This window comes from Paenibacillus sp. LHD-117 (assembly GCF_030929555.1).
GTDB lineage: Bacteria > Bacillota > Bacilli > Paenibacillales > Paenibacillaceae > Pristimantibacillus.
In genome coordinates, this window is record NZ_JAVFVT010000021.1 from 1 (window position 1) to 57,671 (window position 57,671).

General features: G+C 54.4%; 51 protein-coding genes and 5 tRNA genes (1 of these 56 running past the window's edge). 16 read left to right on the forward strand and 40 right to left on the reverse strand.

All coding sequences use genetic code 11. The features are described from left to right. Positions 1 to 146: 146 nt before the first annotated feature. From RB620_RS17090 to RB620_RS17125, 8 genes are all read right to left on the reverse strand, one after another. On the reverse strand, positions 147 to 1,076 hold the full coding sequence (locus RB620_RS17090; protein ID WP_308096293.1) for an SPFH domain-containing protein: 930 nt from the start codon (positions 1,074 to 1,076) through the stop codon (positions 147 to 149). A 3-nt stretch (positions 1,077 to 1,079) separates the two neighbouring features. Then, positions 1,080 to 1,508 carry an NfeD family protein gene (locus RB620_RS17095; protein ID WP_308096295.1) on the reverse strand — a complete coding sequence of 143 codons (429 nt, stop codon included), beginning with the start codon at positions 1,506 to 1,508 and terminating at the stop codon, positions 1,080 to 1,082. Positions 1,509 to 1,706: 198 nt separating this feature from the next. Beyond that, a tRNA-Leu gene (locus RB620_RS17100) sits at positions 1,707 to 1,792 on the reverse strand. Positions 1,793 to 1,848: 56 nt separating this feature from the next. Next, positions 1,849 to 1,924: transfer RNA gene (locus tag RB620_RS17105), tRNA-Lys, on the reverse strand. A gap of 49 nt (positions 1,925 to 1,973) precedes the next feature. Next, a tRNA-Glu gene (locus RB620_RS17110) sits at positions 1,974 to 2,048 on the reverse strand. Positions 2,049 to 2,226: 178 nt separating this feature from the next. Further along, positions 2,227 to 2,317, reverse strand: a tRNA-Ser gene (locus tag RB620_RS17115). Between the two features lie 6 nt (positions 2,318 to 2,323). After that, positions 2,324 to 2,399, reverse strand: a tRNA-Asn gene (locus RB620_RS17120). A 34-nt stretch (positions 2,400 to 2,433) separates the two neighbouring features. Further along, the gene (locus RB620_RS17125; protein WP_308096296.1) at positions 2,434 to 2,913 is read right to left on the reverse strand and encodes a SprT family protein; all 480 of its coding nucleotides are present in this window, start codon (positions 2,911 to 2,913) and stop codon (positions 2,434 to 2,436) included. Between the two features lie 104 nt (positions 2,914 to 3,017). On the opposite strand from RB620_RS17125, the gene RB620_RS17130 reads away from it, so the two are divergent. Both RB620_RS17130 and cmpA read left to right on the forward strand, forming a co-directional pair. Further along, positions 3,018 to 3,380: a hydrolase/acyltransferase gene (locus tag RB620_RS17130; RefSeq protein WP_308096297.1), complete on the forward strand. Its 363-nt coding sequence runs from the start codon at positions 3,018 to 3,020 to the stop codon at positions 3,378 to 3,380. Positions 3,381 to 3,536: 156 nt separating this feature from the next. Further along, a complete protein-coding gene (gene cmpA, locus RB620_RS17135; protein WP_308096299.1) occupies positions 3,537 to 3,680 on the forward strand; it encodes a cortex morphogenetic protein CmpA in 144 nt (47 codons plus the stop codon). 102 nt (positions 3,681 to 3,782) lie between these two features. Here the strand turns inward: cmpA and RB620_RS17140 are convergent, their stop codons facing one another. From RB620_RS17140 to RB620_RS17160, 5 genes are all read right to left on the reverse strand, one after another. Further along, a complete protein-coding gene (locus RB620_RS17140) occupies positions 3,783 to 4,466 on the reverse strand; it encodes a nitroreductase family protein (protein WP_308096300.1) in 684 nt (227 codons plus the stop codon). Between the two features lie 246 nt (positions 4,467 to 4,712). Beyond that, a complete protein-coding gene (locus tag RB620_RS17145; protein ID WP_308096475.1) occupies positions 4,713 to 6,932 on the reverse strand; it encodes a Tex family protein in 2,220 nt (739 codons plus the stop codon). Positions 6,933 to 7,067: 135 nt separating this feature from the next. Then, entirely contained in the window at positions 7,068 to 7,709 is a 642-nt protein-coding gene (locus tag RB620_RS17150) for an MBL fold metallo-hydrolase (protein WP_308096302.1), read from the reverse strand. Between the two features lie 3 nt (positions 7,710 to 7,712). Next, complete coding sequence (locus tag RB620_RS17155; RefSeq protein ID WP_308096303.1) at positions 7,713 to 8,279, reverse strand: thioredoxin family protein; 567 nt, start codon at positions 8,277 to 8,279, stop codon at positions 7,713 to 7,715. A 40-nt stretch (positions 8,280 to 8,319) separates the two neighbouring features. After that, positions 8,320 to 8,928, reverse strand: a complete 609-nt coding sequence (locus RB620_RS17160; RefSeq protein ID WP_308096305.1) for a DedA family protein — start codon at positions 8,926 to 8,928, stop codon at positions 8,320 to 8,322. A gap of 142 nt (positions 8,929 to 9,070) precedes the next feature. Between RB620_RS17160 and RB620_RS17165 the strand changes: the two genes are divergently transcribed. Continuing rightward, entirely contained in the window at positions 9,071 to 9,382 is a 312-nt protein-coding gene (locus RB620_RS17165; RefSeq protein ID WP_308096306.1) for a dehydrogenase, read from the forward strand. A gap of 131 nt (positions 9,383 to 9,513) precedes the next feature. Here RB620_RS17165 and RB620_RS17170 read toward each other — a convergent pair whose 3' ends face one another. The 3 genes from RB620_RS17170 to cls all read right to left on the reverse strand — a co-directional run bounded on the left by RB620_RS17170 (position 9,514) and on the right by cls (position 11,430). Continuing rightward, the gene (locus RB620_RS17170) at positions 9,514 to 9,696 is read right to left on the reverse strand and encodes an H-type small acid-soluble spore protein (protein WP_308096308.1); all 183 of its coding nucleotides are present in this window, start codon (positions 9,694 to 9,696) and stop codon (positions 9,514 to 9,516) included. Positions 9,697 to 9,699: 3 nt separating this feature from the next. Beyond that, positions 9,700 to 9,903 (reverse strand): hypothetical protein, encoded by a 204-nt coding sequence (locus RB620_RS17175; RefSeq protein ID WP_308096309.1) that lies wholly within the window; start codon positions 9,901 to 9,903, stop codon positions 9,700 to 9,702. 84 nt (positions 9,904 to 9,987) lie between these two features. Beyond that, a complete protein-coding gene (gene cls / locus RB620_RS17180) occupies positions 9,988 to 11,430 on the reverse strand; it encodes a cardiolipin synthase (protein WP_308096311.1) in 1,443 nt (480 codons plus the stop codon). Between the two features lie 243 nt (positions 11,431 to 11,673). Between cls and RB620_RS17185 the strand changes: the two genes are divergently transcribed. Both RB620_RS17185 and RB620_RS17190 read left to right on the forward strand, forming a co-directional pair. Next, a complete protein-coding gene (locus RB620_RS17185) occupies positions 11,674 to 12,705 on the forward strand; it encodes a peptidoglycan DD-metalloendopeptidase family protein (protein ID WP_308096313.1) in 1,032 nt (343 codons plus the stop codon). Between the two features lie 63 nt (positions 12,706 to 12,768). After that, the gene (locus RB620_RS17190) at positions 12,769 to 13,215 is read left to right on the forward strand and encodes a bactofilin family protein (protein ID WP_308096314.1); all 447 of its coding nucleotides are present in this window, start codon (positions 12,769 to 12,771) and stop codon (positions 13,213 to 13,215) included. A gap of 94 nt (positions 13,216 to 13,309) precedes the next feature. Here the strand turns inward: RB620_RS17190 and RB620_RS17195 are convergent, their stop codons facing one another. The 3 genes from RB620_RS17195 to gltB form a co-directional block, all read right to left on the reverse strand. After that, positions 13,310 to 14,107 carry an ABC transporter permease gene (locus RB620_RS17195; protein WP_308096316.1) on the reverse strand — a complete coding sequence of 266 codons (798 nt, stop codon included), beginning with the start codon at positions 14,105 to 14,107 and terminating at the stop codon, positions 13,310 to 13,312. Next, the gene (locus RB620_RS17200; protein WP_308096317.1) at positions 14,100 to 15,038 is read right to left on the reverse strand and encodes an ABC transporter ATP-binding protein; all 939 of its coding nucleotides are present in this window, start codon (positions 15,036 to 15,038) and stop codon (positions 14,100 to 14,102) included. The genes RB620_RS17195 and RB620_RS17200 overlap by 8 nt, the downstream gene beginning before the upstream one ends. 174 nt (positions 15,039 to 15,212) lie before the next feature. After that, entirely contained in the window at positions 15,213 to 19,817 is a 4,605-nt protein-coding gene (gltB, locus tag RB620_RS17205; RefSeq protein ID WP_308096319.1) for a glutamate synthase large subunit, read from the reverse strand. Between the two features lie 645 nt (positions 19,818 to 20,462). Between gltB and RB620_RS17210 the strand changes: the two genes are divergently transcribed. After that, a complete protein-coding gene (locus RB620_RS17210; RefSeq protein ID WP_308096320.1) occupies positions 20,463 to 21,794 on the forward strand; it encodes an SGNH/GDSL hydrolase family protein in 1,332 nt (443 codons plus the stop codon). Here RB620_RS17210 and kapB read toward each other — a convergent pair whose 3' ends face one another. Next, positions 21,795 to 22,187, reverse strand: a complete 393-nt coding sequence (kapB, locus tag RB620_RS17215) for a sporulation phosphorelay system protein KapB (RefSeq protein ID WP_308096322.1) — start codon at positions 22,185 to 22,187, stop codon at positions 21,795 to 21,797. Positions 22,188 to 22,343: 156 nt separating this feature from the next. Here kapB and RB620_RS17220 point away from each other — a divergent pair, with 156 nt between their 5' ends. Both RB620_RS17220 and RB620_RS17225 read left to right on the forward strand, forming a co-directional pair. Beyond that, positions 22,344 to 23,459 carry an MGDG synthase family glycosyltransferase gene (locus RB620_RS17220; RefSeq protein WP_308096324.1) on the forward strand — a complete coding sequence of 372 codons (1,116 nt, stop codon included), beginning with the start codon at positions 22,344 to 22,346 and terminating at the stop codon, positions 23,457 to 23,459. A gap of 80 nt (positions 23,460 to 23,539) precedes the next feature. Next, positions 23,540 to 24,955, forward strand: a complete 1,416-nt coding sequence (locus RB620_RS17225) for an NAD-dependent malic enzyme (RefSeq protein ID WP_308096325.1) — start codon at positions 23,540 to 23,542, stop codon at positions 24,953 to 24,955. A gap of 1 nt (position 24,956) precedes the next feature. Here RB620_RS17225 and RB620_RS17230 read toward each other — a convergent pair whose 3' ends face one another. After that, entirely contained in the window at positions 24,957 to 26,168 is a 1,212-nt protein-coding gene (locus RB620_RS17230) for an MFS transporter (protein ID WP_308096327.1), read from the reverse strand. Positions 26,169 to 26,520: 352 nt separating this feature from the next. Between RB620_RS17230 and RB620_RS17235 the strand changes: the two genes are divergently transcribed. Then, complete coding sequence (locus RB620_RS17235; RefSeq protein WP_308096328.1) at positions 26,521 to 27,165, forward strand: YqaA family protein; 645 nt, start codon at positions 26,521 to 26,523, stop codon at positions 27,163 to 27,165. 90 nt (positions 27,166 to 27,255) lie between these two features. Here the strand turns inward: RB620_RS17235 and RB620_RS17240 are convergent, their stop codons facing one another. From RB620_RS17240 to RB620_RS17260, 5 genes are all read right to left on the reverse strand, one after another. Then, positions 27,256 to 28,323 (reverse strand): C40 family peptidase, encoded by a 1,068-nt coding sequence (locus tag RB620_RS17240; protein WP_308096330.1) that lies wholly within the window; start codon positions 28,321 to 28,323, stop codon positions 27,256 to 27,258. Positions 28,324 to 28,662: 339 nt separating this feature from the next. Further along, positions 28,663 to 29,544: a cation diffusion facilitator family transporter gene (locus RB620_RS17245; RefSeq protein WP_308096331.1), complete on the reverse strand. Its 882-nt coding sequence runs from the start codon at positions 29,542 to 29,544 to the stop codon at positions 28,663 to 28,665. Positions 29,545 to 29,811: 267 nt separating this feature from the next. Continuing rightward, positions 29,812 to 31,431 carry an ABC-F family ATP-binding cassette domain-containing protein gene (locus tag RB620_RS17250; protein ID WP_308096333.1) on the reverse strand — a complete coding sequence of 540 codons (1,620 nt, stop codon included), beginning with the start codon at positions 31,429 to 31,431 and terminating at the stop codon, positions 29,812 to 29,814. 418 nt (positions 31,432 to 31,849) lie between these two features. Continuing rightward, positions 31,850 to 32,917, reverse strand: a complete 1,068-nt coding sequence (locus RB620_RS17255) for a Gfo/Idh/MocA family protein (RefSeq protein WP_308096335.1) — start codon at positions 32,915 to 32,917, stop codon at positions 31,850 to 31,852. Positions 32,918 to 33,229: 312 nt separating this feature from the next. Beyond that, positions 33,230 to 34,351 (reverse strand): MBL fold metallo-hydrolase, encoded by a 1,122-nt coding sequence (locus RB620_RS17260; RefSeq protein ID WP_308096337.1) that lies wholly within the window; start codon positions 34,349 to 34,351, stop codon positions 33,230 to 33,232. Between the two features lie 145 nt (positions 34,352 to 34,496). Here RB620_RS17260 and RB620_RS17265 point away from each other — a divergent pair, with 145 nt between their 5' ends. Then, positions 34,497 to 35,654 (forward strand): virulence factor, encoded by a 1,158-nt coding sequence (locus tag RB620_RS17265; protein ID WP_308096338.1) that lies wholly within the window; start codon positions 34,497 to 34,499, stop codon positions 35,652 to 35,654. A 75-nt stretch (positions 35,655 to 35,729) separates the two neighbouring features. Here RB620_RS17265 and RB620_RS17270 read toward each other — a convergent pair whose 3' ends face one another. From RB620_RS17270 to mutY, 3 genes are all read right to left on the reverse strand, one after another. Further along, on the reverse strand, positions 35,730 to 36,923 hold the full coding sequence (locus RB620_RS17270) for a transglutaminase domain-containing protein (protein ID WP_308096340.1): 1,194 nt from the start codon (positions 36,921 to 36,923) through the stop codon (positions 35,730 to 35,732). Between the two features lie 113 nt (positions 36,924 to 37,036). Beyond that, positions 37,037 to 37,660, reverse strand: coding sequence for a bifunctional 4-hydroxy-2-oxoglutarate aldolase/2-dehydro-3-deoxy-phosphogluconate aldolase (locus RB620_RS17275; protein ID WP_374121420.1), 624 nt, complete (start codon positions 37,658 to 37,660; stop codon positions 37,037 to 37,039). Between the two features lie 55 nt (positions 37,661 to 37,715). After that, a complete protein-coding gene (gene mutY / locus RB620_RS17280; RefSeq protein ID WP_308096343.1) occupies positions 37,716 to 38,900 on the reverse strand; it encodes an A/G-specific adenine glycosylase in 1,185 nt (394 codons plus the stop codon). A 182-nt stretch (positions 38,901 to 39,082) separates the two neighbouring features. Between mutY and RB620_RS17285 the strand changes: the two genes are divergently transcribed. Next, positions 39,083 to 39,445, forward strand: a complete 363-nt coding sequence (locus tag RB620_RS17285) for a c-type cytochrome (protein ID WP_308096345.1) — start codon at positions 39,083 to 39,085, stop codon at positions 39,443 to 39,445. A 55-nt stretch (positions 39,446 to 39,500) separates the two neighbouring features. Here RB620_RS17285 and RB620_RS17290 read toward each other — a convergent pair whose 3' ends face one another. From RB620_RS17290 to RB620_RS17320, 7 genes are all read right to left on the reverse strand, one after another. After that, positions 39,501 to 39,746, reverse strand: coding sequence for a hypothetical protein (locus RB620_RS17290; protein ID WP_308096347.1), 246 nt, complete (start codon positions 39,744 to 39,746; stop codon positions 39,501 to 39,503). Between the two features lie 60 nt (positions 39,747 to 39,806). Further along, on the reverse strand, positions 39,807 to 40,205 hold the full coding sequence (gene acpS, locus RB620_RS17295) for a holo-ACP synthase (protein WP_308096348.1): 399 nt from the start codon (positions 40,203 to 40,205) through the stop codon (positions 39,807 to 39,809). Between the two features lie 34 nt (positions 40,206 to 40,239). After that, positions 40,240 to 41,049 carry an ammonia-dependent NAD(+) synthetase gene (gene nadE / locus RB620_RS17300; RefSeq protein ID WP_308096349.1) on the reverse strand — a complete coding sequence of 270 codons (810 nt, stop codon included), beginning with the start codon at positions 41,047 to 41,049 and terminating at the stop codon, positions 40,240 to 40,242. A gap of 13 nt (positions 41,050 to 41,062) precedes the next feature. Continuing rightward, complete coding sequence (locus RB620_RS17305; protein ID WP_308096351.1) at positions 41,063 to 41,497, reverse strand: BrxA/BrxB family bacilliredoxin; 435 nt, start codon at positions 41,495 to 41,497, stop codon at positions 41,063 to 41,065. Between the two features lie 143 nt (positions 41,498 to 41,640). Then, on the reverse strand, positions 41,641 to 41,781 hold the full coding sequence (locus RB620_RS17310; protein WP_308096353.1) for a hypothetical protein: 141 nt from the start codon (positions 41,779 to 41,781) through the stop codon (positions 41,641 to 41,643). Positions 41,782 to 41,797: 16 nt separating this feature from the next. After that, a complete protein-coding gene (locus RB620_RS17315) occupies positions 41,798 to 43,477 on the reverse strand; it encodes an ATP-binding protein (RefSeq protein WP_308096355.1) in 1,680 nt (559 codons plus the stop codon). A gap of 37 nt (positions 43,478 to 43,514) precedes the next feature. Next, complete coding sequence (locus tag RB620_RS17320) at positions 43,515 to 44,384, reverse strand: alpha/beta hydrolase (RefSeq protein ID WP_308096356.1); 870 nt, start codon at positions 44,382 to 44,384, stop codon at positions 43,515 to 43,517. A 113-nt stretch (positions 44,385 to 44,497) separates the two neighbouring features. Here RB620_RS17320 and RB620_RS17325 point away from each other — a divergent pair, with 113 nt between their 5' ends. Beyond that, positions 44,498 to 45,769, forward strand: a complete 1,272-nt coding sequence (locus RB620_RS17325; RefSeq protein ID WP_308096359.1) for a BaiN/RdsA family NAD(P)/FAD-dependent oxidoreductase — start codon at positions 44,498 to 44,500, stop codon at positions 45,767 to 45,769. 188 nt (positions 45,770 to 45,957) lie between these two features. Here the strand turns inward: RB620_RS17325 and RB620_RS17330 are convergent, their stop codons facing one another. After that, positions 45,958 to 46,350: a hypothetical protein gene (locus RB620_RS17330; protein ID WP_308096360.1), complete on the reverse strand. Its 393-nt coding sequence runs from the start codon at positions 46,348 to 46,350 to the stop codon at positions 45,958 to 45,960. 109 nt (positions 46,351 to 46,459) lie between these two features. On the opposite strand from RB620_RS17330, the gene RB620_RS17335 reads away from it, so the two are divergent. Continuing rightward, positions 46,460 to 47,476, forward strand: a complete 1,017-nt coding sequence (locus tag RB620_RS17335) for a serine hydrolase domain-containing protein (RefSeq protein ID WP_308096362.1) — start codon at positions 46,460 to 46,462, stop codon at positions 47,474 to 47,476. A gap of 79 nt (positions 47,477 to 47,555) precedes the next feature. On the opposite strand, the gene xylB is transcribed toward RB620_RS17335, so the two are convergent. Next, entirely contained in the window at positions 47,556 to 49,046 is a 1,491-nt protein-coding gene (gene xylB, locus RB620_RS17340) for a xylulokinase (RefSeq protein WP_308096364.1), read from the reverse strand. Positions 49,047 to 49,266: 220 nt separating this feature from the next. Then, positions 49,267 to 50,580 (reverse strand): xylose isomerase, encoded by a 1,314-nt coding sequence (xylA, locus tag RB620_RS17345; RefSeq protein ID WP_308096366.1) that lies wholly within the window; start codon positions 50,578 to 50,580, stop codon positions 49,267 to 49,269. A 191-nt stretch (positions 50,581 to 50,771) separates the two neighbouring features. Between xylA and RB620_RS17350 the strand changes: the two genes are divergently transcribed. The 3 genes from RB620_RS17350 to RB620_RS17360 all read left to right on the forward strand — a co-directional run bounded on the left by RB620_RS17350 (position 50,772) and on the right by RB620_RS17360 (position 54,035). After that, a complete protein-coding gene (locus tag RB620_RS17350; RefSeq protein WP_308096477.1) occupies positions 50,772 to 51,890 on the forward strand; it encodes an ROK family transcriptional regulator in 1,119 nt (372 codons plus the stop codon). A gap of 301 nt (positions 51,891 to 52,191) precedes the next feature. Beyond that, positions 52,192 to 52,920 carry a response regulator transcription factor gene (locus RB620_RS17355; RefSeq protein WP_374121418.1) on the forward strand — a complete coding sequence of 243 codons (729 nt, stop codon included), beginning with the start codon at positions 52,192 to 52,194 and terminating at the stop codon, positions 52,918 to 52,920. Continuing rightward, positions 52,917 to 54,035, forward strand: a complete 1,119-nt coding sequence (locus RB620_RS17360) for a sensor histidine kinase (RefSeq protein ID WP_308096368.1) — start codon at positions 52,917 to 52,919, stop codon at positions 54,033 to 54,035. Before RB620_RS17355 ends, RB620_RS17360 begins: the two co-directional genes overlap by 4 nt. Before the next feature lie 92 nt (positions 54,036 to 54,127). Here RB620_RS17360 and RB620_RS17365 read toward each other — a convergent pair whose 3' ends face one another. After that, on the reverse strand, positions 54,128 to 57,671 hold the 3' portion of the coding sequence (locus RB620_RS17365; protein ID WP_374121421.1) for an Athe_2463 domain-containing protein. 2,108 nt of this gene lie beyond the right edge of the window; only the last 3,544 of its 5,652 coding nucleotides appear in the window; its start codon lies beyond the right edge, outside the window; its stop codon occupies positions 54,128 to 54,130.

A 57,671-nucleotide genomic window follows, 5' to 3' on the forward strand; every position in this document is an offset into this window, starting at 1 on the left:
CGTATACTGTTGAAACGTTTGTCCCTTTTTAGCCATACAAAAATCCCCTCCAAGTTCACTCGTTCCTTATGATAACATAAGGTTTTTTTCAGAGTGTCTACTTAAAGGGGATAATATCACTCATCCATCCGCCTGCGGTTTTTCTTCTATTTTTTGTTTTCTTTCAGCATCTCCCCGATGGCTCCGATGCTCCCTAACGTCTCGACCGCTCTCGTCGGAATGAACACCTTGTTGGCCGGTCCCTTCGCGATTTCGCCGAGTGCCTCCAAGGATCGGTAGGTGAGTACCTGTTCATCCAGACCAGCCGCGCGCAGCATCTCGATCCGGCTCTTCTCGGCTTCCGCGATCGATTGAATCGCCTTCGCTTCACCCATCGCTTCGAGCTCCTGCGCTTGTCGCTGACCTTCCGCTTGGCGGATGCGCGCTTCCTTCTCACCCTCGGCCTTCAAAATTTTACTCTGTTTGTCGCCTTCCGCGCGCAAAATCATGTCCTGCTTCGCGGCTTCCGCTTCCAGGACCATCGCCCGCTTGCTGCGCTCCGCCTTCATCTGTTTGTCCATCGCATCCTGGATATCGGCCGGAGGCTGAATATCGATGACTTCTACGCGCTCGATCCGAACGCCCCACTTCTCCGTCGCTTCGTCCAGCGCGACGCGAATATCGGTCGATATCTTCTCGCGGCCGGACAACGTCTCGTCCAGCTCCATCTTGCCGATGATCTGCCGCATCGTGGCCGTACTGATGTTGCGAACCCCGTATACGTAGTCGGAAATTCCGTAAGTCGCCTGCTCCGGTCCCGTTACTTGGTAGAAAATGATCGTATCGATTTTCACTTGAACGTTGTCCTTCGTAATGACCGTCTGCGGCGGCACGTTCGCCTGTTGAATGCGCAGATCATGATACGTGCGTACATGGTCGATGATCGGAATCAGAATATTAATGCCCGGCGTTAGCAGCCGGCTGAATTTGCCGAGCCGCTCGACAACTCCGACCCTCTGCTGAGGAATAATTTTTACCGATAGAGCAATGAATACAACGGCTAATACGATGACGACGATCGTTACTGCGTAACCCATGTTTTAACCTCCCCATTTGTTCACGTGCAAAAACGCGCTTCCTCTGTTAACGACGATGACCGTCTCGCCTTTGCCGATCGTTTCATCCGCATTCGCGCTCCAAGTCTCGCTTCCTACCTTTACGATACCCGGATGGTCGATGCCGATCTCTTCCACTACCGTACCGCGCATGCCGATCAAGTCATCCGGCGAATCCTTGAAGCCTCGCGCCGCATGGAACCGTCTTGTCAGCGGCTTCGTGAAAATCGTCAGCACGAGGGCTACAATACAGCCGACGATCACTTGCACCAATACCGCGTCGGGGAAAAAGACATCCACCGCCGCAGCCGCAAGCGCGCCGATCCCCAGCCAAAGCAAATAAAAAGTTAACGTCAGCATTTCCACGACGATCAAGAGCCCCGCCACGATGAGCCAAATCAACCACCAATCCATCCCATCACCTACCCTTTCGAATAAATCTATTCGTCGCATCCGGTCGCAAGACCTGCTTGGCATGAGAAGTTCTGTCGAATGATGGATACTCACTACCAAGATGTTTTTATGTATAATTATTTACGGGATCGACGCGTTCATGTTCCAAGAAAAATAAAAAAGCCCTTGCAGCGCAAGGACTTGTCGTGTTTAAAGTTATGGTGCGGTAGAGAGGACTCGAACCTCCACGGGCGTACGCCCACTACCCCCTCAAGATAGCGTGTCTGCCATTCCACCACTACCGCACATAATTAATGATTACCGACCCCTGCATGCCAGCGTCTTCGAGGGATGAAGAAACTGGTGAGCCATGAAGGACTCGAACCTTCGACACCCTGATTAAAAGTCAGGTGCTCTACCAACTGAGCTAATGGCTCTCATGAACGGAAACGACTCCACACAAGAGCTGCTTCGCAAAGAGGTTTGTGGTGACCCGTAGGGGATTCGAACCCCTGTTACCTCCGTGAAAGGGAGGTGTCTTAACCCCTTGACCAACGGGCCACATGTTGCAATTTCGTAATGCTTCGCTTTTTGGCGACAAGAATGATTGTATCATCTCGTCCGTCATATTGCAAGCATTTTTTTCGACCTAATCATTCCGGCACTCGTCGGGCAAAATAAAAAGACCGATATTCGTTCGGCCTCCCGTGTACTAGCGATGAGTCCTTCGAAAATATGGTGGCGGAGAAGGAGGGATTCGAACCCTCGCACCACTTACGCAGTCTAACCCCTTAGCAGAGGGTCCCCTTGAGCCACTTGGGTACTTCTCCATGAACTGGCTCCCCGAACAGGACTCGAACCTGTGACAACTCGATTAACAGTCGAGTGCTCTACCGACTGAGCTATCAGGGAACAACAAAAATTGAAAGTGACAAGTAATAATTTATCATGGCGTATTCGCGTTGTCAAGCGCTATCATTTTTAATTTTCCTCTACAGCGTCCGCAGGCGTAACGGGCCGGATCCAATTTTCTTTTGCGCATATACTCCATCCCGCAGCTCCCGCAAACAAGCTTGTAACGGAATGGGGCCGCTTGTCGAATCTTCCGCTCGGGAAGCGACTGACAATACCTGGAGCCTCCCACATGGGCCAGCAACGTTTTGAAATCCGCGTCCCGATGGCGGTACCCCCGCTTCATGATATGCAGGTGATAATGGCAGAGCTCGTGTTTGATGATCCGCTCCGTCTCCTCGGCTCCGTACGCCGCAAGCTGATGCGGGCTGATCTCGATATTGTGCGACTTCGTAAAATAGCGCCCTCCGGTCGCCTTCAATCGCCCGTTAAACGTCGCCTCGTGCTTGAACGGCCTGCCGAAGCTTTCGAGCGATACGCGCTCCACCCAGCACTGCAGCGTATCGTTGTCCATGGCCATGCCCTCCTTCACTACTTGAATTTTAACGCGCCGATAGGCTACACTGTCAAGTAGGTATGATCTACGCATCAACTGACCGAGGGGAGATCACGGAACTTATGGCTACTATGCGATATGTACTAATGAAACAGGAACACACGATCAGCTTCGTCGAAATGCCGGCATCGCACGCTTACCAGCTAAGCGCGCTGAACTTGCGCCTACATAAAGAAATCGATAAACTGACCGCAGACAAGGTGCCCGTATTGCCTTACGCGGTCGCGGAATGCGATCACCTGGACCTCCACGATACGTCCATTACGATCGTATCCGGGCTCGATTACTTGAACGCCTTAGAGAAGGACTTCGCCGGCGTTCAGGAGAAGTCGTACCCACTCATCTCATTGCTCACGGAAATCCGCGCGCTTCAAGCCCAACTGGAGCAATGGTACGAGGAATACGAAGAAGAGCAGCTCGGGTAATAGAACCGGATTTTGCGTGAATGCTCTTGCTCCTCATGCGTAATAGCTTCCCTTCCCTGTCCCCGTGCATGGAATTCGTTTGGACCTGCACGGATATTCGCCTATCGCCATATGGTAGTAGAACAACAGGTGAGGCCCGGGAGGAGGACGATGCGTATGCCGCAGTGGCTGTGCAACCAACTGATGCGCGCATTTCAACAGAAGGACCGCAGGCAGATTAAGCTGCTGAACGATTGCTGGTATTTCTACCGAACGAAACAGGGACATAAGGGACATGAAAGCGGAACGGTAATCCAATAATTGATCGACTCAACCCTATATTGCACACATGCAAACCCGGCTGCTCGCGCTTGCGAACAGCCGGGTTTATTCGTCGTGCGAGCTTATTGGTTCGGGAGGAAATTATTCCATCTTGCCGTTGTAAGAGACGATTCGATCGATCGGCAGACGAGTCGTCGGATGGCCTTGAGCCGCAGCCTTGCCGATCGGAAGCATCAGCGTCGGCAGGTAACGGTCGGAGATGCCAAGCAGCTCCTTCGCCTGGTCGCGGTTGTAGCCGCCCATCGGGACGGTATCGTAGCCTTTGGCGCGCGCGGTCAGCATCAATTGCATCGCAACGAGGCCTGTGTCGAAAGCTACAAGCTCGCGCAGGCGGTCAGCCGGCATAGAAGCGTACATCTTGGAGTAGTTCGCGACCATATTCGTTTTCACTTCTTCTGTCATGAAGCCTGCTTCGACGGCTCCGGCATAGATCTCTTCCGCGCGCGTGTACATTTCCAGGTCCGCCATTACGATAATAACGGCCGATGCTTCGGCCACTTGGCTTTGGTTGAAGGCAATCGGAACGAGCTTCTGCTTCAGCTCCTCGTCCGTCACGACCATGAAGCGCCATGGCTGCATGTTCGCCGACGACGGCGCTTTTGTCGCAATCGTCAGGATCTCGTGAAGTTCATCCTCGGAAATTTTCACGCTGCTGTCGTATTTGCGTACGGAACGCCGGTCGCCTACAACTTGGAAAAAAGGTACTTCGTCTTGGCCTGCAAAAGTCGTCTGTACATTTACTTTGGAATCAATCAATTGTGTCATGGTTTCTTCCTCCTCATATCTCTATAACTGTAATAATATTAAGTACAGTATAGTTCCTCCGCGCACAATTGTCAATTAACTAACTTCTGGTTACCAAGTTATTTTTATTACACTGATTTCTACCGGCCATCCGCATCGGAACGATCCGATTCGTACGGTGTGGCGGGGCACCCGATCCAAACGTAATAAAGCCTGCCCTTTCGCGTCGACTCGCGACGCTACGGACAGGCTTTTTTGATTTAATCATTAATCCGGTTTGCGCATCGTCAGGCCGACGCGTCCTTTTTTCAGATCGACGCTTAGCACCCAGACCGTGACCGTGTCGCCAACGGAGACAACATCCATCGGATGCTTCACGAACTTGTCGCTGAGCTGGGAAATATGAACCAGCCCGTCGTTCTTGATGCCGATATCGACGAACGCCCCAAAATCGATAACGTTGCGAACGGTGCCTTGAAGCTCCATGCCCGCCGTCAAATCCTCGATTTGGAGCACATCCGTATGGAAGATCGGCGGCGGGAGCTCCTCGCGCGGATCGCGTCCCGGCCGCAGGAGGCTGTCCACGATGTCTCGCAGTGTTGGCACGCCCACTTCAAGCTTTGCGGCCAGAGCGGCTGCGTCGACGTCCTGGAGCGCCCTTTTCACCTCATCGCTGCCGATCCCCTTCAGCTCGAGCTTAAGCTCACTGAACAGCTTGTCCACGACCGCGTACGACTCCGGATGGATCGGCGTACGGTCAAGCGGATTCGAGGCACCAGGAATGCGCAGGAATCCGATGCATTGCTCGTAGGACTTCGCCCCAAGCCTTGGCACCTTCTGAAGCTGAGACCGTTTCGAGAACCGGCCGATTTCCTCGCGGTATTTGACTATGTTTTTGGCGATTGTGCCGTTCACCCCCGCCACGTATGACAAGAGCGACGCGGAAGCCGTATTGACGTCTACGCCGACATGGTTAACGGCCGACTCCACGACGCCGCCAAGCGTCTCGTCAAGCCGCTTCTGGCTGACGTCGTGTTGATATTGGCCGACGCCGATCGCTTTCGGCTCGATCTTAACCAGCTCTGCAAGAGGATCCTGCAGTCTGCGGGCAATCGATACGGCGCTTCGTTCCGCTACGTCGAGCGACGGGAACTCTTCAGCCGCGAGCTTGGAAGCGGAGTAGACGCTCGCGCCCGCTTCGCTCACGATAATATAACGCAGCTCCGGACCTTCCGCGCTTTTCCGTTTGCCGATCAGCGATGCGATGAATTGTTCCGTCTCCCTCGATGCCGTGCCATTACCGATGACGATGAGTTCAACCTTGTACTTGTCGATGAATCCGTTGATCGTTCTCTCCGCTTCGGCTACCTTGTTGTTCGGCGGCGTCGGATACGTAACGGCAACCTCGAGAAGCTTGCCGGTGTCGTCAATGACCGCAAGCTTGCAGCCCGTCCGATAAGCCGGATCGACCCCCAGCACGACATGGCCGCGAACCGGCGGTTGAAGCAGCAGGTTTCTTAAATTCTCGGAGAAGATGGTGATGGCATGTTCTTCGGCCTTCTCCGTCAATTCGCCGCGCACCTCTCGTTCGATGGATGGGGCGATCAGCCGTTTGTACGCATCCTCGATGACCGTCCCGAGCAATGCCGCCACGGCTGCCGCCGTACCTCCTCGCAGTAGCTTTCGCCGCATATGCTCGTGAATGCGGTCGATAGGCGTGTCTAACGCGACGCGAAGCACTTCCTCGCGCTCTCCGCGGTTGATCGCGAGCACCCGATGCGGCGGCAGCTTCCTCACCGGCTCCTGGTAGTTGTAGTACATCTCATAAACGGATTCAGTATCCGCCTTCTTAACCTCCGAACGAAGCAGCGACTGGTCGAACGTAAATTTGCGGATCCATGAACGGATCGAAGCATCGTCCGCGATATTCTCGGCAATGATATCCATCGCGCCTTGCAAAGCATCCTCCGGCGTGTCGACTCCCTTGTCCGCATCGACATATCGGCTAGCAGCGGCCGCCGGATCCCCTTGGCGCGGCTGCGACCATATCCAATCCGCCAGCGGCTCCAACCCTTTCTCCTTCGCCACGCTCGCTCTCGTCTTGCGCTTCTGGCGGTACGGCCGGTACAAATCTTCTACCTCTTGCAGCTTCGTTGCCGCTTCGATCGACGACTTCAGCTCGGCCGTCAGCTTGCCCTGCTCGTTGATGAGACGGACAACCTCACGCTTCCGTTCTTCCAAGCCGCGCATGTACGACAGCTTCTCTTCGATGGACCTCAGCTCGTTCTCGTCCAGCTCGCCCGTCATTTCCTTCCTGTATCGGGCGATGAACGGAATCGTGTTGCCTTCGTCCAACAAGGAAACCGCCGATTTCACTTTGCTCGCAGGAATCGACAAAGTCGCCGCGATTGAAGCGATGATTCGTTTATTTTCCGTATCCCTCTGTTCATCCGTAAGCTTAGTCTTGCCGCCGCTTTGTTCTTCCAAAATCGTTTCCGCCGTCCGCTTCGTTAATTCCGCCACCTTCGCACGCACCGTCCTTCATATCGATAACGGGGCTGCCCCATGCCCGTGAGCGGCGATGTGACAGCCCCTGTATTTTCGTTACAATCCGAATTCGCCTTACCCCGTATACGGGTTGTTCGCCTTCTCGAAGCCGATCGTCGTGCGGCCGCCATGGCCGGGATAAACGATCACTTCCGGATTCAGCTTGTACAGCTTCGTCCGGATGGAGTCGTACAGATCGCGCTCCCGTCCACCGGGCAGATCCGTACGGCCGACGGACAGCTTGAACAACACGTCGCCCGAGAACAGATGGTTGCCACATAAGAAGCTAACGCTGCCCGGCGAATGTCCCGGCGTATGCATGACCGAAAAACGATGTCCGATCATCTCCAGCGTCTGGCCTTCCGCCAGCGCGAATTCGGCCGGGTCCGTCGACAACGGAGGCGTCACGTCCTGCCATCGCATGGAGCCGTTCTTGCGCGGATCCGTAAGCCAATCCGCTTCCATATCGTGAATATAGACCGGACATCCCGCGGCTTTACGAACTTCGTCCACTCCGCCCATATGGTCGAAATGAGCGTGCGTGAGCAGGATCGCTTCGACCTCCGTATCCGCAATCCGATCCAGCAGCCGTTTCGGATTCATGCCTGGATCGATGACGATGCCGCGCTCCCGCTCTCCGTCTTTTACCGTCAAGAGGTAACAGTTCGTTTGGATCGGACCGAGCGAGAACGTCTCGACTTTAAACTCGGCACCCATCGGTTAGAAGCTCTCCAATAATGCACGTAGCTCTTTGACGACTTCGGCCTGGTAGCCGGGTCCTTCGCCGTAACGAATCCCGATTTCTTTCCGGGTTGCCGCCAGGTTGTCCTGGTAATCGGCCGCCTCGCGGTCCGGGTTTGCCTGCTTGAACGCCACCATCGGCTCCTGGATGCGCTTCGGACGCGGTCCCCATTGCCCAAGCACCGCGCCGCCCGTATCCGCGAAGATCACGATCGGAATCGAGCGTCCGCCCATCGTCAGGAATTGATCCATCGTGTCCAAATGCTCTTCCATAATGAGCACCTCCGTCGGGATGCCCGTTACCTCGAGAGCGCCGAAGACGGCCGGCACGTTCCGCACGACGTCTCCGCACCAATCGGCCATCAGAATCAGGCAACGAAGATCGTCGCGGTTATTCATCGATTCGAACAACTCGCGATCCTCTTGGGAAGGCCAGCTGAATTGCTCCATCCATCCGATGAAAGTTTCCTTGTTCTTCGTCATCCCGTCCACGAATTGTTGGGGGCTAATTCCTTTCCCCAACTTCTCTGCCACGCTTTTGCTCATATGTATCCCTCTCTCCTTCGATGCTGTGCTTTTATTATACTTAAAATTTTCTAGCCCTGCGAATATAAAGGAAAAACACGATAAGTACAGCTATCGCGATCAGCGCGTAAACGATGTTCGAATAGACGTCCATGAACTCGACGATCTTGTTCCAATTGCCGCCGACGGCTGTGCCGACAGAGACAAGAATCGTGTTCCAAATCAGCGTGCCGATCGTCGTGAACAGCAGGAACGGAATCAGCTTCATCCCGGACATGCCGGCAGGCAACGAAATCAAGCTTCGAATGAGCGGCACCATCCGGCACAGCAGCACGGCCCAGTAGCCGTATTTGTCAAACCAGGCATCCGCCTTGCGCACGTCTTCCTTCTTTACGCGCAACACCCCGCCCCAGCGGTCGATAATGCGCTCCAGCCGCTCGACCCCGAGCCAACGCCCGATGACATATAAAATAATGGCTCCGATCAGCGAACCTAACGTCGCGATCGTAATGACGCCGAGCGGCGTCAGCTTCGTATACGTCGTCATGAAACCGCCGAAGGTCAAAATCACCTCGGATGGAATCGGCGGGAACAAGTTCTCTAACGCAATCATGAGCAAAATGCCCAGATACCCGTATTGCTCCATAAAATCGGTAATCCAGCTTTCCATCTTCACCCTCCGCCCTCGATTGTCGCGGACTGCCGACAAGCAGCGCCGCCTTTGTTATTCTATCATATCGGGCGAACGACCTTCCAGTGACCACCGATTCGGATCCCGCATATTTTATGAGGAAGAGAGGAGTCGGTACTTCATGAATAAGCACGACCAAAAACATTCGTCCGGCTTGCCTACCGCGCGAAAAATACGCAGAGCCTGCAGCACCGAGCTGTATCGTACGGTCAAGCGGCTTAAGGTTTACGTAGCGAAGGATAAGATCGAGCAGGCGGAAACGATCTATTTCAAGAAGGTCGTCCTCAACCTGCCCTGGATCGTCGAGCATAAAGATAATCGGAAAGCGCAATCCGACTGGTGGGATCAGAACGTCAGCGCCGAAATCGCCGAATTGTGGGAAGTAGACCGCGTCAAACTTTCCGAAGCGTTCCGGGAAGCATACGGCGGATAAATGCTGATGCTGGCTTTACATGCAAAAAAGCCCTTGAGCGTTCGGCGATGGCCAAACGCCCCATGGGCTTATTTCCATTTTAACATTCGCAAATTAATGCGACTTATTCCTTGCAGCGTCTCGAGATCGAGTCAGTTGCCCTCCTGGAGCCGATCGACGGAAACCGTCTGCGTATTCACAGGATTATTGCCGACCGTCACCGTCGCCATCCCGTTAGCTTCGTCCACATTCTCGATCCAAACGGGATCGCCCTCCAGCTTGACGCCGATCGTATCCTTCGATTCGTAAATTTGTTTGGCGCGCGTCGTATCCATCGTTTATTCCTTCCCTTCCCATTCGGAGGTCATCGTATCGGTCGTCGACTCAGCAATCAGACCGTTTTGCATCGAGACGTTGCCGCCGCCGAGCCCTTCGTTCACCATACGGTCGATATCCATATCGTAGGTTTCACGACCTTCATAATGCGGCTCGGCCGCTTGCGCTTGCAGGTTCTTTTCTTCCGCTTGGTTCTGTTCTGTCATCGCAGCTTCCCTCCTTAAAATGATGGCCCATAGCCCTGACCAAAATATGCCCGTTTCAGGCGTAAATCATGCAAGGGCGCTCGTTTATAGCAGCGGCGAGAGCAAATGGAGCACGCTTTCCTTCGCTTTTTGTTTTCTCGGGCGGTTCGCAAACTCTTCGGGATCGATGCGCTTGCTTTGGGCAAGGTCGTTCATGAAGTCCTCCGTGAGACGGCGAACCGGCTTTTCACCTTGGAGGAAGGCAAGCAGCTCGTAATTGCTGTACAAGCTGCGCATGTCCAAATTCGCGGTTCCAACGGATGCCAGCCGCCCATCCACGATAAGCACCTTAGCATGATTAAAACCTTTCCAGTACCTGTATATCTGCACGCCGGCGTCGAGCATGTCTTGTACATAGGAAAAAGTAGCGAGCAGAACCAGCTTCGAATCGCAGATACCGGGAATGATGAGCTTAACGTCGATGCCGCTCCTCGCAGCGATTCTTAGGCTGGCGGCGATCGAAGGATCGGGTATGAAATAGGGGGTTGTGGCATAAATCGTTTGCCTCGCCTCCGACATAGCCACGAACAACGCTTCTACGATCATCTGATCGTGAATGCCGGGTTTGCCCGGGACGAGAATTACTTGTTCGCTGTTGTCGCAACGATGCGCGGGGTAATAAGGGGACGGTCTGCCTTCCGACTCCTCCTGGATCCGCTCCTTCGTCGCCCGGAACCAATTGTCCATAAAGATAGACTGCAGCTGATGGACGCTGTCTCCTTCGAGTTTAAGATGCGTATCGCGCCAATAACCGAGGCGTTTGTCCAATCCCAAATATTCGTCCCCGATATTGATTCCGCCCTGAAAACCGACAAGGCCGTCGACAATGACGATTTTGCGATGGTTTCGAAAATTAAGCCTTCTCTTCAACAACGACTCGCCGGGCGGCGAGAAACAAGCGGTCTTGGCGCCGGAGCTGCGAAGCTGACGAATAAACGATTCCGACAAATGCAAGCTTCCGATCCCGTCGTACAGCACGCGGACTTGTACGCCGGCCTTCGCTTTTTTCGTGAGCTCATCCAGAAATCGATTCCCGATTCCGTCGTTTCGTATCGTATAGTAGTCCAAATGGATATGATGTTCGGCTTGCTCGATCGCCTTCAATATCGAATCGAACGTGTCTTCCCCGTCGGTCAGCACAGTGGTGCGGTTGCGGTTAGTGGCGGGGTAGGGAAGTCGAGCTTCTACCAGCGCGGTTAGACGATCGCCGAGAGATTCGATTCCAGACTCGTTTCCCTTGCGCGATTGCGCCTCGCGGCGCCTGTCCGATTCGCTTGCTTGCTCATCGATGAGACGCCTAGTCCGCACTCGAACAATCCTTCTCCCAAGAAGCCAATAAGCTGCGAATCCCAAGTAAGGGCACACCATCGCAACGAAAATCCAGGCTGCCAAATGCGACTGCCGCCGATGCTCAAGCAATAGGATGACCCCGATCTGAGCAACATAAGCCAAGAGCGCCGTGACGATGCACCACAACCAAACCTGCATGGAATGAATCCCCCCTTTCCCATACGTCTTAAACGAACTAACATTTAACCAACCGTCCGAATGCCGTACCGTTTATTGTTCCATGCGAATTGAAGGGTATACAAAAAAGCCGGCCGTCTTCTACCGGGGACGCTAGGCTTGCATCACTCGAATAAACTTTACTGGTATGTTTTATAGCTTCCGAGAATAAATAGTCATAGAACGTTCTGCATGACTATTACGCCGGCCGGAAGGAGTAAACCAGTGACACGAGCGCGGAAGCCAACATGGTCTTTTGTTGTGATGCGCGGCGCTGACAAGACGGTAAAGCAGTTCTCGGTTTCCAAGCGTTCGGTCGTAGCGGCGCCGATGGCAGCAGTGCTTGCGGTGTCGGGCTGCATCGCGGGCTTGCAGATAAAGGCTGCATACGAGCTGAAGCATTTGGAAGAGGAGCTGTCGAGCCAGTCGGCCCAATTCACACGAACGATTACCGGAATGGACGATGTCATTGCCGGGAAGGACGAAGCGATCGTCTCCTTGCAGCAAGAAATACTCGAATTGTCGCGACAAACGCAAGAAATGAAGAAGAAGATGCAGGAGCTGAACGAACTCGAGGCGAAGCTTAAGCTGTTTATCGAGAAATACGGCAGCTCCACACTCGATACGACGAGCTCGCCGAGTACGAAAAGCGGATCTGTCGTACGTACGTTATCCGCGTATTCCGATGCTCGGGGTAACGCCGTCTATTCGCCTGCCCCGCAGCATACGGCGCAGATCGCTTCGCTTGCCCAGCATACCTCTCTCGACCTGCAGGCGCTCAGTCTGATGGTCGACTCGATGGAGACGTCCATGGAGCAAACGCTTAAGCAAGCGCAGCAAAAACGGATGACCGTAGATGCCTTTCCGAACTTGTGGCCTACGCGCTCCAAACAGTTGACTTCCGGCTTTGGATACCGCCGCGACCCTTTTACGGGACGGGCAGCTTTCCATGCGGGAATCGATATCGACGGTAAAAGCGGCGACGCCGTATTCAGCGCCGCGGACGGCACGGTATCGGAAGTAGGTTACGACTCGCAGTTCGGTAACTACGTCATCATTAAGCACTTAGGTGATCTCCAGACCGCTTATATGCATCTCAAACAGATCGATGCCCGCGAGGGCGATCTTGTCGTGCGTGGCGAGAAGATCGGACAGCTTGGCTCAAGCGGCAGAAGTACGGGGCCTCACCTGCATTTTCAAATCATGCAGCGAAGCGAGCCTGTCAATCCGTTAAAGTACTTGGCTACTCGAAGCTAGCTCTTAGTACTGGATGCCGGACGCTTCTCCAATCACGGGTAAATGCCGAGGAGGTTAATGCTAATGTTTAAGGAGAACAAGCGCGTCATCGCTACGGATACGTTGATCGGGCAGGGTACGGTCATTGAAGGCAAACTTATGAGCGAAGCCAATCTTCGGATCGAAGGCGAATACCGCGGCGATATCGAATGCAAAGGCGATATCATTATCGGGGAGTGCGGTATCGTTCGCTCCAATATCGAAGCGCGCGACATTACGCTTGCGGGCAAGCTGTTCGGAGACGTCGTGACGAAGGGGCGACTCATCATTACGGGTTCGGGACAACTGACAGGCAACATTACGGCTCATTCGTTAATTATCCAAGAAGGCGGATTAATTAATGGCGGATGCCGGATGGAGCAAATTCCGGAAACCAAGCAGCGTCCAGCTGCCGAGACGGATCCGCCAGGCGCGTACAAAAACGATACCAAGAACAACGATGCCCGCGCCAAGTCTCGTCAAGCGGGATAACATACAAAAAGCCGTCCGTTACGCGCTCACGACTACGAGCGCACTTAAGGACGGCTTTCTTTTTGTGCGCGTGCACATAAGGCTATAAGGTGTGTTACGCCGACACATCACGCTTATTAAACACGTACCATGTCAGCGCGATGAATATGACATAATAGACGGCAAGCACGGCTAAAGAGAAACCTAACGTCATTCCTTCCCTCATCTGGAAGTCACCCAAATATTGCGCCAGATTCAAGTGAATAAACAGCACGTAGTCGATCCACTTATACTTCAGTCCGGATAACAGCATGACAAAGTTGTTAACGATGAGTAGCAGGAACAACGCCATCCCGATCGCAAGGCCGCTGCTTCTAAAAATCGTCGAGAGCATGAACGAGAGCGTAACCGTCACGACGGAAGTGATCAGCGTCAATCCGTAATACTTTAAAAGATAAACGAACGCATCGCTGCCGCTCTCCGCGGGAAGCGTTGAAATCGCAGGCGAGCCGTTCCCTACTCCAAAACAGAGCCAGTTCACGATTAGCGTGCTGAGGAATAGGATGACAGCCAGCAGCAAGGCAAAGAGCAGTACCGCTATGTACTTCGATAATAATATTTTGGATCGCGACCACGGTCTTATCAATAAAAGCTTGATGGTTCCCGACGTAAATTCTTCCGCTACGGCACCAGCCGCAACGATAACCGTGAAGATCGTGACAAGGAAAAACATGATGGAGGACTCCAGGAAAGCAACGTCCCACATCGATGTCTGCGCGCGTTCGCCGAAGGCAAGCCACATAACGGAAATAATGATCGATAAACCGATTAATATGCCGAGCATAACATAGGTCCGCACGCGGCGGTAAATTTTCATGTTCTCGTTCTGTACCAAGCTCAGAAAGTCACCCAATGCGTTCGCCTCCCGTCACTTCCAAAAATTGATCCTCGAGCGACTTCACGTCCTCCCGAATGCCATACACTTTGATTCCGGCATGAACCAACGCGGCATTTGCCGTCGCAATCTCTTCCTTGCCGCCATAGATGGCGATAGAACCCGCGCCAGCTCCTTGTCCGGCACCTGACAACTCCGCTGTCTGTCCCGACGCGGATAACGTCTGTACCGCTTCCTCCGGCTGATCTACCTCCATAACGACACGCCGCGCGCTTGCCGGTTGATCTCCGCCTTGAATCGTCCGGACGTCAATCAGCTTGCCATTCTGAATGATCGCGACGCGGTCGCACATAAGCTCCATCTCCGACAAGAGATGGCTCGACACGAAGATGGCGATTCCCTCATCCTTGGCCAGCTTGCGCAAATAATCGCGCAGCTCCCGGATGCCTGCGGGATCGAGGCCGTTCGTCGGTTCATCGAGAATAAGCAGCTTCGGTTTATGTAAAATAGCCTGGGCAACGCCGAGACGCTGCCTCATTCCAAGTGAGTACGTCTTCACCTTGTCGTAAATCCTGGCTTCCAATCCGACAAGCGACACGACCTCTTTGACGCGATGCGACGTCACGCCAGGCATCATGCGGGCATAATGAATCAAGTTCTGATAACCGGTCAAATATTTGTACATCTCCGGATTTTCGACGATGGCGCCAACATGCTTGACCGCCTTCTCGTATTCCTTCGCTATGCTGTGGCCATCAATCAGAATCTCGCCCGACGTAAGCGACATGAGCCCCACCATCATCCGGATGGTCGTCGTTTTGCCCGCGCCGTTCGGCCCCAAGAAGCCGAACACTTCGCCAAGCGGCAAGTCGAGCGTCAGCTTGTCGATTATCGTTCGTTTACCAATTCGCTTCGTGACGTCACGCAAGCGAACGATCGGTTCCCCCATTCGTTCATGCCTCCTTATTCTAAATGCATATTTATTGTAAGCTTCGTTCAGTTCCTTCAGTATATACGAAACAGGAAACGTTTGGTAGCGCCATGCAAGACGATGAATTTTACGAAAAAAACTCGCAGCGTCAGTCCGAAGACCCGCTGCGAGTTTGCATGTTAATCCGAATTTTTATTTGCCGCCTGCACGTGCAAGCTCGCGTTTGTTCGCTTCAAATGCCGCCAGAAGCGCATCTCCGCCCTGAAGACCGGTGTCTTCGGCTTTGCGAATCTGCTCGAGCATACGTTTGTAGTCTTTCGGAATGACCTTCACGAACTTATCAAGCGAAGCTTCCCAATCCGCAAGCACAGTCTCGCCAATCGCGCTGTCCGTGTAACGGACATGGCTCTCGATCAAGCCGCGAAGCTCCGCGATGTCCTGCTCTTCCGCAACGCGCTCGAGAAGCACCATCTCCAGGTTGCAGTTGTTGTAGAATTCGCCTTTCGCATCGTAGACGTACGCGACGCCGCCAGACATGCCGGCTCCGAAGTTGCGTCCCGTACCGCCAAGGATAACGACTCGGCCGCCTGTCATATATTCGCAGCCATGGTCGCCTACGCCCTCGACAACAACGTTTACGCCGCTGTTCCGAACCGCGAAGCGTTCGCCCGCGATGCCGCGGATGTATGCTTGGCCGCCGGTAGCACCATACAATGCCGTGTTGCCGGTGACGACGTTGTCCTCTGCCGCGAATGTCGCTTTCGGCGATGGAGCGACGATGATTTTGCCGCCGGATAAACCTTTGCCGAAATAGTCGTTCGTGTCGCCTTCGACAGACAACGTAATGCCTTTCGGCACGAACGCGCCAAAGCTTTGTCCGGCTGTTCCGACGAAGTGGTACCAGATCGTATCTTCAGGCAATCCATTGGCGCCGTAACGTCTCGTCACTTCGGATCCCAGAATCGTGCCGACTACGCGGTTCGTATTGAGAATCGGGAATGTCCCGCGCACACTCTCTCCGTTCTCAATCGCCGCCTTGGCGCTTGGAACAAGCTGCTGCACGTCGAGCGACAGCTCAAGACCATGGTTCTGCGATTGAACGTTGTAACGGTAAGCTCCTTCTTCCGTCTCGCCCTCGTAGAGGATGCCGGATAAATCGAGGCCCTTCGCCTTGTAGTGCTCGACAAGCTGCTTCGTCTCCAGACGGTCTACGCGTCCGACCATCTCTTCGATCGTGCGGAAACCAAGCTCGGCCATAATTTCGCGCATCTCTTCCGCGATGAAACGGAGGTAGTTGACAACATGGGACGGATCGCCCATGAACTTGGCCCGAAGCTCCGGATTCTGAGTCGCCACGCCAACCGGACAAGTGTCCAACTGACATACGCGCATCATAACGCATCCAAGAACGATGAGCGGAGCCGTGGAGAAGCCGTATTCCTCGGCGCCGAGCAGCGCCGCGATTGCAACGTCGCGGCCGTTCATCATTTTACCGTCCGTCTCGATGACGACGCGGTCGCGCAGCTTATTCAGCATGAGCGTCTGATGCGTTTCGGCAAGACCAAGCTCCCAAGGCAGTCCCGCATGGCGGATCGAGCCCATCGGCGAAGCGCCAGTGCCTCCGTCGAAGCCGCTGACCATGATCACGTCGGCGCGGCCTTTGGCAACGCCTGCCGCGATCGTGCCGACGCCTACCTCCGATACGAGCTTCACGTTAATGCGAGCGCGCGGGTTGGCGTTCTTCAGATCGTGAATCAACTCTGCCAGATCCTCGATGGAGTAAATATCGTGATGCGGCGGAGGCGAGATAAGGCCTACGCCAGGCGTCGAACCCCGAACTTCGGCAACCCAAGGATATACCTTCAGTCCTGGCAGCTGTCCGCCTTCGCCGGGCTTCGCGCCTTGCGCCATCTTGATTTGGATTTCGTCCGCGTTGACCAAGTAGTTGCTCGTGACGCCGAAGCGGCCCGACGCAACCTGCTTGATCGCACTGCGGCGTGAATCGCCGTTAGCGTCCGGAATGAAGCGCGCCGGATCTTCGCCGCCTTCGCCCGTATTGGACTTGCCGCCCAAGCGGTTCATCGCGATCGCAAGACTTTCATGCGCTTCCTTGCTGATCGAGCCGAAGGACATCGCGCCGGTCTTGAACCGCTTCACAATGGACTCGACGGACTCGACTTCCTCGATCGAAACGGACACTCCGCCCTTCTTGAAGTCCAGCAGCGAACGCAGCGTCAGATGTTTGCGGTTCTCGCCTTGTACGAGCGCGGAGAACTTCTTGTACAACTTGTAGTCGTTCGCGCGTGATGCTATCTGCAGCGTATGGATCGTCTGCGGTGTGAACAGATGGTCCTCGCCGTCCTTGCGCCACTGGTAGTCGCCGCCGGAATCCAATTCCTTCTCGGAGCCTTCTTGTTCCGCGAAAGCGCGGTTATGATGCTTCAGCGTCTCTTCCGCGATCACGTCGAGGCCGATGCCACCGATACGGGACGGCGTCCACGTAAAGTATTCGTTAATGACGTCTTCGCGAAGGCCGAGCGCCTCGAAGATTTGGGCGCCGCGGTATGACTGGATCGTCGAGATGCCCATTTTGGACAGAACCTTCACGACGCCTTTGGTCGCGCCTTTAATAAAGTTCTTCACCGCTTTGTCATGCGACACGCCTCTCAGCATGCCTTGGCGGATCATGTCGTCCAGCGATTCGAACGCCAGGTACGGGTTCACAGCGTTGACGCCGTAACCGAGAAGCAACGCGAAGTGATGCACTTCGCGCGGCTCGCCGGATTCGAGCAGAATCGCAACCTTCGTCCGTGTGCCTTGGCGAATCAAATGGTGATGCAGAGCGGATACGGCAAGCACCGCCGGTATCGCTGCATTCTCCTTGTCGACGCCGCGGTCTGACAGAATGAGCATATTATGGCCTTTGCCGATGACGCGATCCGCCGCTTCGCACAACGTCTTCAGCGCGGAACGCAATCCTTCTTCGCCTTCGCTCGCAGTGAAGAAAATCGGCAGCGTAATCGATTTGAAGCCCGGGCGGCGCACATGGCGCAGCTTGGCGAATTGTTCGTTGGACAGAATCGGCGTGTCGAGCTTAATATGGCGGCAGCTCTCCGGCTCCGGGTTCAGCAGGTTGCGCTCCGGTCCGATCGTCGTTCCCGTCGACGTGATGATTTCTTCGCGAATCGCGTCGATCGGCGGGTTCGTAACTTGCGCGAACAGCTGCTTGAAATAGTTGTAAAGACGCTGCGGACGTTCCGACAATACGGCAAGCGGAGCGTCGTAGCCCATGGAAGCGATCGGCTCTTGGCCGCTGCCCGCCATCGGCTCCAGCACTTTGCGGATATCCTCGAACGTGTAACCGAATGCCTGTTGGCGCTGCTGAACCGTATCGTGGCTTGGCTCCGGCACTTCCGGCGCTTCCGGCAGGTCATCCAGGTTAACGAGATGCTCGTCGAGCCATTCGCGGTACGGATGCTCCGACGCGATCGCGGCTTTCACTTCCTCGTCCGAAATGATGCGGCCTTGCTCCGTATCGACGAGCAGCATGCGGCCAGGGCGCAGACGGTCCTTGTACAGGATGTCTTCGGCCGGAATCTCGACGACGCCGGCTTCGGAGCCGAGGATGATATGATCGTCCTTCGTTACGTAATAACGGGCAGGACGCAAGCCGTTGCGGTCAAGCACTGCGCCGATCTGCGTGCCATCGGTGAAGCCCATGGCGGCAGGTCCGTCCCATGGCTCCATCAGCGTGCTGTGGTATTCGTAGAACGCCTTGCGGTCGTCGCTCATGCTTTCGTGTCCCGACCACGGCTCCGGCACCATCATCATCGCGACATGAGGCAAGGAACGGCCGGACAGGTGCAGGAACTCCAGCGTGTTGTCGAACATCGCCGTATCCGATCCATCCGGATTGATGATCGGCTTGATCTTCTCGAGATCGTCACCGAACAGCTCGGACGCGAACAGCGTCTGACGGGCATGCATCCAGTTCACGTTGCCGCGAAGCGTATTGATCTCGCCGTTGTGGATCAGGTAATGGAACGGATGCGCCCGCTCCCAGCTCGGGAACGTATTCGTACTAAAACGGGAATGCACTAAAGCCATAGCAGACACGACAGTCTCGTCGTTCAATTCCAAGTAGAACGAACGTACTTGCTCCGTTGTCAACATGCCTTTGTAGACGATCTTCTTGGACGAAAGGCTGGAGAAATAGAACATGTTGCCTCCGTCTTTGCCCGCGTATCGGATCACGAGCTCCGCACGTTTGCGGATTACGTACAGTTTGCGCTCGAACGCCAGCGTCTCCTTCAGATCGGCGTTCTTGCCGATGAACAGCTGACGGACGTACGGCTTAACGGCCAGCGCGGATGCGCCCAGCTTCTCGTCGTTTGTCGGAACCGTGCGCCAGCCGATCAGCGACTGGTTCTCTTCGGCGATAATGCTCTCGACTTCGCGCTCGATGGCGGCGCGAGCGGTCTCGTCATGCGGCATAAAGATCATGCCTACGGCGTATTCGCCTTCCTGTGGAAGCGAGATGCCTTGTTTCTCAAGCTCGGCGGAGAAAAACGCGTGAGGAATCTGAAGCAGGATACCTGCCCCGTCACCCGTGTTCGGTTCGCTTCCCTGGCCGCCGCGATGCTCCATGTTCTCGAGCAGATGCAGCGCCTGGCGAATGACCTTATGCGATTTAACCCCCTTGATGCTGGCTACGAAGCCCATTCCGCACGCGTCTTTCTCGAACTGCGGATCATATAGTCCTTGCTTAGGCGGCAATCCCAAAATATTTTCTTTCATTGTAGTCTGCAACCTCTCTATCAGAAGATTTTTGGGTAAGCAATAAAAATTCCAAGCGAACGAATGATGTCGATTTCTGGCTGCGTTAAGCGCGTTTCGCGTTGAAATGTAAGAACCTTCCCCGCATTTCGGCGAATCGGACTCTCAGAGTGGAAAATAACCCGGCTTGATCACTTAATTGGCTTCATTTTTGGCTTGGATTATCATAGAATGGTAGGGGACGAGGCTCATCCGCCTGCTCCTTGCCATTCACTTGCCATACCGTTGCTAAGCGATTATTATATGATTTTAACATCAGGGCAAATCGGAATCAATTTAATATTTTTTATTACCACAATAGAAATATTCAGTTACGATTCTGGCGTGGCAAGATTCCGACAAGGTTCGGCGGGAGCGACACGAGTTCGACTAGAGTGGTGAAGCTTTAGTTTTAGTGCAAGTTCAAAAAGTCCGCTTTTCAGCACCGAGAAAATTGAATGAAGCTAGGAAATGAGGAGCGGAGCGTAGTGGAGCTACGTGAGCACCGGAAGTTCCGGCTGAATTCAAGTTTCGATGTCGAATAAGCTACCCGATATTCTTCGTGATCAAAAGTGGACTTTTTGAACAACCTCTTTTAGACCATTTTATCAAAAGGGCGTGTAGAGATTGTATAGTAAATTCAGGAATTCGCTGAGGAAGACGGCGAGCGGCGCCTTGGCCGTGGCCATGCTGCTCTCGGCAGGCACGGCGTTCGCCGAACCGGACGCGGCGGCAGCAGACGCAACCGGCAGTACATATGACATCGTGGTGATAGGCGACTCGCTGGCCGCGGGCTACCAGAAAGGCTTCACGGAACAATCCGTTCCGTACGGTTATGCCGAGCATGTATTCGAGCAAGCGCTGTTCCAGGGTCTTCGGGCCGAATACAGCAATTACGGCGTGATCGGGCTCAGAACCGAGGGGCTGGCCAAATGGCTGCAGGCTTCCATCGAGGGGTTGGAAGTTACGGAGTCGGACATTCAAGCCAATCTGCCGGATCCGAGGGCGGAAGACATGCTCGCGGACTTGACCGGCACGCTTGCGCACGATATTCGCGATGCGGAAACAGTACTTATCTCGATCGGCGGGAACGACTTCCTCGGTCTCGTGAACGAGCTGGGGATGGATACGAACATCGGCGCACTGCCGGAAAACGAGAAGGCGGCACTTCAATCGGAGCTTGATTTGCTGATCGACAATTACGAAACGAAACTGGACGGCGTCCTGGAGATGATCGGCAAGCTGCAACCGAACGCCGAAGTGGTGATCGCAAATCAATACTTGCCACTTCCTTTCATGAAGATCAAGGGCGAGATTACCTATTTAAAGGTAGCTGGGTCCACAGCGTTATTCCTGAAGGATGGCCAGACGCAGTTGAATGCAAGGTTAAGCGAGCTTGCGAAGGCTCACGGCGACAAAGGGCTTTCGATCAAAATCAGCGACGCCGCCTCCGCGATCGAGAAAAGCATCCTCACGCTGACATCGATCTCCGACGGCGACATTCATCCGACGGCCGACGGATATGCCGCGCTGGGCAAAGCTTATGCCGAGCAGCTATGGGGCGAATACAAATCGGTGAAGCCGCGTGTGGCGGGCGTACCGATATCGGTCGTCGTGAATGGCAAGGAAATCATTTCGAAATATGCTCCCGTTATTAAGAAAGACCGGACTTTCCTAGCCGTCCGGGATATTACGGACGCGATGGGGGCCGACCTCAAGTGGAACGCGGCGACGTCGACAGCGAGCATTACGCTGGATGGACGCACCGTCGATATTACGGTCGGAGCCAAGACGATCCGAGTGAATGGCAAGACCGTACCGCTTAATGCGGAGCCTGCTTACCTGCAGCAATTCGCCGGCGAGAAGAAGACGTATCTGCCTCTTGCCGCTTTATCGGAAGGCTTGGGTTTCCAAGTAGAATACCGCCACGAACAAAAAATCGCATTCATTAACTCGTAATTATAATTTATATTCTTTCTCCAACTGGCGAATCGATTCAAGCGCCTTGGCCGTCCAGCGGTTCAATCGGTCGAGCGACTGGATCGATGACGTTACCGCCGCTCTCAACGACTCGGTATAATTCGGCACTTCGCCCGCGTAAGGCTGTAAATCCCGAATCAGAACCGTCGTTTTCTCCGTATAACTTAACGCGCGGCGTTCATGGAACATGGCGACATCCGGGTTGTAGGGCTGATGAAGATCCCCCTGCTCCGGATGTGCCAGCACTGCCAGCACTTTCACTAGTGCGCGTGGACCGTTCAGCTCCATCAGCTCGGCCACGTAACGCCCGGAACGGACCTCCGCTTGCACGATATCTCCAGCCTGATAGTCCATTGCTTCTTTGCTTATCATATCGGTATCCTCCATTAATTAAGTACTTCCGTCTACATCGGATGTTTACAATTTCTTATATGGTAAAATAACCTTAAATTATTATCAAGCTTCATAGATATGCTTGTATTAACCTAACACGCGAAGTAATATGGAAATAGAAAAGTAGGTGAGGATATGCGAAAGAAGAGAGTGCTTCTGCTTTCGGAAGGGTTTGGCTCCGGCCATACGCAAGCAGCATACGCGCTCGCTGTGGGACTTAAGCAGCTATGCCCTAGCGTCTCCGCCAGGGTAATCGAACTAGGGAAATTTCTTAATCCCGTCATAGGTCCATGGATCGTATCTGCCTATCGCAAGACAGTAAGCAGCCAGCCGAAGATGGTCGGGCTCATGTACCGAAGCAACTATAAAAAGCCGACGAACCGCTTCACTCAGCTTGCTCTGCATCGCATGTTCTATACGCAGACCTCCCAAGTTATCGCACAGCTTAAGCCTGACTTGATCATATGCACGCATCCCGTCCCGAACACCGTCGTGGCGAGATTGAAGCGACTCGGACTCGATATGCCTTTATATACGCTGATTACGGACTATGACGCCCACGGCTCGTGGGTGAGCCAGGAAGTCAACCAGTATTTGGTTTCGACGCAGCAGGTGAAGCAGCGTTTGGTGGACAAAGGGGTCGATCCTGAGCGCGTCAACGTGACCGGTATTCCCGTCCATCCGAATTTCTGGAAGCATACCAACCGCGAAGAGGTTCGCCGGCAATTCGAGCTGCGCGACATGCCCACCGCGCTGGTCATGGGCGGCGGTTGGGGCATTTTGTACGAAGACAGCGCCCTCTCTTACATGACCAAGTGGCGCGAATCCACGCAGCTCATCTTCTGCGTCGGCTCCAACGAGAAGATGAAGGAGAAGATGCTTGCCGACCCGATGTTCCAGCATCCCAACATCCGGATCATGGGGTTCACTCGGGAAGTAAGCAAACTTATGGACGCCGCAGACCTGCTCGTGACCAAACCCGGCGGCATGACATGCACCGAGGGAATGAGCAAAGCGCTGCCGATGCTGTTTTACGAGCCGATTCCCGGCCAGGAAGAAGAAAATTGCGAGTACTTTATCAACAACGGGTTCGGGGAGATGCTCGATTCGAACGATACGGTCGACCGATGGTTCAAGCTCATTCACGACGCCGAGCGGTCTAGCCGGTTCCGCGAGCTGCTTCTGAAGAAACGCGACGAGCAATACGACGCGATGAAATGCCCGAATGCCGTTCTGCAATTGATGCAGTGACGGCTTTATTTTTCCTGTCGTGTGGGCAAAATGAGAAAACCGTATATGATGGACAATAGACAATTGAGGAGCTGACGGGGATGCATTCGCAAATGACAGACGGCAAAACCATTATTTTGAGGTTGGAAATCGATACGGCCAAGGGACAGTTCGGAAAAGCCGCTACCGCGATCGAGCAAGCGAAGGGCGACATCGTCGCCATCGACGTCATACATACCGACAAGAACAAAAGCGTGCGCGACTTGACCGTCAAAATTACGGAGCAAGGAGCGACCGCGCGGCTGACCGAAGCGCTGAAGAACGTTCCAGGCGTTCGATTGCTGCACATCTCGGATCGTACGTTCCTTCTCCACTTGGGAGGCAAAATCACGATTCAGCCGAAGACGCCGATCCAGAATCGCGACGACCTCTCCCGCGTCTACACGCCGGACGTCGCCCGTGTATGCGAAGCGATCCGCGAGGAACCTTCCAAAGCCCACACGCTGACAATCAAGCGGAATACGGTAGCAGTCGTTTCGGACGGAAGCGCCGTGCTTGGCCTCGGCAACATCGGACCTTATGCAGCCATGCCCGTCATGGAAGGGAAAGCGATGCTGTTCAAGCAATTCGCGGACGTTGACGCCTTCCCGATCTGCCTCGATACGCAGGATACGGAGGAAGTGATCGCCGCGGTCAAAGCGTTAGCACCGGCTTTCGGCGGCATTAACCTCGAGGATATCTCCGCGCCCCGCTGCTTCGAGATCGAGCAGCGGCTTCGCGAGGAGCTCGATATTCCGGTATTCCACGACGATCAGCATGGAACGGCCGTCGTCCTGTATGCGGGACTGCTGAACGCGCTCAAACTTACGGGTCGGACGCTAAGCGAATCGCGCATCGTCATTTGCGGCATCGGCGCGGCCGGCACGGCCTGCACGAAGATGCTGCTCGCCGGGGGCGCTCGGCATGTCATCGGCGTAGACCGCGCCGGCATTCTGAACGCGGACGAAACATACGAAAACGCCATGTGGCAATGGTATGCGGATAATACGAATCCGGAGCGCCGCAAAGGCGGATTAAAAGAAGCGCTCGAGAACGCTGACGTGTTCATCGGCGTTTCCGCCGGGAAGCTGCTAAGCAGAGAACATGTGCTCAGCATGGCGCCGGAACCGATCGTGTTCGCGATGGCGAATCCGGAGCCCGAGATCAGGCCGGAGCTGGTAGAGGATATCGTTGGCGTCTTCGCCACCGGGCGCTCCGATTACCCGAACCAGATCAACAACGTGCTCTGCTTCCCTGGCATCTTCCGCGGCGCGCTCGACAGCCGCGCGCCGCTCATCAACGAAGAGATGAAGCTTGCCGCGGCGGAAGCGATCGCGTCGGTCATTAGCGATGACGAACTGAACCGTATGTATATCGTTCCTAGCGTATTTAACACAAAGGTCGTGGAAGAAGTGCGCCGGCGCGTCATCGCCGCCGCGCAGCGCAGCGGCTTGTCCCGCCGCAAACTGCGGGACTAGACTAGCTGCTGTTCGCGGACTTGCGGATCGGAACGGGCGAACGATGCATCCGTTTGCGGTACAGCATTACGGCCGTTCCCGCTCCGATCATAATGATTCCGGTCGCGACGAAGATCCAGTTCAAACCAAGGAATAATCCTAACAGACCGCCAATCAGAGGCCCCAGCATGGAGCCGAACTGGTTGGCGCTTGCCGTTAGGCCGAAGGAACGGCCGCGGAACTGCTCGTCCGTGTTTTGTACCATTAGCGTATTGACAATCGGCACGACGCCCGCCATGAACAAGCCGAATAGAAATTGTACCGCCGCGAACACCCACAGCGCTTCCACGAAATATTGCATGCAAACGACCGTTCCCGCGCTTATCAAGCAGAACACCAGAATACGGTAGTATCCTTTCCGTTCGCCAAGCCTGCCCCACACCGGTGAAGCCACGATACCCGCGATACCGATCAAGGATAATACAAGTCCCGCGGACAGCATCGCTCCCTTCTCTCCTCCCAGATCGGCAATATGAAGCGCCAGCTGCGGCTGAATCATATTAATGGACAGCTGGAAGACGACTAGCACGAGCAGCATGCTGATAAGCCCCTTGTTGCGAAATGCCATCCGGTAAGTGAAAGGTTCCTTCTTCTTGGACACCGATTCGCTCGCTGGAGCTGCCTGAGCCGGCTTGCCTTCCCTCACCCAGAAAATAACTGCTACGCTGGCCGTGAATATGATAATCGCAGCCGCGATGAACGAGCGGCGTATGCCGAACGCTTCCGCCAGCACGCCGCCGAACAGAGGTCCGAGAATGCCGCCCGTCATCGTTCCCGCCTGCATCATGCCCAGGCTTGAGCCAAGCTTCTCCTTCGGGGCGATCGTGGCGACGATCGACATGGACGCCGGCACGAAACCGCCCACGAACCCTTGCATCATCCGTACGCCGACAAGCTGCCAAGGCGTTTGGACAAACGCGAATAACGCATAGATGATCGCCAAGCTTATGCCTGCCCGAATGACCATTTTCCTCTTGCCGAACTTATCGGCCATCATCCCCCACAGCGGAGCCATCACCGCCCCCATCAGGAACGCGGAGGAATGGACGATTCCCGCCCACAGATTGACCGAGCCTTTGTCCACGCCAAGATCGAACAGGAAGAGGGGGAGGAACGGGATCGACATCGTATAGCTGGAACTGCAAAACAACACGCCGAACCATAAAATCCACATTGTACGTCTCCAAGGCTCCATTTGCATACGTTAATCTTGATCTCCCTTCACCGATTCTTCTTGATTGTTCCGTAATCGTCCGTTGCCATTTCGCATAATTTCAACTATACGCCTCCATGAGCGCAACTTCAAAAAGCGGATAACGCCGCATTCGCAAGGAAACCCGCTCCAAGCTTCGTTGAATGGCCGATTATCGGTTTATTCGAACGAAAATTGGTTGAAACGTTTCTCTCCTTTGAACGTAACATCCAAGTGTTCCTGTTACTTCTATGCCTTCCTTCCGTTCAAGGCGACGAAAGAGCAACGGTGTGCTATACTGAACAGGCAAGCTGAACGAAAAGGAGCCTACTTCATGTTTCAAGCCGTCATTGATTTTCTAAAAGACTACGGCCCCTGGGGATTGTTCATCCATTCCTTTCTGGATGCGGTTATTTTCCCTATCCCCGCTTTCTTCCTTCAAGTTTCGCTCAGCTTACTTGATCCCGCCTCCGCGTTGTGGCTGGCAACCTTCGGATATGTTGCTTGTTTATTAGGTACTCCGGTCGGTTATTACATTGGCAAATTTATGGGCAAATCCGTTTTATACCGTTTCTTGAAGCCGGAATGGATCGACGCGGCGACGGCCCGCTTCCAGAAGAGCGGCGAAGCGGCCATCATGATCGGCTCCTTCACGCCCATCCCGTTTAAAGTGTTCACGATATTGTCCGGCTGCCTGAACTTTCCGTTATGGCGCCTCATCGGTTACGCCGCGCTTGGCCGGGCCGTCAAGTTCTACGCGGTAGGCGGACTGTTCTACTTCTACGGCAGAGCGGCGGAATCAATGGTCAAGGATGTTTCATTGTATATGTTCCTTGGCGGCGTTCCGGTCATCTTGTTGTTCCTGTTCATCCGGAGCCGCATCCGCAAGCGGAAGCAAGCTGTGGCCGATAACGGCGAACAAGCGGGCTCGATCGCGCAGAACCGTCAGGGCTCGACCGATCTTGGCAACGACATCTGAACTAGACAAAAAGAAAGCTATCCCGTCCGGCGTTTGAGCCGGATCGAGGATAGCTTTTTTGGTATTCGCTGTTACCCGAACCAAATTGGTTTACAGGGCGCTGCCGCCGTATAAGAAGCGGTATTCCCACGCAGTTCCCATAATGTCGTTCGTTCTTACGCCGCCGCTCTCTTTGGAGTACGTATGAAGGATCTTCCCGTCTCCAAGATAAATGCCGACATGCGTTATACGCTGGCTCGACTTGTCGATGCCGCTGTAAGACGACTTGCTGCTGCCTTTGTAGGACATGAAGAACATGAGGTCGCCGCGCTTCAATTGGCTAATGCTCGTAACGGCATTGCCTTTATTCTTCACGTACGTCCCTTGCTGGCGGGAATCCGCGGGCAACGTGACGCCAAGCGCTTCCTTGAACATTTGTTTCATCAAGTCGGAGCAGTCGAACGTTGTTGTCGTGCTGCGATTGGAGCCGAATTCGTAAGGCGTGCCGAGATACTTCATGCCGACTGTAATCACCTTCTCCACGGATGCGTTCGTAGCGCCGGACGATGATCCTGTATCTTCGGTCGTTTCGCCCGTGCTTCCGCTTCCCGCACTTTCGGAGTTGTCAGATCCCGAGCTAATCGTACCGTCGACAGAAATGTATTGCGTCTGGGACGACACGTAGCCTTTTACGCCTTTGGAATCGATAATCTCATACCAGCCGCTGCTCGGCTGCGACACGACTTGCACTTCCTCGCCTTTCTTGAGGTAGCGAATCCGATCGTAGGAAGTGCCTGGCCCATTCCGGAAGGATACGGATTTTTTTACGACGCCAGTCAACGTCGCCAATGCCTCGGTGTCGGATCCGGATCCGTTCGCAAGCTCGGCACCCAGTTCCGTATATTTGGTCGAAGCCGAAATGTAGCCTGTCGTTCCGCTGGAATCGCTAACTTTGTACCATCCGTTCGTTTCTTCCAATACCGTAATTTGTTCGCCCTTCTTCAGCATCCGGATAACCGAGTCGGATGTCGATGGGCCTGTTCGCATGTTAATGCCCCAGATAACTTCCGCGGATTGGGCCGCGTTCGCAATCGGTGCGGGCAGAGCAGCCGCGGAACCAAAAAGCAATGCGGCGGACAGAGTTGCAGTAATGACTTTATATTTGACTGTTGTTCTCATTCAGTTAACGCCTCCTATGGGATTCTTGGTTGTACATGCCGTTTATCGGCGCCTGCATCCATTGTAAGCGTGCACGGAGCGGACAGGCATCGTCCCATGTTCCTAAAAGGCGGCGTCCCGGAATGGGAGCAGCGAATTACACTTTTTTGCTAAGAAAAAATTAATAAAAGGCATCCCCAGCCATGGGGATGCCTTCCTTGGAAAACAACGCTTGCCACCTTAACCTTACAGCCCCATAAGGATGGGACCTGTGAATAACTTCCCTGAATCATTAGGACCTTCTCATAAGGTTGCTAGGACTTTAGACTCATTTTTGACGCATTGGGAGGGTGAATGGTCTTAATTACCAACCCGTTCTTCCAACGGTTCAACATGTACATGCACGCTCAAAATGTTATGTTTGCGCCCCATTCTGCGCTCGATTTCGTCGCAAATGCGGTGGCTTTCGATGAGCGTTAGCCCCGGGTCCACCTGTACGATGACATCGACCAATACATTGCTGCCATGAATGCGCGCTTTAATATCCTTGATGGATTGTACGCCTTTGGTTTTGGCAATCGTCGTATGCAATGACTTCAACTCCTTCTCGTCGAAGCCGTCCGTAAGCGCATGGGTGGAGCTGTAGAAAATATCCCAAGCCGTCTTGCAGATAATCAGACCGACGGCAATCGCGGCTACGGGATCGAGCCATGGCATTCCGAATTGCGATGCGATGATGCCGATCGCCGCTCCGATACTGACGAGCGCGTCGGATAAGTTGTCCTTCGCGGCGGCCTGCAAGGCGTGGTTATTGATTCTCTTGGCGAGGCGGCTGTTATAAACGTAAACCGCGCCCATGCATAATGCAGAGAATAATGCCACCCATGCGGTGATGAGATTCGGCGTCTCCTGGTGCGCATCGAACAACGACCTGCCGGCGGTTATCAGCACCTGCAGTCCGACGCTTGCCATGATAAACGAAGCGATCAGCGCCGCGATCGTCTCCGCTCGGAAATGGCCGTATGGGTGGTCCTTGTCCGGCGGCTTCTGCGATATTCGCAGACCGACCAGTACCGCTACCGATGCCACGATATCCGTCAAATTGTTGAAGCCGTCCGCGACGAGCGCACCAGATAAAAACCAATAGCCAGCCCCAAGCTTCAGGGCCGACAGTGCGAGGTAGGCGCCGATGCTAACCCATGCGCCCTTCTCGCCTTGTTTAATTTCTTCGTACTGATTCAAGACGTAAGCCCTCCTGCCACTCTTCTTCCGATCCTCTTCCAATATCTCTCTCGAAAACATCTATCGGTATCATACCCGATCGAATCCGTGTGGGTCTAGAGAAACAGTGTTGACCTTGTGCGAGCATTTATGCATAAGCGCAACACAATTGGCTCGGACCAAGGTGAAAAGGGATGTTTCCGTCCTCTGGCGGCGAGACAGTTGCAAAACCTTAGAGTAAAAAAGCCGCCTCGGGATATTCCCGAAGCGGCTTGCTCATCATAAAGATTAAACCGAATACATACGCTCGCGCAATTCTTTGATCTCCGCGCTCTCCAGATATTCGTCGTACGTCGACATTCTGTCGATGACGCCGTTCGGCGTAATTTCGATGATGCGGTTCGCGACGGTTTGGACGAACTGATGGTCATGGGACGTAAACAGAATCGTGCAGTCCGTATCCATCAGACCGTTATTGAGCGCCGTGATCGATTCGAGGTCCAAGTGGTTGGTAGGCTCGTCGAGAATGAACACGTTGGCGCCTTCCAGCATCATCTTGGACAACATGCAGCGAACTTTCTCGCCGCCGGACAATACGCTTGCTTTCTTCATGGCGTCGTCGCCCGAGAACAACATGCGGCCCAGGAACCCGCGAAGGAACGTCTCGTCCGGATCCTTGGAATATTGGCGGAGCCATTCGACCAGGTTCAGATCAACGCCTTCAAAATATTTCGAGTTGTCTTTAGGGAAGTACGCGCGCGTCGTCGTTACGCCCCACGAGAACGAACCCGCGTCCGGCTCCAGCTCGCCCGCGATCAGCTGGAAGAACGTCGTCTTCGGCAAGCCGTTCGGGCCGACGAAAGCGACTTTGTCGCCTTTGTTGATGGCGATCGTTATATTGTCGACGATTTTTTCACCTTCAATCGATTTCGACAAGCCATCTACGAGCAGCAGCTGCTTGCCTGCTTCGCGCTCGCCTTTGAACAGGATGAACGGATATTTCCGGTTGGATGGACGGATATCGTCGAGCGTAATCTTGTCGAGAAGCTTCTTCCGGGAAGTCGCCTGCTTGGACTTCGATTTGTTCGCGCTGAAGCGCTGAATGAACGCTTGAAGCTCCTTGATCTTGTCTTCCTTCTTCTTGTTCTCCGAACGCATGAGCGACAAAGCCAATTGGCTGGACTCGTACCAGAAGTCATAGTTGCCCACGTACATCTGGATTTTGCCGAAGTCGATATCGGCGATATGTGTGCATACCGTGTTCAGGAAGTGACGGTCATGGCTGACGACGATAACGGTGCCTTCATAACGCGAGAGGAAGTCTTCCAGCCAGCGAATGGACTCGATGTCCAAATGGTTGGTAGGCTCGTCGAGCAGAAGAATCTGGGGAGCGCCGAACAGCGCCTGCGCCAGCAATACGCGAACCTTCTCGTTGCCGCCGAGCTCGGACATCTGCTTGTCGTGCAGTTCGGTCGTAATGCCGAGGCCGTTCAGCATCTCTGCCGCTTCCGACTCCGCTTCCCAGCCGTTCATCTCCGCGAATTCCGCTTCGAGCTCGCCTGCGCGCATGCCGTCTTCGTCCGTGAAGTCGGCCTTCGCGTACAGCGCATCCTTCTCCTTCATGACTTCATACAGCTTCTTATGGCCCATAATAACCGTCTCGAGCACTCTGAAGCTATCGTACTCGTAATGGTTCTGCTTCAGAACGGCCAACCGTTCGCCTGGCGTAATATGAACTTCGCCGGAAGACTGCTCAACTTCGCCGGACAAAATTTTCAGGAATGTCGACTTGCCGGCTCCGTTCGCTCCGATCAAGCCGTAGCAGTTGCCTGGCGTAAACTTAATATTCACATCTTCAAATAGCGGACGCTTCCCGTAACGAAGCGTAATGCCACTTGTACTAATCATGTTTCTAATCCCGTCCTTTTTCACTTCTTAATAAGGATGTTCAAAAAGCCCGATTTTGATCACGAGGTATATCAGGCAGCTTATTCGACATCGAATCTTGAATTCAGCCGGAACTAAGCGAATGCTTACGAAGTATGTTTCCTCCGGAAACATTGCAGGTGCTCACGTAGCTTCCACTACGCTCCGCTCCTCATTTCCTAACTTCATTCAACCTTCTTCAGCGTTTTTGAAAAAAACGCAGCATCGGAAGCATAGGCTATTGTGCTGAAAACCGAACTTTTTGAACACGCATTTAAACACATATTCTCGAACTATTATAGCACAGTCTGGCGCGGAAACGAACGCGTAAATGGCAGAAACCTCCGGGCCAGTCGAAATCGCGATCGACTCCTCGGGCCCAGAGGTTTCTTCAAGCGGGTTAGTTCCAGCTCAGCTTTACTTCATTGCCCGTCCGGGACGATTCGTAGATGGCATCCAGAATCCGGTTGTTCGTGTAGCCCGATAGCGCAGACGCGATCGGCTGCTTGCCTTCGCGCACGCACTCGATGAAGTGGCTCGTCATGAGGTCGCGGTCTTCGTCACCGTCCAGAGGCGTTATTTCGCTCTCCGCGACTTCGTTATCGGTATGCGTCACATACGTGCCTCTGTCGCCGACGATCGAAACACCGCCCTTCGTTCCCATGAGGTGAATGAACGGGTCTTCCGGCAAACCCGCAGCATGCGCGGCCCAGCTTACTTCCAGCGATAAAGTCGCGCCGTTATCCAGCTTGATGAGCGCCGACGCCAGATCTTCGACGTCATAGTAGCCCTCCCAGTTCGGCGTGCCCCAAGTGCCGATGCCTTCCCGCTTCGGTCCGAATTCGGCGTACGTGGAACCATAGACGGAGACCGGCTTCGGATTGCCCATCAGGTAGAGGGACAGATCGAGCATGTGAACGCCGATATCGATCAGCGGACCGCCGCCCGCTTGATCTTTGCGGGTAAACCAGGATCCCCAGCCCGGAATGCCTTTCTTCCGGAACCAGCCGGCTTTCGCGTTGTAGATCGGTCCGACGTCGCCGGCGTCGATGCGCGCCTTCACGGCGCGGTTCAACGCTTTCCAGCGCATCTGGTGCGACATCATGAGCACTTTGCCGGATTTCTCGGCTTCCAGGACGATGGTGCGCGCCGCTTCCGAGTCGATCGCCATCGGCTTCTCAAGCAGGACGTGTTTGCCGCGCTTCAGCGCTTCAATGGCAAGCGGAGCATGGAATTGGTTCGGCACGCCAATGACGACCGCATCGATGCTCTCATCCTCCAGAAGCTCCTGCGGGCTGCCGTGCACGGTGCCGATGCCATGCTCTTCGGCGCGCTGCTGCGCAAGCGGCAGGTAAGCATCCGCAACCGCAGCGACCTCCGCTCCTTCCGCCTTCGCGAAAGCGCCCATATGGATGTTGCCGATCGCTCCCGCGCCGATAACGCCTACCTTAATGTTCGTATTGCTCATCGTCTACGAATCCTCCTACTGATAATGGCTTAAAAAGGTTGTTCAAAAAGTCCACTTTTGATCACGAAGTATATCAGGAAGCTTATTCGACATCGAATCTTAAATTCTGCCGGAACTAAGCGAATGCTTACGAAGTATGTTTCCTCCGGAAACATTGCAGGTGCTCACGTAGTTTCCACTACGCTCCGCTCCTCATTTCCTAGCTTCATCCAACCTTCTACAGCGTTTTTGAAAAAAACGCAGCATCGGAAGCATAAGCTCATGTGCTGAAAACCGGACTTTTTGAACACGCACTTAAAGAAATGAGTAAATCTAATCTTGCTCCTCGCCGGCCAGCTTCCACGTTTCCCCGTGCGGGAGCACGACGATGCGTTCTTCTTCCAGTCTGCGCCGGCATCTCTCGGCCTCAAGCCGCTCGAGCGCCTCGAGCGGCGTATCGTCCGCGAGCTTGAAAGCTCCGTAATGCATCGGAACAAACAACTTCGCACCCGTATCCTCGAACGCCTGCAGCGCTTCTTCGGGCGTCACGTGCTGGGGACCCATGAACCACTCCGGCTCGTAAGCCCCGATCGGCATAAGGGCGACGTCGATATCGAATCTTTTGCCGATTTCCTTGAAGCCTGCGAAATAGCCGCTGTCGCCGGCGAAGTAGACCGTCGGTTCCGCGCATACGAGCGGCCGAACGGAGCAGCCATTCTTCCCGAAATCTTCCGAAGGCGCGTAAGCCGCGGCGATCTCGCGCATGCCGCTCTCCATCTCGTAATCGCGCGCTTCCGAACGATGCGGCATTGCCGGCTCATTCGATCGCGCAAGCTCCGAAGTTTTGGCCGGCTTCGCGGATTCGCCGCCCGCCTCGATGACCCAGCCGCCCCAATGCGAGCTGTTCGTGTCCCATGGATTGCGCCTGGTCCAATGCTGGGACGGCACGAAAGTGAACGTCGCGCCGCCGATCCTCGCCGATTCCCACCAGTGCAGCTCCTTCACGCGCGAGAAACCTTTTAATCGCAGCTTAGTGCTTAGACCCGCAGGCACCAACATTTGTTTCGGCCCGGATAATCGCCGAAGCGAGCTAATATTCAAATGATCGTAATGGGAATGGGAGATCAGGACCGCATCGATCGGCGGAACCTCTTCGATCGGAATGCCCGGTGGTGCTAGTCGCTTTTGGAAGGCCATCTGTCCGGCCCATACGGGATCCGTAATAATATTAAGTCCGGCAATCTGTATGAGGAAAGTGGAATGCCCGATCCATGTGATCGAGGGAAGCTCCGTATTGTCCCGAAGGAAACGCACATCCGGTTCCACGTTCGGCACTTGATACGAATAGTCCTTTGTCTTCAGCTTGCGGACCCTCTCCTGCCTCCACCTCTTGAATTGTTTGTATGAGTTTTGTTGCACGACCTGATTCTGATTCGCGAAACGCCTAATGCGCAAAATCTGCCTCCTCCCATGCTTCTGCCTTACCATAAAGATACCAAGCGCAGGGCATGGTTTGCAAATAAAGGTTTCTTCATGAACGCCCATTTATGAATTTCCATAGCTTGCATGGTATAGTAGGAGGAAAGGAGGTACTCATGCCATGAAACTACTATCGATAGAGCCGACGCCAAGCCCGAACTCCATGAAGCTGAACGTGGACGAGACGCTTCCGCGCGGACGAAGACTGACGTACAAATCAAGCGAAGCGGCGGAAGCCCCGCAACCCTATAAAGAGCTTCTTCTCATCGACGGGGTTCGCGGCTTGTTCCGCACCGTCGACTTCATCGCGCTGGACCGTAAGCCCGGCGCGGATTGGGCGCGTATCTTGGGAGAAGCAAGAAACTTGCTGCAAGCGGATGGAGCAGACGACGCCGGAGCAGCTCGGCAGCAAGACGGCATGGCCGCCGGCTACGGGGAAGCGCAGGTGCTCGTCCAGATGTACCGCGGCATCCCGATGCAGGTACGTGTGAGGACGAACGACGGAGAGACGCGTTCCGCGCTGCCCGCGAAGTTCGGAGAAGCCGTAGGCCGTGCCGCGGGATCGTCCATGATCCGCGAGCGCATGCTGGAGGAGCTGGGCGTTCGTTACGGGGAGCCGGAGGAAATCGCCGCCGAGATCGTCCGTGAGCTTGATGCCTCCTACACGGAGGAGCGGCTGGGGGCGCTCGTGGAAGCAGCGCAAGCGGCAGGTGCAAGCGGCGATCAAGCGGAAACGCCGTTAGCGCCGCGGCCGGCTCCGCTAAGCCTCGAGGAAGCGACGGAAGCATTCGCCGCGGCGGATTGGCAAAGCCGTTACGCCGCGCTCGAGCGTTACGTCAGCGCGCCGGAAGGATTGCCGCTGCTCGCTCGCGCCATCCGCGACGAGAACGCCTCCGTTCGCAGGCTGGCCGTCGTATACCTCGGCGACCTTAGATCGCCGGAAGCGTTGCCCCTTCTGTTCGAAGCGTTGAAGGACGCATCGGCATCCGTTCGGAGAACGGCGGGCGACACCTTGTCCGATCTAGGCGACCCTGCGGCGATCGGTCCGATGATCGAAGCATTGAGGGACAAAAATAAGCTGGTCAGATGGCGCGCGGCGCGTTACTTGTACGAAGCAGGGGACGAATCCGCAGTGGAGGCGCTCCAAGAAGCGGCCAAAGACGCAGAGTTCGAAATTCAGCTGCAAGCCCAGATCGCGCTTGAGCGGATTCTTCGCGGCGAGGAAGCGGCCGGCTCCGTCTGGCAGCAGATGACCGCTGCTCGCGGCGGGCAATCATAATTCAAAAAAGACGAAACCAGCTGCCATGCTGCCAGCTGCTTCGTCTTTTTTTTTGCGCAATACAACATCCCGCCGCTATGGGTACTCCAGCTGAATGCTCACGATCAACGAACCTTCGCCTGCGTACGGCTCGTAGCTCGCGCGATAGCCGACGGCTACCCCGACGTCACCGAACGCTTCCTTTAGCGCCTCCGGGAACCCGTCGGCTTCGACGTACCGGAACTGCAGACTGTTCGCCCCGCTGCGGACTGCGGCCGCTACCGTTTTCTTCAAGGCGGCTTTATCCCGAACCGTGTTCTCCTCTTCCAGCCAATGCAGACCTAAAGCAAGCTTCAGCTTCGCCGCCAATCGCGCTTGTTGTCCCGTACCGCCAAGCTCCAGCTCGCGAAGCGTATCCGCATAGGACGTTCCGGCTGCAGGATATGTTCTCGTCCACTGATGATCGCGGCGGAGCTCCTCGTCCGTCTTCAGGTAATAGCTATACCGGATCCGGGAATCGGACGAGGCGCCTACGGGGTCGTCCCACGTCATGTCCAGATGGTACCAGCTCCCGGCCAGCTTCACCATGTTCCAGGCGTGCTCGCCCGTATTGACCGAACCTTCGGCGATCAGCACCTCGAGCCCCGCTTTCTCCAGCATTTTGTAGCCCAAGAGCGAATAACCCTGGCAGACCGTCTTGCCTAACGTAATCGCATCGTACGCCGTGTAATAAGAGAGCGATTGATCGTATTCCACATGCGTCACAATCCAGTCGTGGATGACCTTGATCTTCTCGTGGTCGTTCATGCCGGGGGTCAGAATTTCTGCCAGCGTTTCGTCGACTTTGCGATCGACGGCAGCCGTCTGATCCTCCGTTTCTCGAAACCTCGCTTCTACCGCGATCGTCGACTTGTTGCCCCAGCTGCGGATCGTGTACAAATATGATTCCAGGATATAGGCCGAATAATCGTCATGCCTAAGCGCAGACCGAATGATGTCCGTCATGTTGTCGGATAGCTGCTTTCGGTTGCCCGTGTAAGAAACGGTGAATCGTTCCGAACGGGATTGAAAACCCGCTGCAAGCTGAAGCTCGAGCTCATTGTACGGCCCGGTCTCCGCTTCGCCCGCGCTGCCCTCCAGCTTCTTCACCTTCACCTTCTCCTTGTCTACGGCCACGATCGGCTCGTCCGACTCCGCGATCGCCGGGAACAGGTCAAGCTTCAGTTCCAAACTATAAGCCGCCAGCACGATTATGCCCAACACTAGAAGCCTTGACGTTACATTTCGCATACCCGCCTCCTTACCCTTGCTCTCGCTCTCTTCCTTCCATCATATGCTTGTATGCGCGATTCATACTTGGCGAGGAAGATTTCCCGAGGAGGAACAAGCAGGCCTTCGGCAGCTTATAGCGCTCGAACCGCCTCCGTGAATTGACGCGCGCGTTCCGTCACCAGATCCAGCTTTCCTTCCTTCACCCACTCCATCGATATCAGCTTGCCGCCCATCCCGACCGCGTTCGCGCCAGCCGCAAAATAATCCTTGATGTTGGAGAGATCGACGCCGCCCGTCGCCATGATCGGCACGTTCTCGAGCGGACCTCTAATCTCCTTCAAATAACCGGTCCCAAGCGTTCCCATCGGGAACAGCTTAACCGCGTTCGCGCCGGCCTTCACGGCTTTGACGATCTCCGTCGGGGTCATTACGCCCGGCCAGACCGCGACTCCGCGTTCATGACCATACGCGATGACCTCCTCGTCGAGGTTCGGCGAGATCAGAAACTGCGCGCCTGCGGCCACCGCGCGTTCCGCATAGCCGATATCGAGCACGGTACCGGCACCGATATAAGCGGCACTCCCGAACTTCGTTCGCCACCGCTCGATAATGGCAGCGGCGCCATCCGTGTTCATCGTTACCTCCATTAGCCGAATCCCGCCGTCAATGAGCGCCTGGGCGGCCGCATCCGCCTCATGTTCCCCGATCCCGCGCAAGATCGCCACGATTTTGTGCTCCAATAGCTTCTCCAGCATCTGATCCACAACGTTCAGCTCCTTAAATATGGGATTCGCCTTGCTTGCTTCCATGTTACCGCCAATGCTCGCCTAGAATCCGGATAAAAACGTTAGGGAACGGCAGCTGCGCCATGTCTTCCTTCACGATCCATCTGTATTTCAACGCGTCATTGCCTGCTTTTGGATCTGTCTCATTCCCATACGAATAAGATGCCGCGGCTTCTGCGGCGATTTCTTCACCCATTCCACGGACGCCAAGATCGGCTCCGAAAACTCTCATCTTCCAGTGGATATGGCTGAACACATGGTCCGCGTCCATCACCCAATCCTTCGGCCTTATCAACAAGCCTGCTTCGGCTTCAACCGTCCGGATCAGCGCTTCGGCCATGTCTCCCTGTTTCTTCGGAGCATCGCCGAAAAACGATTCGCCGGACGCCGACGGCAGCAGCACATGAGGTAGCTCCCACATTTGGGCGAGCAACCCCGTTGCCGGGCGCTGCCTAACCAGCACTCTGCCCTCGTCCTCTACGATGACGGCAGCCCGGTATTCCTGGCGCGGCGGCTTCGCTTTTGTCTTGATCGGCAGCTCCGTCTCCTTGCCCGCCAGCCTGCCGGCGCAGTGCTCCATGACGGGACATGTGAGGCAGCCAGGAGATTTCGGCGTACAGACGAGCGCCCCGAGCTCCATGAGCGCTTGATTGAAATCGCCGGCAGCCCCGTCCGGAATAAGCGTGACCGCAAGCTTCTCGATGCCGATTCGCGTCGCGGGCTTCGCAATATCGTCTTCCAGGCAGAAGTATCTGGACAAGACGCGCATGACGTTCCCGTCGACCGCGGGATAAGGACGGTTGAAAGCAATGCTCATCACGGCACCGCTTGTGTAAGGACCAACTCCCTTCAAGCCGGATACCGCAGCATGATCGTCGGGGATAATCCCGCCGTACGTCTCCATCACCATCTTCGCGCCCGCCTGCAGATTGCGCGCGCGCGAGTAATAGCCGAGTCCTTCCCAACGTTTCAGCACCTCATCCTCGGGTGCCTCCGCCAGCGCTTGCACGGTCGGGAATTTGTCCATAAAAGCCAGATAATATGGAATTACCGTATCGACTCTCGTTTGCTGCAGCATGATTTCGGATACCCATACACGGTAAGGATCCCGGTTTTGCCGCCAAGGCAAATCACGTTTCTGCAGTCTGTACCACGCCAACAATTCCTCGCTGAAATACGTTTTTGCCTCTTGTTGTTTCGAATGAACCATGTTGTTGTCGTTCCTTCCTTGTATACCGATCCCCTCGCTGTATCGCGTACGCGTAAGCAATCGAGGGGTTGTGTCGCCGATTCGTCTATGACTATACTCTATTAGAGGTTGTACAAAAAGTCCAATTTTTGATCCCGATGTTCCTATGAACCTATTGGCAAAAAAGAAAAGGAGGATTGCGGATGAATACCCGCATCCAATTCGAACGCTCCGCCTTGACCGTCTTCGCAATCATTCTCCTTGCGATAGCTGCAGGCTGCGGCGGCCCGTTGCAAGGCAAAAAGAGTGGCAAGGCACTAAGCGATGCTCCAGCCGAAACGGCGGCGCTCTATCAATCGCGATGCCTCTCCTGCCACGGCAGCGAGCTGCAGGGGCGGGTCGGCAGCGAGACGAACCTGCAGCAGATCGGCTCCAGGTTATCCGCGGACGAGATCGCCGTGCAAATTCGGGACGGCGGACAAGAAGGGCTGATGCCCGCATTCGGCGATCAACTAACCGAGGAAGAGATCAAGGGCCTGGCCGACTGGCTCGCGAGCAAGCAGTAAAAGAAAAAAATAAGCGATACAGGAATCAATGATCCCTGTATCGCCTATTCGAAATTCAAAAGCCGACAAAATGTCCGTTCAGCTTCGGAGACTTTGGCTGAAGGATCGCGGAAGGACCCATATACGTCCAAGCGGTGTCCCCCATCTGAGGATGCGCGGGAAACAGATCGCCTTGTAGTAAAAGCAAGTCGCCTCCCCAATCATCCATGTACAATCCTTCGAACTGCACCCACTGGCCGGACTTGAATCTTCGCTTCGCGCCATGCTTTCCGTGGTTGCGAACCCGTTCTTCCCAATCCATGCGCCTAGTCTCCTTCCGCTCCATACTTGATACTATTACATTCCAAGTATGGGCGAACGGTTACCTCTTTATCCGCTCGACGACAACAAAAGCCGAAGCCATTGCGCGTTCATGCGTAATCGTGACATGGATTTGGATAAATTCCGGATTCAGGCCAAGCCGCATCCAGGCTCCTTCGGACAAACCGCATACGGGTTTGCCGTCGGCATCGCGGAATATATCGATGTCCTGAAAGCCAAGCAGCTCCCCGATCCCGCACCCGAACGCTTTGGAGACGGCTTCCTTCGCGGCGAATCTGCCGGCCGTGAATTGATGCAGCCGGGCTCCGGCATACGATTCCGCGAGCTTCCGCTCGCTTTCCGTCAAGACGCGCGCCAGGAAGCGGGAACCCCGCTCCCCCTCCAGCACGGCCTCTACGCGCAGCACGTCCGTCAAGTCATGTCCGATTCCAATAATCACGAGGGCACCGCCTTCTCCTATGCTTGAAGGCGAGTTAGATACCCGGTATTCCGGACCTCTTATGCTCTGTCTTCAAATATTGTTTCTCCAGCTTCTCCCGCACCTCCGGCGCTATCTCCTTGCCTTCGAGGTACGCGCTGTTGTCGTCGTACAGAATGCCGAGCTCGCCTTCGTCCGTTTGGCCTTCCCAGAGACCTGCGGAAGGTGCTTTGTCCAGTACGCTCTTCGGAACTCCGATATGCGCCGCGATCTGACGAACTTGGCGTTTGTTCAGCGAGCTGAGAGGCGTAATGTCGACCGCCCCATCGCCCCACTTCGTGTAAAAGCCCGTAATTGCTTCGGAAGCATGGTCGGTACCTACGACCAACAAATTCAAGTCGAATGCAAGCGCGTATTGCATGACCATGCGCGTTCTAGCTTTTACGTTGCCCTTGCCGCCGCGGCTGATGTGGCGCGGAATGCCGAGCTGCTTGAAGCTGTGCTCGACTTCGAGCGCGATCTCGTCGACGGCTTCCGCGATATTCGTTTCGGCCTTGTAGCGAAGGTCGAAAGCATCCGCCACCGCATAGCTGTCGGCGATATCCGCTTGATCGCCGTAAGGCTGGAACACTCCGAGCGTCAAATATTCTTTGCCCGTCTCTTCGCTTAGCTCATCCGTCGCCTGCTTGCATAATCCGGTCGCGACGGCGCTGTCGATGCCGCCGCTAATGGCGATAAGAAGGCCAGACGTACCCGAATTAAGCACGTATTGCTTCAGGAAATCGACGCGCTTACGCACTTCGGCAGCAACGTCGATCGTCGGCTTAACGCCAAGTCGTTCGATGATTTGTTGTTGTAGGCTCATCTCTTAGCTCCTATTAAACGCAGTATTTGTCGAAAGCATCCGTCAGATCGGCCGCGATCTCCGCTGCGGAACGATTCTCGATTTGGTGACGCTCGATGAAATGAACAAGCTCTCCGTCTTTCAACAGGGCGATCGAAGGCGACGAAGGCGGGTACGGTGCGAAATATTCGCGTGCTTTCGCCGTTGCTTCCTTGTCTTGTCCGGCAAATACCGTGAACAGGTGGTCAGGCGTTACTTCGTTCTTCAACGCTTCCGCGACGCCGGGACGGCATTGGCCTGCCGCGCATCCGCAAACGGAGTTAATGACGATCAAAGCCGTGCCGCTTGCGTTCGGTACGTTCTCTTCGACCTCTTCCGGCGTGCGAAGCTCCTGAATTCCAAGCTTCGTCAAGTCGTCGCGCATCGGCTGAACCATATCCAGCATATATCTTTCGAATGACATGGACATCAATAAACACTCCCTTATTGTAGTGATTTTTGCTACTATTATAACGCCCCTTACGAAAATAAAGCAACCGGAGCGCTTGCCCCGGCTGCTTTCTTCCATCAGATGACAGCTAACCGTTCGATTCGTCTCTCCCGAGTTTACGACTAAGTGGAAGGACGGTTCGGCCCGTTCAGCTTCTTGTCTATGCCTTGACCCGATTTGTTCCTGCCCGCGCCGGCTGCATTCCGGGCGGCCTGCTTCCTCTGCTCCATGGAGCTGCCGTCAGCCCCGTTCGATTGTGGCATCGCATACGCCTCCTTCTCACGGAATAGTATGCTCGATCGCTCTCACCCTTATGTCGAAGGTCACGATAAAAGTAGTACCCTCTCCCTCCCGGCTCCGAACGTCGATTCTGCCGTTGTGGCGCTCGGCGATGCTTAAGCAGAGAGGCAATCCGAGACCCGTTCCGCGAGTCTTGGTCGTATAGAACGGCTCGAATAGATGGTCGATCTTGTCCGCCGGTATTCCGACTCCCTCGTCGGAGATATGTACGCTGATTTCTTCATTCGTGCAAGTCGTGATAAGCTTTAGCACGCCTTTGTCGTCCATCGCTTCCATCCCGTTCCGGGCCAGGTTAAGCAGCAGCTGCTTCATCTCCCTGTCATTCAGAAGCATCTGCGGCAGATTGTCGCATAATTGCACTTCCAGCGTCTGGCCCCGCAGATTCGCGTCCGCAAGCAGGAGCGGCACGATATCGTTGATCGTCGCGTGGAGCGATGCCTTCTCCATCTTCAGCTCGCGATTCTGCGCGAGCGACAGAAAGTCGCTGATAATCAAATTGGCGCGATCAAGCTCCTCCATAATGATGCGGAAATACTCGAATTGATTTTGCGGGCTTCGCTCTTGGATGAGCTGCACGAATCCGCGGATGACGGCCATTGGGTTGCGAATCTCGTGCGTGATGCTCGCCGCCATCTGGCCGACCAGGCTTAGCCGCTCCATCCTCCCTCGTTCGTCGCGCAGCTGGCTGAGCTCCGTAATATCCTTCGCAATCAGCGCCGCGCCGGTAATTCGGTGATCTTCAATATCCCGCAAGGTGACGGATGTTAGAATCAGAATCAATTGCGATTCTTCATGGGGCAGCGTCGCCGCGCTGTCGCCCTGAAGAGCTTGGCTAAGCAAATCCGCGCCCCTATTCATCCGATTCGGATCGAACGCGTCGAGGTACGATACGTTCTTCAGCTTTCCGACTTCTTGAAAGGTTTCCCTGAAGCCCAGCAGCTTGACCGATTCTTCGTTTACATGCGTAATCATACCGCCCGCATCTACGATTAATACCGCGATCGGGACTTTGTCGATGAATTGCTGCAGCTTCTGCACCTCGTTGCCGTAGCTGACGGATAACTGGTTCACTTCCAAATAAAGCTGCTGCTTTTCTTTGATGCTCTCGATAATGTAGATCGATAACCAAATGGCGAGCAGCAAGCCGATAATCGCAATCGTCGTGCTAATAATGGCGAAGAACGTCCACGGCATATTAAACGCCCACATATATAGCTTGGTCAGGATAATGAGATACAACGTAATGATCCCCATCATCATGATGCCGATCCGTTCTTTATGCACGTTCGACGCCAACTGGAATTTACGTATGACGGCGAGAAGCATCACCGAGAATAATAATATGAAGACGAGGAATCCCCAAATTTCGTAATCGTTGTCAAGCGACGGTATGCGCAATGAAATATAAAGCAATCCGAGACCGAGGAACGCCCGGTAACCGCCATATAACGAGCCGATCAGGAACGGCACCATTCGGAAATCGACATCGTATTCGTGTACAAGCGACGCTGTGAGCGCGCATAAGATCATGGCGACTCCGCTCGCAATCGCGATGAATGGCTTGAAGCCTCTCCAGCCGCGCTCCTTGTCGTGCCAGAGCAAGAACGCGAAGACCGGAAGGACGGATAAGAAGAATTGCAGCAGCAAATCCTTCAGCACGGGAGATAGGCCTCCTTATCAACGACGAGTAGTGGATTTAGTGGTTCAAGCAGTCGTTCATCCAAGCCGTAATCGTGTGTATCGTCTCTTTGCCCCTTATATCGTTATGAAGCTCGTGCAGCCCATCCTTCCAGGGATGCCAGGCGCAGCGGCTTTGCAATCGCCCGGCCAGCTCCTCGCTGGCGGCGAAGGACGTGATGCGGTCGGAGGTTCCGTGAATGAGCAGCAGCGGCACATGCAATTGGGCGGCATGTTTGATCGCCCATTCCCCGGCATCCTGGATTTCGATATAAGCTCTGGGCGTTATTGTCGTATGGCTAAGCGGATCTCCGCGCATCGACAATTTTTCGGATGCTTCAATGCCTCCGTGACGGAATAGATCCTCTTCCTTCAGCCCGGTGGACATCGGCAGCGCAGGCAGGAGGGAAGCCAGCCTGCGGCCGAACCATTCCTTCGCCGCAGGCGGTTTGAACGCTAATCTCAGCCAAGGACTGGTCAGGATTAGCCCTTGGATGAGTGGTTTCGTTCTAATCGCGCAGTTCAGCGCGATATTGCCGCCCATGCTATGCCCGTAGAGGAAAATCGGAAGATCAGGATGCCGCTTGGCGCATTGCTCCAGCATAAGGGTCAAATCCGTAATCGCCGCATCCATGGACAACATATGTCCGCGCTTTCCTTCCGATCTGCCATGGCCGTAGTGGTCGAATGCGAGGAAGGCATAACCGTCCATTGTCATCCGCTCCGCCACATGCGCATATCGCTCGCTATGTTCGCCATGACCGTGAGACAAACAGACGACCGCTTTGGGCGGATCGCCGATCGGCAGCCACTCCCGCACGAACAGTTGAGTGACTCCGCTGCCTAATACTTTCCATTCCGATACGTCATGATTGCCACGTTGACCCATTTTTGTTACAGCCCCCCGTGTTCATGTATAATAATTAAATTATACTGGAAACGAACCAGATGGATAGAGAAATTTTGTGCTATCTTTAAATAAATCGTTAGGAGAAAAATGTCATGAACTATGATGTCATCGTCATCGGAGCCGGCTCATCGGGATTAATGGCCAGCGTATCCGCCGGGGAAGCCGGTGCGAACGTGCTTCTTCTGGACAAAGGAGACAAGCTTGGCAGGAAGCTAGGCATATCTGGAGGCGGCCGCTGCAATGTTACGAACGCGAAAGAACTCGATGAATTGATCAAAAATATACCAGGAAATGGCAAATATTTGCACAGTGCCCTAGCGACGTTCGGCAATCGGCAAATTATCGGATTTTTCGAAGAGCTGGGCATTCGTCTGAAGGAAGAAGATAACGGGCGCATGTTCCCCGTCAGCGACAAAGCGAAGACGGTCGTCGACGCATTAGTCGGCAAGGTCCGTTCCCTTGGCGTTCATATTCGCGTGAACAGTCCGGTAGATCGAGTACTCTATTCGGATGACAGAGCGGTGGGCGTGCGCTTGAAATCGGGCGAATCCATAAGCGCGGGCAGCGTCATCGTTGCCGTTGGCGGAAAGTCCGTCCCTCATACGGGCTCTACGGGGGACGGCTACGCCTGGGCGGAAGAGGCCGGCCACACGATCACGGAGCTATTCCCGACCGAAGTGCCTCTGACGTCGAGCGCTTCTTTTATCCAAAGCAAGGAGCTGCAAGGATTGTCGCTTCGGAACGTAACGCTTACGGTATGGAACGCGAAAGGGAAGGCCGTCATTTCGCATGAAGGCGACATGATCTTTACCCACTTCGGCTTGTCGGGCCCGATCGCGCTCCGCTGCAGCCAGTTCGTGGTCAAGGAGCTGCGGAAGAACGGCGGCGACGTGAAAGCGACCATCGATCTGAAGCCGGATCGAACGATCGACGAGCTGTATAGCGAGACGATGGCGATGTGCAAGGACGATAGCCGCAAGGCGGTTAAAAACGTTTTGAAAGGCTATTATCCAGAGCGGATGCTGCCGTTGCTGTTTTTGAAAGCCGGGTTGCGGGAGGATGTCACGTACGACAACATTCCGAAACAGGCGTGGATGGAGCTTGCGCGGGTCGTCAAAGCGTTCCCGATCCGAATCAACGGGACGTTGTCGATCGAGGAAGCGTTCGTTACGGGCGGTGGCGTCCATCTAAAGGAAATCGATCCGAAGACGCTTCAGTCGAAGTTGATGGGCGGCCTGTATTTTTGCGGAGAGGTGCTCGATATTCATGGGTACACGGGCGGCTACAACATTACGGCCGCGTTCTCGACCGGTTATAACGCCGGCAAGCACGCGGCCGAGACAGTACGATCGATCTTGCGCTAAATACTTAAAGAGGTTGTTCAAAAAGTCCACTTTTGATCACGATGTATACCAAGAAGCTTATTCGACATCGAATCTTGAATTCAGCCGGAACTTCCGGTGCTCACGTAGTTTCCACTACGCTCCGCTCCTCATTTCCTAGCTTTATTCAACCTTCTCGGTGCTGAAAACCGGACTTTTTGAACACGCATTTAGATGTGGATGTCCCCGGAGAAGTGGTTATATTCGCCGGCGTCGGGCAGAAACTCTTCGTTCACGTACGTATCGTCGCTATCGCGGTTCGCCGCGTCTTCCGACGCGATCCAGTCCTCGTTGACCACATGGGCCGGTATCGTAATCGCGTTCAGCGCGTAAGCGGTATTCGTAATCGACTCTTCCGCGATATGAGCCTGCTCGACAAGCTGTCCGCCATGGGCCTGGGCAATCTCGAGCGCCGAGGTCAAGTCGCCTCCATCCACATGGATGTGCATGCGGCTCTCATTGTGCATGACGGGATCGTAGCCAAGTTCCTGCAGCATATCTCGCGCCATCGCCGCGCTGCTGCCGTCGCTGAAATCAAACATAATCGCAGAAAGCTGGGACAACGGTCATCTTCCTTCCAAAGTTGGGATGCAATCTCATTTCCTAAACTTAGGATGCCAAGTTGCGGACAAATCATGCCATAAACTAAATGGATTGAGGTGTATTTCAAAAATGAACCTTGATGAAGCGATTTGGTTGTACAGTGAAGAAAACATCCCCTTCGCAGGCGCCGTATTCGCAAAAAATCTGGAAGGGACTGTTTTTGAGCAAGGCTACGGTTATGCAAATCGTGCCGAAAAAATAAACAATTCGCCTGCCACTCGATTTGGCATAGCCTCCGGCTGCAAAATATTAACCGCTGTGGCCATCTTGCAATTAGTTGAAAAAAAGCTGATCGATTTGGATACTTCATTAAAGGATTGTTTGGAAATCTCTTTCCCGAATTTTGATCCAAAAATATCGATCCGACATTTATTGATGCACAGTTCGGGCATTCAAGATTATTTTGATGAAGAGTTTATGAGCGATTATGCTGATTTATGGAAATCGTTGCCTATGTACGCCGTTACTTCGACTCAATCCTTCCTTCCTTTGATTCAAAATAACGGAATGAAATGCTCTCCGGGAGAGCGGTTTTCGTATTGCAACGCGGGGTTTATCATTCTAGGCTTAATTGTTGAGCAGCTCACGGGGTCAACCTTTCAAGAATATGTTCAAGAAAACATCTTCAAATTAGCTGGAATGAATGATTCAGGCTATTTTCGACTGGACCAACTTCCTGAGCGGACAGCAGTTGGTTATATTGACGACGGGTTAACATGGCGTTCCAATATTTATTCGATTCCGGTCATTGGCGGTTCGGATGGCGGAGCATTCACGACGGTTTATGATCTGGAAAAGTTCTGGAACGCGTTGTTGAGCCATTCATTGTTGTCAGAACGCATGACCGAGATGATGTTAACGCCTCACATGAGTATAAACGATCATGTCCATTATGGACTTGGCGTATGGATAAAGAAGCTCGATCACGAAATCGTTAAGTATTTCATTATGGGCAGCGATCCCGGTGTCGAAATGCAGTCTTCGGTCTATACAAAGGGGAATATTCGCATTCATTTATTATCGAATAACGGTAGCGGTGCTGGTTCGATTGCAAGAAAAATGGAAGAGATCATTTTCGGAAACTGACAATCAACGAGTTGTTTAGCTTAATAAAACAGCGACAGCCCGGGACTAATTTCTCGTCCATGGCTGCCGCTGTTTTCATTTATCCCCGATAATCCGCGAGCGTTTCGTTCAAGCCGCGCGTTGCGCCGTATACCTGCTGATAAGCGCGGAAGAGTCCTTGATAGGTTTGGGTCGCTTCCGGGTTAGGCGCGTACTCAGATGCGTATTTCACGAATGCTTCGGAACAGGCTTCCAGGCTGTCGTACCATCCGCAGCCGTAAGCCGCGAGCATGGCCGCCCCGAGACCCGGTCCTTGCTCGTTCTCCAGCGATAAGACAGTTGCGCCGAAGATGTCGGCCTGCATTTGCAGCCAAACCGGATTCTGCGCGCCGCCGCCGATGGAGACGATTCGCTCGACCGACTTGCCCGCGCCGCGGAACAGATCTACCGATTCGTTCAGCGAGAACGTAATGCCTTCCATAACCGCCCTGGCAAAATGTTTGCGTTCATGGGATCCGTCGATGCCGATGAAGCTGGCCCGGATCGTCGCATCCGCGTGCGGCGTCCGCTCCCCGACCAAATAAGGCGTGAACAGTAAGCCTCCCGCTCCGGGCGGCAAATCGCCTACGTCCGCAAGAAACTCGTCGTATGATTCGCCCGGCGCGAACGTCTTCTTGAACCAGCTCAAGCTGTAGCCGGCCGCAAGGGTAACGCCCATCGCGTAGAAGGCGTCTTCCTTGCCGTGGTTGAAGAAATGCACCTTGCCCGCAAAATCCTTCGTTTTGTCGTCCTCGTACGATAAAATGACGCCGGAAGTGCCGATGCTGCAGAGCGTCAACCCTTCCGACAGGATGCCCGAGCCGATTGCGCCGCACGCGTTGTCCGCACCGCCCGCGAACACTTTCGTTGCGCTCGTCAAACCGCATCGCTCCGCCGCTTCCGGCAATAACGCGCCTACCAGTCCGTGCGACTCGACAAGCGGCGGGCAGAAGCCGGCTGGCAGCCCGAATGCCTGCAGCACTTCGATGCTCCAACGTTTCTCCGCTACCTCCAGCAGCAGCGTGCCGGCCGCGTCGGAGTAGTCCATGTGCCGCTCTCCTGTCAGCCGGTAACGGACGTAATCCTTCGGCAGCAGGAACGATTCGGCCGATTCGAACGCGGAGGGCTCATGCTCGCGCACCCATAATATCTTCGGCAGCGTAAATCCTTCCAGCGCCGGGTTGCGCGTCACGGAGAGCAGCCTGTCGCCGAGCGTACGCTCGATCTCGCGACATTGCTCCGTCGTACGCGTGTCGTTCCACAGAATCGCGTTCCGTACCGGCCGTCCTTCTTTGTCCAGCAGCACAAGCCCGTGCATTTGGCCCGAGAAGCTGATTCCTTCGATGGTAGAAGCGTCCACGCTCTCCGCCAGCTCGCGCAGTGCGTCAAACGTCGCTTCTACCCAATCCTCCGGCCGCTGCTCGCTCCAGCCGGAATGCTCATGATACAGCGGATAGCTGCGCGACGCTTCCGCGACGACTTTCCCTTCCCGGCCGACAAGCAGCGCTTTGACCGCGCTTGTGCCGAGGTCTATTCCGATCACGTACCCCATAGTCGGGCAACCTCCCGTTCGTCGTTTTTGCCACCTATTACAGTGAAAGTTCAAAAAGTCCGGTTTTCAGCACCGAGAAGGTTGGATGAAGCTAGGAATTGAGGAGCGGAGCGTAGTGTAAGCTACGTGAGCACCGGAAATTCCGCTGAATTCAAGATTCGATGTCGAATAAGCTTCCTGGCATACATCGTGATCAAAAGTGGACTTATTGAACATCCTTTTATACGCTGAAAATTACTTCGCTGAGCATTAGGCGGATACGCTCTTGACGGCCGGACTCGTTGACGATTGGGTTGTTCTGCAGCGCGTATTGCTCAAGTGACTTCAGCGTCGCTTTGCCTGCAACGATTTCCGCGCCGATGCCTTCCTTGAAGCTGCGGTAGCGGTTCTCTACGATGCCGTCCAGCGTACGGTTCTCGATCAGCTTGACAGCTGCTTTCAGTCCCCAAGCAAAGCTGTCCATGCCCGCGATATGCGCGAGGAAGAGATCCTCTGCTTCGAAAGAGCCGCGACGCACTTTGGCGTCGAAGTTGACGCCGCCGCGGCCGAGGCCGCCAGCCTTCAGTACTTCGTACATCGTCAGCGTCGTGGAGTACAGATCCGTCGGGAATTCGTCCGTGTCCCAGCCAAGCAGCAGATCGCCTTGGTTCGCGTCGAGCGATCCCAGCATGCCGTTGATCGCAGCCGTGCGGATTTCATGCTCGAACGTGTGGCCTGCCAGCGTCGCATGGTTGGCTTCCAGGTTCAGCTTGAATTTATCTTTCAAACCGTACTTCTGCAAAAATGCGATCGTCGTTGCCGCGTCGAAGTCGTATTGATGTTTCGTCGGCTCCTTCGGTTTCGGCTCGATCAGGAATTGAGCGTCGAAGCCGATCTCGTTCGCATAGTCGATAGCCATGTGATACAGGCGCGCCAGATTATCCAGTTCGAAGCCCATATCCGTGTTCAACAGCGTTTCGTATCCTTCGCGACCGCCCCAGAACACGTAGTTCTCCGCGCCCAGCTCCTTGCCGACTTCCAGCCCCTTCTTCAATTGCGCGCCGGCGTAGGCGTACACGTCCGCGTTGCAAGTCGTGCCTGCGCCATGGACGAAACGAGGGTTCGTGAACATGTTCACCGTGTTCCACAGCAGCTTCTTGCCGGACTGCTTCTGCGCGTCCTTCAGCATCGCGACGATGACGTCGAGGTTTTTGTTCGTTTCTTGCAGCGTCGCGCCCTCCGGAGCGATGTCGATGTCATGGAAGCAATAATACGGAATGTTCAGCTTCTCCATGAACTCGAAGTTCGCTTCGACGCGCGCCTTGGAACGATCCAGACCGTCGTATTGGTCCCAGCCGCGAACCATCGTGCCCGCTCCGAACGGGTCCGAGCCGTTCGCGTTGAACGTATGCCAGTAAGCGACCGCGTAGCGCAAATGTTCTTCCATCGTTTTGCCTAACACGACTTGGTTCGGATCGTAATGTTTGAAAGCAAGCGGATTGTCGGAGCCTTTCCCTTCGAACGCGATTGCCGGAATGTTTTTGAAATAACTCATAATAATGAATCCTCCTTTAAGATGAATGCGTTTTCCTTCTACATGCAGAATAACATAGTTCTACTTAGTTTGTCTATTAAACAAACTAAGTTTTATGGTATACTTGTTTTATTCGAATACGGAAAGCCATAGACGGGAGAACCGAACAAGTGCGAACGAAACCGACGGGGGATCTGACCCTTATCAAAAAAATGAATACGTCCATCGTGCTGGAGGCCGTGCTGAAGCATGCGCCGCTGTCGCGCGCCCAAATCTCCGAGCTGACGGGGCTGAATAAAGCAACCGTATCCAGTCTCGTGCAGGATTTGATCGACGCCCACCTCGTGCGGGAGATCGGTCCCGGCGAGTCGAGCGGCGGAAGGAAACCCGTTATCCTCCTCTTTAACGAGAAGGCGGGTTATGCCGTGGGCATCGATCTGGGCGTCAATTATATTAGGGGCATCTTGTCCGATCTGGAAGGCGGAGTCGTCGCGGAACGGTATCGGGAGCTGCGCCCCCAGCAAGAATTGCCGCTACATCTGCTCATGGATTGCATTGACGAGCTGACGAAGCAAGCGCCGGACAGCCCTTACGGGATCGTGGGCATCGGTGTCGGCGTGCCGGGCATCGTAGACGATCAAGGCACGATCCTGTTCGCGCCCAACATGAAGCTGCGGCAGGTCGCTTTGAAGCGAATGCTGCAGGAGCGTTACGGACTGCCTGTCACGATCGACAACGAAGCGAACGCGGGCGCCCAAGGCGAGCAGAAGTACGGCGCCGGCCGCGGCATCCGCAACCAGATCTATGTCAGCGTCGGGATCGGGATCGGGACGGGCATTATTTTGAATAAGGAATTGTTCAAAGGCGCTTCGGGATTCTCCGGCGAGCTCGGCCATCTGTCCATCCAATTCGACGGCAAGCCTTGCAGCTGCGGCAACCGAGGATGCTGGGAGCTGTACGCTTCGGAGAACTCGCTCCTGGAACAAGCGGCCGAGCTTGGATTCGACAGCTTGGAGCAGCTGCTCGACGCCGCATCGGCGGGGGATGAACGCGTGCAGTCGCTGTTCCGCAAGATCGGCTCGTATTTGGGGGTCGGAGTAGCCAATATCGTAAACGTGTTCAACCCGGATGTCGTCATCATCGGCAACCGGATGAGCCGCGGCGCGGAATGGCTCGGTCCTGCCATACAGGAAGCGGTCGACGCGCGCACGCTTCCCTACCATCGCGCGCAGCTGCGCATCTTGTTCGCGGAGCTGCAGGAGCATTCCGCCGTTCGGGGCGCGGCCTATTATGCCATCAACGAATTTTTTGCCAAGGTGAAAAGCGTGTGAGAAATCCGCTCGATTGCGAGGCGACTCGCACCGCCTGCATGCGATGAAAGCCTAGTTCCACCTCTGAAAAACCTGCGGGCAATCGTTCGCAGGTCTTTTGATTTCCGGGAAAACGCCTTAGCAAGTTCACGGCAGCAGCGATACGTCTCCCTTTGTGCTGTTTAAATTCCGTTTACATTGCAAAGCTACTCTAAGGTAGCGGCAAAAAGAGCGAGCAGGAAGTGACGAGATCGAAGATGAATAAGAAAACAGGCGGCTGGTTCGCCACATTACGAAGGCGGAGCTGGAGAACTCGGCCAAAATGGCTTACGTGGGACTAGATAAATCGATTCCTCAGGAGGTGTTGACGATAGGATATGTCTTAATCGCGGACGACGATCCGCATATTCGGGAGCTTGTCCGGGTTATTCTTCAGAAGGAAGGGTACGCGGTCAGCGAAGCGTCGGACGGGCTGGAAGCGATGAAGTTCATCGAGGCGGCTCCTGCCGATATGGCGATCATCGATCTGATGATGCCGAACATGGACGGCTGGGAACTATGCCGGCAACTGCGGGAATACAACGATATGCCGGTCCTCATGCTCACCGCGAAGGGGGAGCTGAACGACAAGCTGCGCGGCTTTCATATCGGCGCCGACGATTATCTCGTCAAGCCGTTCGATCCCGCTGAGCTCGCGGTACGGGTGAAAGCGCTAATGAAAGGGTACAAAATCGCCTCCTCCCAGCAAGTATCGGCCGGCGAACTGATAATGGATCGTCAGACGTATCAATTGAAAGTAAATGGGGATCCGCAGACGATTCCTCCTAAGGAATTCGAGCTGCTCTTCATGCTGATGAGCAATACGGGGCGAACGCTCGCCCGCGGCTCCTTGATCGAAGCGATCTGGGGATATGACTTCGACGGCAACGAGCGAACGCTCGACGTCCACGTCAACCGGCTTCGCGAGCGATTCTCGAGCTGGGGAGTGACGGTCAAGATCAGCACGATACGCGGCCTCGGCTACCGGCTCGAGACGGAGGCGGCGCGATGAAACGCTCGAACAGGCAGCCTCGGCTCGGACTCATCATTTTGAAAAGCATTATGGCCACTATAGCGGTGATCTTGTTTTGCTTCGCCGCGTTTTCGGCCGCTTACTTTTTGTCGGACTGGTTGCACGATTATTACGGTTTGTCCTGGAACGAATATTATATTCAGCTTGCGACTTGGGCGCTTGGCATCGTAATCTTTGTTATCGCCTTCATTCTCTTCAACGTGTTAACTAGACCGCACCAAATGGTTGTTTGGAATGAAATGTTAAGCGCGTTTCGCAAAATCGCCAAAGGCGATTTTAACGTCGTCATCGACGAAGAAGGCAAGTATCGCGGACAAATCGGCGAATTCGTCGATTCGATCAACGAGATGACGCAGGAGCTGAAGCAGGTGGAGCAGCTGAGGCAGCAATTTATTTCGAACGTGTCGCACGAAATCCAGTCGCCTCTCACCTCCATTCGTGGATTCGCGAACATGCTGCAACGGGAGGACTTGACGCGCGAAGAACAAAAACATTATTTGTCCATCATCGAGAACGAAACCGTGAGACTGTCGCGTCTAAGCGATAACTTAATGAAATTGACTTCGCTCGAATCGGATCAGGTCGAATGGGAAATCTCGCCGTTCCGACTCGACAAACAGTTGACCGAAATTGTGCTAGCGAGCGAGCCCCATTGGCTGGAAAAGAATTTGGAGATCGAACTCGAGTTGGATGAAGTTACGGTAAGCGGGAACGCGGAGCTGCTCAGCCAAGTCTGGTTAAATCTGCTGCACAACGCGATTAAGTTTACGCCGCCGCATGGCCACATTCGGCTGGCGCTTCGGCCTTCGAACGGCAACGCGCTCGTGCGCGTCTGCGATACCGGCATCGGCATTCCGCCAGAGGATCAGAAACGGATCTTCGAACGGTTCTTCAAAGGCGACAAACAGCGGACGCGTACCACCGAGGGCAACGGGCTCGGCTTGTCGATCGTGCAGCGGATCGTCGAGCTTCATCAGGGAGAGGTTCGCGTCCGGAGCATGCCGCAGGAAGGTACGACTTTCGAGGTGGAGCTGCCTTTGGTACCTGCGCAGACTAATGCTCCAACACAATCCAGCAAAAGCAAAACTTGCTGATCAGAACGAGAGCCCGGACACTTCCAACGCAGCCGTCTCAAAAGAGCGAGCTCGTATCGTTGGAAGAGTCCGGGCACCTCTTCGCATAAGCGTTATTTAACGCGATGAACGCCAACCGTCTGCGAGACGTTCCCTTTTATTTCGATGGCGACAGTCGTCGATTTAACGATTCCGTTACTATAAGTTGCAATAAACGTGAAGGCTGCGGGGCCGTCCTCCAACTCTTCCAATTGCTCATCCCACATATCTCCCTTCCATCTTGTATTCGTGCCGTCGGTAGCCGTAAGCGTGACCTTTCGTGATTCGAATAATACTTCTACTTTGGTTGCTCGCGTCGACGTAGACGTAACCGTTGTACTCGCTTCCAGCATAAACTTCTCGCCTGCCCAGAACATGTTCGGCGTTCTTGGCGACTCCTTATTCCCGCTTTCCTTCACGTTAAAAGCTTGCCTCCGCTCGTTCCATGCTTCCGTATGATGGACCGCCCCAGCTACCGTTAGCGGCAAGACGGGTATTGTACGTACGAGCTCAGCCGGAGCAGACTTGCCGTCCGTTACGGTTTGGCGCATGCGCCATGCTCCCGCTTCCGCCATTCGGTGAACAGGGCCCGTGATCGGGTAAGGGTAAGCGAAAACGTAGCTGAACATATTGCGAATTCCGGACGGACTCGATAATTCGTACATCACGTTTAAGCCGTCTCGGTCGAGGTCATTGACGCTGCTGCGGAACGAAACCGTATCGCCTTCATATACGATATTCGGCGACCAGCTGAATCCCGGGACGGGTGGCCGGTTATTGATGACGTTTACGGCTTTCGACACCGATTGCATATTGCCGTTCGGCGTTGTGGATGTCCATTCGAACGTATATTGGCCGTCCGGCATCGAGCCTACTATAAACGTGCCCGACCAATTTTTTTGGCCGTATCCCAACGTGCTGGCCGTCGTAGAAGTTAGAGTCATCGTTCGCTGGTAAGGCGTTCCCTTGAACATCGTCACGGTCGTCGCGGAGGGGTTGACCGATGAGTCCGGATATTTGGTCGTCGCCGCTTTGAGCTGGTAGGTATCGTCCACGACAAGAGTCATTAGGTTGCTCGTGCCATTCGATGGCGAGTCGATCTGGCCGCTTAAGTTAATCGGCGTGGAGACGCGGACTTGATACGCATGCTCCTCGAACGAACCGGCAACTGAACCGTTCGCACGCATCTTGAACGTGTACAACCCATCCGGCGTCGTGCACGGAATCGCAAACGACTCGTTGTTCCAAGTTACGTCGTTGCCCGTTTTGGTGCCTGTATAAAAGGGTACTGACTTCGCGATATACGTACCCATGGAGAACTGCAGCGAGACCGCGTACGGATAACGCGTCCAAAGTCCGAACGCCTCGAGCCCTTCGCTTGCCGGCACGGAGTCCAGCGAAAATCCGGCATATGCCGTGCGCAGATTCGATTTGAACTGCACCGGGACAGTGGATGGAAGCACATACGTCCGCCGGATAGGATCGGACCATTCACCTTCTATATCCTGCGCCAAGTAATCCAGCACGTACGTGCCGGGCGCAAGCTCCGTAGGAATCTTCGTGTACACCTCGCCCGTTCCTTGGTTCGTCAACTTGATCGACCTTGCTTGGATGCCGCGATCCGTCGACGCTCGTGTCACGTTATGATCAAGATCATAACTTAGGTCGATCCATGAGGATCGGTACAGATTCGCTGCAGGGATGTAATCGAAGTCCAGCGTCACATCGGCGATGGGTTTGCGGTGGACATATACATCGATAGCCGACACGTTAGAATAGTACGAATATTGCGAAAAATTAAGATCCGTCGACGGCATGTCTTTGACTCTACGCATGAATTGGTATATGCCTGGTTTGTTCAGCGTGATCTTAGATTGATAGGGGAACCAGTTATTCTGGTTCGGAAGGGAAATAAGCGGCTTCTCGTTTATTTTCTCGAAACCCATGCTGTTGTCATAATAAGTTGGATCCTGAATGATCTGCAATTGATCGGTACTTGACGGAATGAGATCGTTCTCGAAATCAAAGGTTGCGGTCCGTGTTTCCACTTCTTCCCCAATTAGTTTCAGCATCTTAGGCACGACCGGATTGCTCTCAGCTATGTAGGAAATAACCGACGCCATCACTTGCTCGATCGCCTTATCATTCGCAATATAATGATCGTGCTCGATTTGTCCCTTAAAAGCGGAAGCCCCTACAATGATTAATTTTGCCTGATGTTTGCCCATGACATTTTGCAGATCGGAGAGCAGAGATGCCTGATTATCGGAAACGTAGATGACGTATTTGTTCGGGACGGACCGCATAAATGTTGTGTCATATGGCTGGCGCACGTCTTTGTAGATCGAACCGCTGTAGTAGCCGGTGTAGCTGTCGTAAGAAACCATCCTCGGTTCCCAAACGTCATGCGTCCAATAAACCGTTCCGGAATAATAGGCAGTCCATCCGCGAGTACAAGACCCGTTTTTGGGGCCAGTGGATCCGCAGCTCGGTCCGTCAGGCGACTCGCCTGTACGGCTAATAGTTCCCGAGTATTGTCCATCGCTATAATTCTGACTTGAACCACAGTTATTCCAGGAGCTTGAGTCTTTATAATTGCCTTTTGAGTCATAGTATGTTGTCACCGTACTTGAACATGTCCCGGTTCCTGTTTTGGAATCGGTGACCGTTTTGTATTTCCCTTGGTCCACCGAATAGGGTGAATTAGATACGCTAGTTCGGGACAGCGTTCCGGAATAGCCGTTTGAGCTATATGAGATCGTACTTGACGGATAAGAAGACCCCGTTCCGTTGCTCGTGCTCGCCGGTTGGCTGTACGTGTATGTCTTCATGTCCCAGATATTCAAATTTACGAGCATATTCGCTTGGGTAAATGCGTTGGTCAACGTAACCCCGTTACCTCGTATGTAATCAGTGGACGCTTGCTTCAGGTTCGCATCGAGCATCATGTAGACGTCCATATCCGGCTTTTGCGTCGGCACGTCTATGTATAAGTCGCTTGACGGCGCGTAGTTATCGACGAAGAAATACGATTCGATCATCCGCGTTTTGTCATCGGCTGGCGTCATGAATTCCATCAGTCGGTCTTCATTTGTTCCTTCCGTGGCTGAGGCGATGATCTTGTATTGTCCCAGCTTATCGAAAACGGGAAGCTCCGTCGCTTCTCCATCCGTTTCGTACACCGTCTCGTCCATCTTGCCGTCGTTGTTCGAATCATATTGAACCTCTAGATGCTTTTCAGCGATAAAATCGCCGTCAGTACTTACGGTATCATAGAAGAGCTGCAGTTGATCCAGTCGGCTTATCTGCGATTGATACGCGTGCGCGATCACGGCCGGCTCGTGATCGGGCAAGATTTCGTATTCCACAACGTACGGATCGGAATATCGCGTCACTGATTTTCCGTTTCCATAAGGAATCACGCGCTTGGCCGCGATGCCGATTTTGTATTGCCCTGTCTTCTTGTACATGAATTTCTTCTCGATTAAGTTCGATTCGCAGTAGCCTGTTCGGCATTTCAAATTCGGATTGGTAGGATCCACGTAGCTAAACGAAGTGATTTGCAACGGTGCGTGCTGTTCTACCCATTGATCGTTACTGGCGGCAGATTGGTCGAAG

Excerpts from the sequence above, each read along its gene's own strand:
- RB620_RS17090 (WP_308096293.1), bottom strand. The coding sequence starts at position 1,076 with ATGGGTTACGCAGTAACGATCGTCGTCATCGTATTAGCCGTTGTATTC.
- RB620_RS17095 (WP_308096295.1), bottom strand. The coding sequence starts at position 1,508 with ATGGATTGGTGGTTGATTTGGCTCATCGTGGCGGGGCTCTTGATCGTC.
- RB620_RS17125 (WP_308096296.1), bottom strand. The coding sequence starts at position 2,913 with ATGGACAACGATACGCTGCAGTGCTGGGTGGAGCGCGTATCGCTCGAA.
- RB620_RS17130 (WP_308096297.1), top strand. The coding sequence starts at position 3,018 with ATGGCTACTATGCGATATGTACTAATGAAACAGGAACACACGATCAGC.
- cmpA (WP_308096299.1), top strand. The coding sequence starts at position 3,537 with ATGCCGCAGTGGCTGTGCAACCAACTGATGCGCGCATTTCAACAGAAG.
- RB620_RS17140 (WP_308096300.1), bottom strand. The coding sequence starts at position 4,466 with ATGACACAATTGATTGATTCCAAAGTAAATGTACAGACGACTTTTGCA.
- RB620_RS17150 (WP_308096302.1), bottom strand. The coding sequence starts at position 7,709 with ATGGGTGCCGAGTTTAAAGTCGAGACGTTCTCGCTCGGTCCGATCCAA.
- RB620_RS17155 (WP_308096303.1), bottom strand. The coding sequence starts at position 8,279 with ATGAGCAAAAGCGTGGCAGAGAAGTTGGGGAAAGGAATTAGCCCCCAA.
- RB620_RS17160 (WP_308096305.1), bottom strand. The coding sequence starts at position 8,928 with ATGGAAAGCTGGATTACCGATTTTATGGAGCAATACGGGTATCTGGGC.
- RB620_RS17165 (WP_308096306.1), top strand. The coding sequence starts at position 9,071 with ATGAATAAGCACGACCAAAAACATTCGTCCGGCTTGCCTACCGCGCGA.
- RB620_RS17170 (WP_308096308.1), bottom strand. The coding sequence starts at position 9,696 with ATGGATACGACGCGCGCCAAACAAATTTACGAATCGAAGGATACGATC.
- RB620_RS17175 (WP_308096309.1), bottom strand. The coding sequence starts at position 9,903 with ATGACAGAACAGAACCAAGCGGAAGAAAAGAACCTGCAAGCGCAAGCG.
- cls (WP_308096311.1), bottom strand. The coding sequence starts at position 11,430 with ATGCAGGTTTGGTTGTGGTGCATCGTCACGGCGCTCTTGGCTTATGTT.
- RB620_RS17190 (WP_308096314.1), top strand. The coding sequence starts at position 12,769 with ATGTTTAAGGAGAACAAGCGCGTCATCGCTACGGATACGTTGATCGGG.
- RB620_RS17200 (WP_308096317.1), bottom strand. The coding sequence starts at position 15,038 with ATGGGGGAACCGATCGTTCGCTTGCGTGACGTCACGAAGCGAATTGGT.
- gltB (WP_308096319.1), bottom strand. The coding sequence starts at position 19,817 with ATGAAAGAAAATATTTTGGGATTGCCGCCTAAGCAAGGACTATATGAT.
- kapB (WP_308096322.1), bottom strand. The coding sequence starts at position 22,187 with ATGATAAGCAAAGAAGCAATGGACTATCAGGCTGGAGATATCGTGCAA.
- RB620_RS17220 (WP_308096324.1), top strand. The coding sequence starts at position 22,344 with ATGCGAAAGAAGAGAGTGCTTCTGCTTTCGGAAGGGTTTGGCTCCGGC.
- RB620_RS17225 (WP_308096325.1), top strand. The coding sequence starts at position 23,540 with ATGCATTCGCAAATGACAGACGGCAAAACCATTATTTTGAGGTTGGAA.
- RB620_RS17230 (WP_308096327.1), bottom strand. The coding sequence starts at position 26,168 with ATGTGGATTTTATGGTTCGGCGTGTTGTTTTGCAGTTCCAGCTATACG.
- RB620_RS17235 (WP_308096328.1), top strand. The coding sequence starts at position 26,521 with ATGTTTCAAGCCGTCATTGATTTTCTAAAAGACTACGGCCCCTGGGGA.
- RB620_RS17240 (WP_308096330.1), bottom strand. The coding sequence starts at position 28,323 with ATGAGAACAACAGTCAAATATAAAGTCATTACTGCAACTCTGTCCGCC.
- RB620_RS17250 (WP_308096333.1), bottom strand. The coding sequence starts at position 31,431 with ATGATTAGTACAAGTGGCATTACGCTTCGTTACGGGAAGCGTCCGCTA.
- RB620_RS17255 (WP_308096335.1), bottom strand. The coding sequence starts at position 32,917 with ATGAGCAATACGAACATTAAGGTAGGCGTTATCGGCGCGGGAGCGATC.
- RB620_RS17265 (WP_308096338.1), top strand. The coding sequence starts at position 34,497 with ATGAAACTACTATCGATAGAGCCGACGCCAAGCCCGAACTCCATGAAG.
- RB620_RS17270 (WP_308096340.1), bottom strand. The coding sequence starts at position 36,923 with ATGCGAAATGTAACGTCAAGGCTTCTAGTGTTGGGCATAATCGTGCTG.
- RB620_RS17275 (WP_374121420.1), bottom strand. The coding sequence starts at position 37,660 with ATGCTGGAGAAGCTATTGGAGCACAAAATCGTGGCGATCTTGCGCGGG.
- mutY (WP_308096343.1), bottom strand. The coding sequence starts at position 38,900 with ATGGTTCATTCGAAACAACAAGAGGCAAAAACGTATTTCAGCGAGGAA.
- RB620_RS17285 (WP_308096345.1), top strand. The coding sequence starts at position 39,083 with ATGAATACCCGCATCCAATTCGAACGCTCCGCCTTGACCGTCTTCGCA.
- RB620_RS17290 (WP_308096347.1), bottom strand. The coding sequence starts at position 39,746 with ATGGATTGGGAAGAACGGGTTCGCAACCACGGAAAGCATGGCGCGAAG.
- nadE (WP_308096349.1), bottom strand. The coding sequence starts at position 41,049 with ATGAGCCTACAACAACAAATCATCGAACGACTTGGCGTTAAGCCGACG.
- RB620_RS17305 (WP_308096351.1), bottom strand. The coding sequence starts at position 41,497 with ATGTCCATGTCATTCGAAAGATATATGCTGGATATGGTTCAGCCGATG.
- RB620_RS17310 (WP_308096353.1), bottom strand. The coding sequence starts at position 41,781 with ATGCCACAATCGAACGGGGCTGACGGCAGCTCCATGGAGCAGAGGAAG.
- RB620_RS17320 (WP_308096356.1), bottom strand. The coding sequence starts at position 44,384 with ATGGGTCAACGTGGCAATCATGACGTATCGGAATGGAAAGTATTAGGC.
- RB620_RS17325 (WP_308096359.1), top strand. The coding sequence starts at position 44,498 with ATGAACTATGATGTCATCGTCATCGGAGCCGGCTCATCGGGATTAATG.
- RB620_RS17335 (WP_308096362.1), top strand. The coding sequence starts at position 46,460 with ATGAACCTTGATGAAGCGATTTGGTTGTACAGTGAAGAAAACATCCCC.
- xylB (WP_308096364.1), bottom strand. The coding sequence starts at position 49,046 with ATGGGGTACGTGATCGGAATAGACCTCGGCACAAGCGCGGTCAAAGCG.
- xylA (WP_308096366.1), bottom strand. The coding sequence starts at position 50,580 with ATGAGTTATTTCAAAAACATTCCGGCAATCGCGTTCGAAGGGAAAGGC.
- RB620_RS17350 (WP_308096477.1), top strand. The coding sequence starts at position 50,772 with ATGAATACGTCCATCGTGCTGGAGGCCGTGCTGAAGCATGCGCCGCTG.
- RB620_RS17355 (WP_374121418.1), top strand. The coding sequence starts at position 52,192 with ATGGCTTACGTGGGACTAGATAAATCGATTCCTCAGGAGGTGTTGACG.
- RB620_RS17360 (WP_308096368.1), top strand. The coding sequence starts at position 52,917 with ATGAAACGCTCGAACAGGCAGCCTCGGCTCGGACTCATCATTTTGAAA.